We start from the raw sequence: 57,671 nt of genomic DNA on the forward strand, positions 1-57,671 counted from the left end.
CCACACCCCACTGGTCAAAGCTGTTGATGCCCCACAGGCTTCCGCTGACGAACACACGATGTTCCTGCAAGGCAATGAGCGCACCCAGCGACGCGGGAGTCAAATCGTCCAACAGCAGGAAGGTGCTTGGGCGGTTGCCGGGGAAATGCTTGTGACCTCCCGCATCGACCTTGCCGACCATCAATGCCTGTGCCTGCGCCAACACATTGGCGAGCAACAAGGTGTGATGAGACGCGAGTGCATGGCGAGGCTTCTTGACCGCCACAAACTCCAGAGGAACGACATCGGTGCCCTGATGCAGCATCTGAAAGTAGGCGTGCTGACCGTTGGTGCCCGGCTCGCCCCACAACACGGGCGAAGTGCCAAACGGCAAGGCTGCACCCTCGGCGTCCACCCGTTTGCCGTTGCTTTCCATTTCCAGTTGCTGCAAGTAGGCAGGCAAACGACGCAGTGCGCTGTGATACGGAGCAATGCTGCGGCTGGTGAATCCATGGAAGTTGCGATACCACAGGTCCAACAGGCCCAGACGCACGGGCAGGTTCTGCTCCAGTGGCGCTGTACGGAAGTGCTCATCCATGGCGTGCGCACCCGCCAGAAATTCCCGGAAACCTTGAGCGCCTATGGCGATGGCCAGCGGCAATCCAATCGCGGACCAAAGCGAGTAACGTCCGCCCACCCAATCCCAGAAACCGAAGGTCGTGGTGATGCCGAAGGCATTGGCCGCTGCAACATTGGTGGTGAGCGCAGCAAAGTGACGGGCGGTATCCGTACCGCCCTGCGCTTCGAACCAGGCCTTGGCCGAGCGCGCATTGGTCATGGTCTCGATGGTGGTGAAAGTCTTGCTGGCAATCAGGAACAGCGTGCTGTCTGCCTTGACCGTCTTCAGTGTGGCCGCCAGTTCATGTCCATCCACATTGCTGACGAAATGCAGACGCTTGCCAGTGGTGGCAAACGCGTCCAACGCGATCACCGCCATTTGCGGTCCCAGGTCGGAGCCGCCAATGCCGATGTTCACCACATCGGTGATACCGCTGTCAGAGCGCACACTTTCTGCAAAAGCCAGCATGGCATTCAGCGTCTCATGCACCTTGGCCAACTCCACCGAACGGTGACTGCCGTCTTGCGATGATTCCGGCGGTGTGCGTAGCAGCACGTGCCAGACTTCGCGCCCCTCGGTGTGGTTGATCTTCTCACCGGCAAACATGGCGTCGCGATGCTCCTGCAATCCGCTTTGTCGTGCCAAATCGAACAGCAATTTGTCCGTTGCAGCGTCTACGCGGTTCTTTGAAAGGTCTGCGAATACATACGGTGCACTTTGACTGAACGCCTCAAATCGCCCTGCATCCTGCGCAAATGCCTGGCGCAGATCAAATGCCTTGCCACTGTTGTCATACGCCAGTTGCAGTTGTGCCCAGGCGGGAGTGCGATCACATCGTGTACGTGCCATGGTGTGGTTCTTCTAAGTGGAAAATTGGAAAGACAGTATCAGTCGCGTGTTCAAGCCGCTAGCAACAGCTTCTCGAGTTTGACCGCATCCACGCAGAATGCACGAATGCCTTCGGCCAGCTTTTCGGTCGCCATGGCGTCTTCATTCAGCGCAAAGCGAAAGCCGGCTTCGTCCAGGTGCACATGTTCCATGTCCAAGGTTGCTGCCTTGTTGGCGTCCAAGGCGCGCTCAATGGGGCTGTTGTCGGCGGCTAGTGCGGCAAGCAGATCGGGGCTGATGGTCAGCAGATCGCAGCCGGCAAGAGCAGTGATCTGGCCCACGTTGCGAAAGCTTGCACCCATGACTTCAGTTGCGATGCCAAACTTCTTGTAATAGTTGTAGATCTGCTTGACGGACTGCACACCGGGATCGTTTGCGCCAGCCTTTTCGGATTCCACCCATGCAGCGCCAGCCGACTTCTTGTACCAGTCGTAGATACGGCCAACAAAGGGAGAAATCAGCTGCACTTTGGCCTGCGCGCAAGCTACTGCCTGGCAGAACGAAAACAGCAAGGTAAGGTTGGTGTGAATGCCTTTGCGTTCCAGCTGCTCTGCTGCCTGAATGCCTTCCCAAGTTGATGCGACCTTGATCAACACGCGATCCACATGGATGCCCTGGGCCTGGTACAGCTCGATCAGCCGCTCGCCGCGGGCCACCGTGGCGCTGGTGTCAAAGCTCAGACGCGCATCCACTTCGGTGGAAACACGGCCCGGAATGATCGAGAGGATCTCGCAGCCAAAGCGCACCAGAAGACGGTCCACAATTTCATCGAGCGGGCGACCACGGTACTGGTTCACCGTGTCCTTCAGCAAAGGGGCATATTCGGCTTTTTGCACCGACTTGAGAATCAGCGATGGATTGGTCGTGGCATCCTGGGGTTTGAACGCGTCCAATTGCTTGAAGTCGCCTGTATCGGCGACCACGGTTGTCCATTGTTTGAGGGCTTCGAGTTGGTTCATGGTGCAGTTATCGCAGAATAAAAAGTCTCTTGAATTATCAATGAAACAAAGTTACATTACAACGTCAATATTTATGTAACTTTTAATCATGAGCTTTGATCTTGTCATGTTTGGCGGCACTGGTGACCTTGCTTGGCGCAAGTTGATGCCGGCTTTGTTTCAGGCATTTCGCCATGGCACGCTACCGGAAGGTGGACGCATCATTGGCGTAGGCCGTGAAGACATGGGCACTGCCAAGTACCGCGCGCTGATGCAATCGCGTTTTGACAATGTGGATTTGGCCAAACGCCCCAGCGCAGAGGAATTTGGTCGTTTTGCAGCCATTCTCGAATACGTCAAGATGGACTTGTCCAAGCCTGATGATTACGTCACGCTTGCCAATACCCTGAATGAACGCAATGCGGACACGGTTGTCATGTACGTGGCAACCGCGCCGGCGCTGTTTACCACGGTGTGCGAACAGTTGGCCGCAACCGGACTGAATACTGCAAAGACACGCGTCGTGCTGGAAAAGCCATTGGGCCACGACCTTGCGTCCAACCGCACCATCAACAGCACAGTGCGTCAGTACTTTGCAGAAAATCAAGTCTTTCGCATAGACCACTATCTGGGCAAACCTGCTGTGCAGAACCTGTTTGCACTGCGATTTGGCAACGCATTGTTTGAGCCGCTCTGGCGGCGCGAGCACATCGCCAATATCCAGATCAGCATTGCCGAAGATCTGGGCGTGGAGAGCCGTGGCGCCTTTTACGAAAACACCGGTGCGTTGCGCGACATGGTGCAAAACCATGCGCTGCAATTGCTGTGCGCCATTGCCATGGAACCGCCAATCAATTCGCATGCCGACGCTATCCGTGATGAAAAACTCAAGGTACTGCGCTCTCTCAAGCCATGGACCAAAGAGGCACTCACGCATGACGTGATACGGGGTCAATACACTGCAGGCACCAGCGGTGGCAGCAAGGTTCTTGGCTACCGCGAAGAAACGGGTGTGAACCCCAACAGCAATACCGAGACCTTTGTCGCCTTGCGCGCTGAGATTTCGAATTGGCGCTGGGCCGGAGTCCCCTTCTATATCCGCACCGGCAAGCGCCTTGCCGGACGCGAGGGCAGCATCGTCATCAATTTCCGCGCCACGCCCCACGCCATCTTCAACTCCAACATCAATGTGGCTAACAAGCTGGTCATCCATCTACAGCCCAAGGATGGTCTGGAATTGCACCTGCTGGCGCAGGGCCAAGCCAGCCGCAGCGTCAAAGGTGCCGCAGCACAGACGCTAGCGCCCGTTCAACTGGATTTGGACTTCGACAAGCGCTTTGGCTCTGAGCGTGTGGGTGCGTATGAACGCCTTTTGCTCGATGTCATCGATGGCCGTCTGAATCTGTTCGTGCGCAGTGATGAACAAGAAGAGGCATGGCGCTGGGTGGAGCCCATGATCGACTACTGGGCCAATGACCCGCAAGGACCACGCATGTACGCAGCCGGAACCTGGGGGCCTAGTGCGTCCAGCGCCATGATCGCCCGCGACGGCTTTTGCTGGAGTGAAGAATCCTAACTGGAGAGCACCATGCTCGAACGCATCAAAGCCTCATTGCCTTCGCTGGCTCCCGCCGAACAGCGGGTTGGCAAGCTCTGCCTGGCGGACCCGCGGGTATTTGCCAAGCTGCCTGTCAGTGAACTGGCGGACCGGGCTCACGTAAGCAAGCCCACCGTCGTGCGATTCTGTCGCAGCGTGGGCTATGACGGCCTATCGGATTTCAAGCTCAAGTTGGCCGGCACCGTGAATGAAGGTGTCCCCTTCATCCATCGCAGCGTGGATGTCGATGACAAGACCAGTGATGTCATGGTGAAGGTCATCGACAACACGGTGGCTGCTTTCCTGAAATACCGCAATGACGCAAGCAGCATGGCCATCGAAAAGGCGGTCAACGCACTGCTCGAAAGCTACAACTCTGGAAGACAAATCCAGTTTTTTGGAGTGGGCAATTCCGGCATCGTGGCGCAGGATGCGCAGCACAAATTCTTTCGCCTGGGCATCAATACAACGGCCTATAGCGACGGGCACATGCAAGTCATGAGTGCTTCCATCCTGTCTGCAGGCGACTGTGTTGTCGTCATCAGTAACTCTGGGCGTACGCGTGATCTGATGGATGCTTGTGACATTGCGCGCAAGAACGGAGCGACCACTATTGTCATCACTGCCACCGGCTCACCTCTGGCCAGCGCCGGCCACATCCACCTGAGCGCCGATCACCCTGAAGGCTTTGACAAGTACAGCCCCATGGTCTCACGCCTTCTGCACCTCATGATCATCGACATCCTGGCTACTTGCCTAGCGTTGCGCATTGGTGGCGGCAAATTGCAGCCACTGCTGCGCGAAATGAAGCACAACCTGCGCAGCAAGCGGTACGCCTGACATCTTCCAATGGCTCCCATTTCCAACTATGGGCGAAAAAAAATCCCTCGGCAATTAAGCCGAGGGACAGAGCTAACTTTCGTTAACGGTGAGGTAACAAGATCGACTCACTCAATCTCATTAGCGACAATTTAACATTAATTCGGTAATAAAACTAACGGGTAAATACTTAGAAAAACAGCATTTCGGCTTTTATTACCCGCAAATAGTCGATTTCATAACTACCAAAAAAAACCCCATCGCAAATTGCGACGGGGTTTTTGTCATTGATAACCATCCGCTGGCACAAAGCCAGCGTCAGATTAGAAGGACATGGTCAGGCCAGCACCAGTCTTGGATTGAGTCACAGAAGGCGCACCAGAGTCATAGGTAGTCTTCCAGTTCTTGTAGCCAACATAAGCAGTGAATTGCTTGTTGAAGGCGTACAGACCTTGCAGACCGTATGCATCGGTGTGCTGATTCCAGTCATCACCTGTTGTTTTCACGCTACCAAAACCTGCAGACAGGGTCCACTGACCAACAGGATACTTGACGCTCAAATTCCAGCCAGAGTCCTTGTCTGTACCGGTACCAGCAGCACCTGCGGAGTTAGCTTGAGCACCGATCAAAGCGGCATATACGGTAGCAACACCCAGGTTGTATCCACCATTGATCAACCAAGCATTTGTCTTACCAGTTGTCAGAGCAGGGGCACCAACATTGCTATAGATTGTTGGAGTGCTGTCATAAGCAGCAGCAAACGAGATCGGACCATTGTTGTAAGTTACATCCACACCGTAGCTGGAGATGTCTTGGTTGGCGGTATCCTTTGCCGGTGCGTAGTTGATTGCTGCGTTAAAGCCATTAACTGTGGGAGTGGTGTAGTTAATGGAACCAGCAGTGTTACCGGACGCAAGAGTACCGTTACCATTGTCGCCATGCGCGCCTGTGTTCAAAATGCGGCCATAAGAAGAGAAGCCGTTGTAGTCTTGTGCGTCACCCACGGTGGAGTTGTCGTAGGGACCCCATACGGCACCGAGCTCCAGAGTACCAAAGCTACCAGCAAGACCAATCTTTCCGACACGTGCATTGCCTGAACCGGCAAGTCCATCTGCACTGTCCGCCTTAAACGAATTTTCAACCTGAGCAAAACCCTTCAGACCATTGCCCAGATCGGTTTCGCCTTTGATACCCCACAGTGAGGTGTTGTAAACGCCGTCAGCTGCCAATACACCCGCATCAGAAACGCCAGTCTTTGTTAGGGACTGAACGCCGATGTCCAGACGAGCGTAAGGAGTGATGGTGGGGGCATCAGCAAATGCCGAACCGATGGAAGCCAGAGCGGCCAAAGCTACGAGAGTCTTTTTCATTGTTACCTCAATAAGATTAATTTGATTGCAATGCTTTCACAGCTTGATTTTCAAGCTGTTCAAATTTAATCACATGCGGAAAACTCAAGCACCACACTTATGTCATTTCGCAGCCAACAAGCCATTTGCTGTTGCTTTTTCGTTACAAAACGCTTTTGCAACTGAATTGGACAAATAAAAAGCCCCGCTGCGTTACCGCAGCGAGGCTTTAGCTCATTCAATCAGACGGCGGACAAGCCGCCCTCTAAATTAGAAGGAGTGGAACAGACCAATACGGTATTGGTTGTTGGTGCTGTCAGCAGAAGTGGGAGTCAGCACGGTTTGACCGTAGGCGTTAGCCTTGGAATAAGCAACGAACGCATCGTTCACAGTACCGAAGGATGCCTTGAACGTAGTACGCTTGCTCAGGCTGTAAGCCACGGCGAAGTCGGTGTACGTAGCAGTACCTTGGGCTGCGGAAGAGTTGAAGCTGAAGGTTTCCAGACCCAGAGTCACAGCACCGATTGGCACGTTCACGCCGAGACCAACGGTCACGTCATTGTTGGAAGGCTTGGTCCAGCCAGCAGCAACCTTGGCCACGCCGAAATCATAAGAGATCGTAGCGGTGGGCTGAGTTACGGAGTCGGAAGAAGTGCCGGTGTAGCTGGGGTTGAACGAAGCGTACTCGACGTAAGCCTTCAGAGGGCCGTTAACGTAGGTCACAGCGGGAACAACCTTGGTGTTGGAATCCCAGAACGAAGTCGTGGAACCATTGATGCCAGGGTTAGTTGCAGTACCAGGAGTGGAAGAGAACTGACCAGCAGCGGTCACATAGGTCAGAGCGCCGGTGAAGCCGCTGAAAGAGGGAGTCGTGTAGGTAACAGCGTTACGAGCGCGCTTGCCCAGGTTGGCACCGTTAGCGTCGAACACGCCAACTGCCAAAGATGCGCCGGAGATGGCAACACCAGCAAAGGGACCGTCAGACTCGTAAGAAGCGTACTTCAGGCCACCGAAGTTGCCGGTCAGCGCAATGCTGAAGTTTTCCATGCCAGCAGCATTGGAAAAATCCTTGTTACGGCCGCCACCATCAAAGCCAGCGCTACCTGTGAACTTGGTGCCGCCGCCCAGATCTTCAGTCACGCCGAAGAAAATGCTGTTGTCGGAAGTAGACAGGCCGCGTGTGCCGTCCAGGCTCTTTTGATAGCTGCCAGACAGGTTACCGGTGATGGTAACTTGTGCGAAAGAAGCGCCAGAGGCAGCCAGAACTGCCAGTGCAACGAGAGTCTTTTTCATGTAGAAATTCTCCAAGGTTAAACGAATGGCTCCAAGTGAAAACTCAGGCCAACCTCCTGAGTCAAGGAAGTTGCACGTATTGCACCAGACTGAACGTCCAATAGCAAAGGAAAGCCACAAACAAGTGCAAAACAGACTTTTATTCGTTGCAGAACAACAACGGTTCGCATACACACAATAAAACCGCATCATTTCAGTGCATGAAATACACTTGGAACCACCCAAGTAAAGGTTGATCCATGGACTCCTTATTTATTGCCGCAGACTCAGCGCTGCGCACCCTGTTTGCCAAACCGCGCGCCAGCGCATCGTGCGCAACCTTGCCAGAAGGGCCGTCCGAATTGAATGACGCGGAGCGCCGCAAGGCCGCCGGGTTGATGCGCGTGAATCACGTTGGAGAAATTTGTGCACAGGCGCTTTACGCAGCGCAGGCGCTTTCAACTTCCAATCCAGATCTGCGCCAGCACTTCAACAAGGCCAGTGCCGAGGAAGTTGACCACCTGGCCTGGACTGCCGAGCGCCTGCAAGAGCTGGGCTCGCGACCTTCGGTACTCAACCCACTGTGGTACGCAGGTGCATTCGGATTGGGTTTGCTGGCCGGGCGCTTGGGCGACCCGATCAGTCTGGGTTTCGTGGTGGAAACCGAACAACAGGTAGGGGCGCACTTGCAAGGCCACCTGGAAGCGCTGCCCGCCGGTGACCACGCATCACGCGCCATCGTCGCCCAGATGGCGGATGACGAATTGCGCCACGCCCAACAGGCTCAGGCCGCTGGTGCAGTTGAACTGCCCCTGCCCGTCAAACACATGATGCGTGCCGCTGCCAAGGTCATGACCACGGTCGCCGAGCGCATCTGAATCAGCCAGGCCTCAGACTTCCACCAAATCAAAACTGGTGGTGATTTCAGCTGTCTTGGCCAACATGATGCTGGCAGAGCAATACTTTTCATGGCTCATGGCGATGGCACGCTCCACGGCGGCGGCTGGCAACGCTTTGCCACTCACGGTGAAATGCATATGGATCTTGGTGAAGACCTTGGGATCCACTTCTGCGCGCTCTGACGTCAATTTGACGCTGCAGCCCTGCACGTTGTGTCGGCCACGTTTGAGGATGAGCACCACGTCGTAGGCAGTGCACCCTCCGGTACCCGCCAGCACGGTCTCCATAGGACGGGGTGCCAGATTCTGGCCGCCATTCTCCGGTTTGACCGGATCAGGGGCACCGTCCATCACGATGGTGTGACCACTTCCCGTCTCCGCAACAAAACCCATGCCCGAGCGCGTTGCCAAAGCCCCTGTCCAACTTACTGTGCATTCCATGAATGGTTCCTTTCAAATTGCCCCGCGCGGAGCAAAATTTCCGTGCCTATAATGGGTACAGGAGTTTACCCACGATGTCCCATTCCCCGCTCACCAGCCTGTCACCGGCTGATTACCTCAAGAAAATCCTGACCGCGCGCGTCTACGACGTTGCCAGCGAGACGGCACTGGAGCCTGCACGCAACTTGAGTCGCCGCTTGCACAACACCGTGCTGCTCAAGCGCGAGGACCAGCAGGCGGTACGCAGCTTCAAGCTGCGTGGCGCCTACAACAAGATGGCCCATCTCAGCTCCGAGCAACTCAGCAAGGGCGTCATTTGTGCATCGGCAGGAAACCATGCGCAAGGTGTGGCTCTGAGCGCCAGCAGGCTGGGCACCAGGGCCGTGATCGTGATGCCAACCACCACACCGCAAGTCAAGGTCGATGCCGTGCGCGGCTTTGGTGGTGAGGTCGTGCTGTTTGGCGACAGCTACTCCGATGCCTACGGCCATGCCGTGATGCTGGAGAAGAAGGAAGGCCTGACTTTTGTGCACCCCTTTGACGACCCGGATGTGATTGCTGGCCAGGGGACGGTCGCCATGGAAATGCTGCGCCAAGTGCAGACGCTGGGCGCAGACAAAGCGGCCAAGGCCGGCAATAAGGATCGCGTCAAGGACAGCAGCGGTTTGGATGCGGTGTTCGTTGCCATTGGCGGAGGCGGCCTGATCTCGGGTGTGGCCAATTACATCAAGGCGGTGAACCCGCGCATCAAGGTCATCGGCGTACAGATGAATGACTCCGATGCCATGCTGCAGTCGGTGCAAGCCAAGAAGCGTGTCACGCTGGACGACGTGGGACTATTTTCCGACGGCACTGCTGTCAAGCTGGTGGGCGAAGAGACGTTCCGCATTGCCAGCGAACTGGTGGATGAATACATCACCGTGGACACCGACGCCGTGTGCGCTGCCATCAAGGACATCTTCATCGATACGCGCAGCATCGTTGAACCCGCTGGCGCCATGGGCGTGGCTGCCATCAAGCAATACGTTGCCCGACACAAGACCAAAGGCGAGACCTACGGTGCCATCCTGTGCGGGGCCAACATGAACTTCGACCGCCTGCGCTTTGTCGCCGAACGCGCTGAAGTGGGCGAGGAGCGCGAGGCGCTATTTGCCGTGACGATCCCCGAAGAGCGTGGCAGCTTCAAGCGCTTTTGCGCCCTGATTGGCGAACTGCCTGGCACAGCACGCAGTGTGACCGAGTTCAATTACCGCATGAGTGACTCGGCCAAGGCACATGTGTTCGTTGGTCTCACCACCCACGGCAAGGGCGAATCCACCAAGATTGCGGCCAATTTCAACAAGCACGGCTTTGATACCCTGGACCTGACGCACGATGAACTGGCCAAGGAGCATGTGCGCCACATGGTGGGAGGTCACTCGCCACTGGCTGATGATGAGCGCCTGCTGCGCTTCGTGTTTCCCGAACGTCCGGGCGCGCTGATGAAGTTCCTGAGCCTGATGCGCCCGGGCTGGAACATCAGCCTGTTCCACTACCGCAACCAGGGTGCGGACTACGGCCGCATTTTGGTGGGACTGCAAGTGCCCCAGGCCGACAACAAGGCCTTTGCCAAGTTCCTGCAGACGCTAGACTACCCCTATGTGGAAGAGACCAACAACCCGGTCTATCGCATGTTCCTGCAAAGTTGAAACGAGGCAAACAACACCATGGGCATCAATCTCGACGGGCGGCTGGTGGTGGCAATTTCCAGCCGCGCCCTGTTTGACTTTGAAGAAGAAAACCTGGTGTTCGAGCAGAGCGACGATCGCGCCTATATGCAGCTGCAGCGCGAACGACTGGATATACCCGCCAAACCCGGGGTGGCATTCTCTCTGGTGAAGAAGTTGCTGGCGTTCAACGAAACGCCCTCGCAACGCGTGGAGGTGGTGATCCTTTCGCGCAATGATCCAGTCAGCGGCCTGCGTGTGATGCGCTCCGCACAACACTATGAACTGCCCATCATTCGCTGCTCGTTCACGCGCGGCGAAGCGCCCTGGCGTTACCTCAGGCCTTTGCATGCCAATCTCTTTCTGAGCACGCACCTGAGCGACGTGCGTGCGGCACTGGCAGCTGGCGTGCCAGCAGCCCAGGTCTATCCCCACTCGGCCCACGCCAGTGACGCCCATCCCGGCGAAGTGCGCATTGCGTTTGACGGAGACGCCGTGCTGTTCAGCGACGAGGCTGAACAGGTGTACCAGAGCGAGGGGCTCAATGCCTTCCAGAAGCACGAGATGGACAAGGTTACCCAACCCCTGCCCGACGGACCGTTCAAGCCGCTGCTGGTGGCGCTGCACCGCATGCAGCAGGCCGAGATTCCACATATGCGCATACGTACCGCACTGGTGACCGCACGCAGTGCCCCCGCCCATGAGCGCGCCATCCGCACACTCATGGACTGGAACATCGAGGTGGACGAAGCCATGTTCCTGGGCGGGCTGGACAAGGGTGAGTTTCTGCGTGAATTCGAGCCCGATTTTTTCTTTGACGACCAGACCGGTCATATTGAATCCGCCGCCCGCCACGTCCCCAGCGGCCATGTGGCCAGCGGCGTGCGTAACGCGGACTAGCCCTGTTTGCTGCGCCGGCAAGGGCGCCGCGCGTGTAAAGAAAATTGAAGGTGGTAGGCGCCCCTACCGCGCCAGGCGTTGGGATGGCACACTGCCCGCAATACCAAGGGAACGCCTGACATGCCCCAGCAAAACCCCATTGCCTTGCCGCGACGCCATGCAATGCACCGCATGGCCCGCTGGCTTGCCTGGGCCGCTGGGACCACTTCCAAGGCCTGGGCGCAGACCGACAACCCTGCGGACATGCAGGCCGCAATCCCCCAGCAAGTCAATGCGCAGCTTGCCGAACAATGGCGTGCGCTGTCCCGCCTGGGATACGGCGCCAGCCCCGCGCTGGTAGCCGACATTCAGGCAGCCCCAAATGCGCGGGCCTGGGCACTGCGACAACTGGATACCGCTCACAATGCCAGCCAATCGGCACCGGCGCTGACTGCTGAACTGCAGGACATCAATGCACCGCTGCCAGAGATATTCGAAGGCGCACAGCGTGAGCGTCAGGCCCGGGCCAGCATCAAGGCGGGCACAGACCCCGTTGGCAAGAGCGCCGCCGCCGATGACATGCACCAGCGGCTGAATTTTCCCACTTCACCAGAAGCGCAGAACTTCAACCGCACCATGGTTGAAAAGACGGCCGTCTGGCGCCTGCAAGCCTGCAGCCAGTCCGAGCTGGAAAACCCGTTGCTGGCGCGCATGACCGAATTCTGGTTCAACCATTTGAACGTCTATATCGGCAAAGGCCCGGTGCGCCCCTTCGTCGGCCACTACCTCATCCACGTTGCACGTGCGCATGCGCTGGACACCTTTGAAAACCTGCTGCTGGCCAGTGCCCGCCACCCAGCCATGCTGCATTACCTCGACCAGGCCCAAAGCGTGGCAGAGGGCACACGCGGCGCGCAAGGCAATACCCGCGGGCTGAATGAAAACTACGCGCGTGAACTGATGGAGCTGCACACGCTGGGCGTGGACGGCGGCTACAGCCAGACCGATGTGCGGGAACTGGCCAAGGTGCTGACGGGCTGGACTGTGGGTCCCAAGTCGTCGGACGGGTTTCGCTTTGTCATGCGATGGCATGAAGGCGGCAGCAAGAGGGTCATGGGCCACGTCTATCCCGATGGTTTCTTTGGCCGCGGAGAGGCCGAAGGCGTTCAGGCCATCCGCATGCTGGCGAGGCACCCCAGCACTGCGCACCGCCTCAGTCTGCGGCTGGCGCAATTCTTTGTCGCTGACACCCCCAGCCCCGAACTGGTCCAACGGTTGAGCCGAAGTTTCATCGACAACAAGGGCGATATCAAACGCTGGATGCAGACGCTGATCGAGTCCGAGGAATTCTGGGATGCATCCAACCGGTTGTTCAAGACGCCGATGGACTTCGCCTGCTCTGCACTGACTGCCACACAGGGTGCGCAGGACCGCAAGAATCTGCTGCTCACCCTTGGCTTCTTGAACAACGCCGGCCAACCATTGCACGGCTGGCAGACCCCCGACGGATACAAGACGGATGCTGCCACCTGGCTGGCTCCCGAGGCGCTCACGCGCCGCGCCGACTATGCCCTGCAATTGGCCAGACACAGCGAGGACGTCGACTTTCTGCAGCCCTATTTCAGCCTGGCTACGCTACAGACCGTGGCTGCGCAGCGTGCGGGCCTGCGCAACGGACTGCTGCTGGCCAGCCCGGACTTCATGTACAAGTGAGCGCAAACCAAGCCATGTCTCCCATCTATACATACGCGCTACCGCGCAGAAATTTCCTGGCTACGCTAGCTGCAGCCGGCAGTGCCTGGGCCGCCCCGGTGTGCTGGGCACAAAACAATGCGGTGGATGCCAGTGGGCGGCTAGTCGTGGTGTTCCTGCGCGGTGCCTATGACGGTCTCTCCGCATTGGTACCGCATGGCGACAGCAACTACTACACGCTGCGGCCATCGATAGCCATTGCTGCGCCCGACGGCAACGGGCAAACCGCGATCCGGCTGGACAACACCTTTGGACTGCATCCCGCACTTGCGCCCTTGATGCCACTTTGGCAGCAAGGCGTGCTTGGCGTGATACCCGCCGCCGGCTCACCCGATCCCACACGTTCCCACTTCGATGCCCAACACCACTGGGAAACCGGCTTGCCCGGTCATGGCGGTGCTGCCAACGGCTGGATGAACACCTTGGCCTCCCTGCGTACCAAGGCCCCTGCAGCGGATGGAAAAGCACACGCCATCGCATTGGGTGTGGGAGAAGCCAATCCACAAATCCTCTCGGGCGGCGCGCCGGTGCAACTGGTTCCGCGCGGTCAGGCGGCTACGCGCCAGGGTGCGCTGGGCGACAGCCGCACACGCGATGCCGTGATGCAACTCTACGCAGGGCAGGACAGACTGTCCCAGGCCTTTCGCGCTGGCGCGGACAGCCGCATGCAGACGGCGCAGACACTGAACGCAGACATGGCAGACCCCGCCATGGCAAGCAAGGAAATGCTGGCCGCCAACAACGGTGCCGGATCGGCCCAAGGCCTCTTGCTGGATGCCCAGCATCTGGGCACGCTGATGCGACAGGACCGGCGTCTGCGGCTGGGTTTTCTGTCGGCGGGCGGCTGGGACACCCATGCCAACCAGGGCTCCGCTACCGGGACGCTGGCCAACAACCTGGGCAATCTGGCCGCCACCCTGACGCAACTGCGGCGCGATTTTTCGCAGCCCGGTGACGTGGTGGTGGTGTGCAGTGAATTTGGCCGCACCAGTGCCGAAAACGGCACTCGCGGTACCGACCATGGCCATGGCAATGCGCTGTGGATCATGGGCAACCAAGTGCAAGGCGGGCGTTGGCACGGTAACTGGACCGGTCTTGCGCCGGGCAATCTGCATGAAGGTCGGGACCTGCCGGTGCACCATGATTTCAGGGCCGTCTTTGCACAGATTCTTCGCCGCACCCAAGGCCTGGGCAATGCAGAGCTGGACCGGCTCTTTCCCGGATTCTCCTGGGACAGCAGCCTCGACAGGCTGCTTCAGGGCTAGGGCCGGCCGGCACGGCGATGCCGCTGCGCTGCGGCTACCATCACGTTCACGCATTCACAGGTACGCAAGGCATGTCCAATTCAACCGATAACAAGAACCTCACTACCACCCAACCGAACACATTGGCCGCCAAATGGGCTGCCACCCGCCAGCAGGCCCAACGGGTGTGGGCGCTCTCCAAGCCCTACTTTTCTTCGGACCAGAAGTGGAAAGCGCGTGGTTTGCTGGCCGCCATCGTAGCGCTCAATCTGGGCCTGGTGTACATGAACGTGCTGTTCAACGACTGGAACAAGCTCTTCTATGACTCGCTGCAGGACAAGAACGCAGCAGTGTTCTGGGAGCAACTCGGGCGCTTCACCTATCTGGCCTTCGCCTTCATCGTGATTGCCGTCTACAAGTTCTACCTGTCCCAGTTGCTGGACATGCGCTGGCGCGCCTGGATGACCACGCACTACCTGCAGCGTTGGCTCAGCAACCAAGCGTTCTACCGTTTTGAGTTGTCGCGCTACGGTGCGGGCAGCGCGGAAGGTGTTGCCTCCAAGAATCCCGACAACCCGGACCAGCGCATCCAGGAGGACATAGGCCAGTTCACCGGCCAGACCCTGTCGCTCACCATGGGCCTATTGAATTCAGTGGTCACACTGGGCAGCTTTGTCGGCATTCTGTGGACGCTGTCTGGCGGCTTTGCCTTCAAATTCCAGGGCAGTGAATATGTGATTCCCGGCTTCATGGTCTGGATGGCCGTGGTCTACAGCGTGGCGGGCAGCGTGATCACGCATTACATCGGCAGGCCGCAGATTGCATTGAACTTCCAGCAGCAACAGGTGGAAGCCGACTTCCGCCACCGCATGGTGCGGGTGCGTGAATACAGCGAATCCATCGCACTGGACCGTGGAGAAACCGTGGAGCATGCGCAACTGGAATTGCGCTTTGGCCGCGTGCTGTCCAACTACCTCAACCTGATCCGTGCGCAAAAGCGATTGATCTGGTTCACCAGCTTCTTCGGCCAGGCTGCCGTGGTGTTTCCGTTCCTGGTGGCGGCGCCCCGCTTCTTCAGCGGTGCCATCCAGCTGGGTGAGCTGATGCAGATTTCCAGTGCGTTCGGCCAAGTACAGGGCGCCATGAGCTGGTTTGTGGACAGCTACAGCGGGCTGGCCGCGTGGCGTGCCACCACCGATCGTCTGACCACCTTTGAAGAATCCTTCAACAAGGTCATGCCGGTCACCGCGGCAGCACCGGCGGCCTCGGACGTGGCCGTACACACCAGTGACCTGGGAGTGGCACTGCCGACGGGCGCAATTCTGCTGGCCCACACCCCTTTGCAGGTGGGTGCAGGTGACACGGTTCTGCTGACCGGCCCCTCGGGCAGCGGCAAGTCCACCCTGTTTCGCTCACTGGCGGGTATCTGGCCTTTTGCCACGGGGCGCGTGGAGCGTAGCGAAGACACCATGTTCCTGCCCCAGCGACCGTATATCCCCGACGGCCCCTTGCGCGACGCCTTGGCCTATCCGCAGGCGGCGGCCAGTTTTGCGGACGCGGCGCTGCAACAGGCATTGCAGGACGCCATGCTGCCCCATTTGGCAACGCAACTGGACCGTTCCGATGCCTGGAGCCAGAAGCTCTCGGGCGGAGAGCAGCAGCGCCTGGCCTTTGCCCGCGTCCTGCTGAAGAAACCCAAATGGGTGTTTGCCGATGAGGCCACCAGCGCCTTGGACACGGCGGCAGAAACCTCGCTGTACCAGCGGCTGACCGCCTTGGTGGCAGCACGCCATGGCGGCCTGGTGTCCATCGCCCACAGGCCGGGCGTGGCGGCATTCCACCACAGGCACTGGGCGCTGGAACCTCAGGCCGAGGGTGCCGAGGCCTTGTTCAAGCTGTCCGAAAAAGCCGCATAGCCCTTGGCGCGCAGCACGCAGGCCGGGCATTCGCCACAGCCATAACCCCAGGCTTGGCGATGCGTGCGGTCGCCCAGATAGCAGGTGTGGGTGTGCTCCACGATCAGGTCCACCAGCGCCTCACCACCCTGCGCCACGCCCGACTGTTCGCCCAGACTGCGTGCCAGCTCCCAGGTCTGGGCCTTGTCTATCCACATCAAGGGGGTCTCGATCAGAAAGCGCTGGTCCATTCCCAGGGAGAGCGCCAGTTGCATAGCTTTCATGGTGTCATCGCGGCAATCGGGGTAGCCGGAGTAATCCGTCTCACAGACGCCGGTGACAATGACCTGCAACCCGCGCCGGTAAGCCAGTGCCGCCGAAAGCGTCAAGAACAGCAGATTGCGCCCAGGCACAAAGGTGTTGGGCAAACCATTGGCCTCCATCTTGAAGGCCATGTCGCGCGTCAGAGAGGTCTCACTCACCTTGCCCAGTACCGACAGATCAAGCAGATGGTCTTCGCCAAGCCGGCCGGCCCACTGCGGGAACTGCAAACGCAACTCGCGCAGCACGTTCAAGCGGGCGTCCAGCTCCACATGGTGGCGCTGACCATAGTCAAATGCCACGGTCTCGACGCGTTCATAACGGGACAGGGCGTGGGCCAGGCAGGTGGTGGAATCCTGACCGCCGGAAAAAAGTACAAGGGCTGTTGTATGCATAGCCGCCATGGTAGACCACGGCAGACCGAGCTGCCGGCAAGGCCTAGATCTTCTCGTTCTTCTTGATCTTGGTGGGCTGGTAGGTGAGCACCTGCTTGGCCAAATCGCCTGGCGTCTGGGCAGGCGTCGTCGGCGCATTGGGCGTCAGGGCCTGGCTCACCTGCTCCACGGTCACCGCACTGGCGCTGGCGTTCCACATGGACTTGAGATGGTCCATGAGCACTTGCGAAATGGGTTTGGGCGGAGGATCTTCCTTCTTCTCGGCGGCTGGACGATGGATAGTCCAGTCGTGTGGAGAGCCTTGTTTGGAGCCGTTTTGACTCACCGGGTCGGGCACGCTGGTATAGGTGACCTCCCCTTCGTTGGGCTGCGACTGCGGTCCCGCTGCCTGCAAGGCGGGGTTCACATGGTTCACCACGCTGGGTGTGGGCTCCAGCGGCGGACTGGCTTCTACGCTCGGGTTGACCGGAGGAACCGGAATGACGACACCGGTCCTGGACAACACCGAATCCGCAGCCGAAGGCCGAGGATTGAGGGTTCGTTCAATGGATGGTAGCGACACGTTGTTTCGGGCTCTAGGCCCCTCCGGTTACTTTTGGTAGTTGACGTACGTTTCATAACGGCAGATTTAGGGGGTAATTTAGGCCTATTTTCAAAAAGTTGAAAAATATTTTGAGAACGACCGTTCGCAACATGGGGGACGTACCCTACCGGTACGCCCTTCCCTGCTGACAAATAAGCCCGGTGGAGCGGGCGTCGCGTGCGGCTTTACAGTGCCTTGCGCACCAGCGCGCCGGAAAAAAGATAAGGCAGCCTGGGGCCCTGGCTTTGCGGCACACCGCCCCGGCTTTCGACACTGATAGCCAAGCGGCTCGCATTTGTGAGCGCTTGCTCACCGATTTCCAGACGAGGGGTCTTGATGGTGCTTTGCACCACGCCCAATGACGCGGGGGTACCGCTGGTGGGCAAGGCCCATAGCTGCATGCTGTCTTCACGCCCTTCCAGCACAGCGTTGAGCCGCTGCAGCTGCAATACGTTCTCACCAGCCATCTGGGTGACCAGCATGGCTGGCTCGCCCTTGTCGTCCAGCAGCACGGCGACGTACTGAAGCTGCGCCGTCTTCTGCACTTTTTGCTGCAGATCATGAATCTGTGCAACGAACTGCTCGAACATGCTGATGCCAGCGGCGATGCCTACCGCCAGCAGCAGCATCAGGGCAATGGCGCCGGCACGCCAATACGCGCCGGCACGTGTCGTTGGTGCTGGATTAGCGGACATGCATGGTCCCGGTATCCACGAAGCGTTGGTGCCAGGACAGGGCTTCAGTCAGCAGATGGGGGGTGTGCTTGCCCCCCTTGCTGGCCAGCGAGCGTTCAAAGTAGTCCTGCAGCGCCGGCTTGAAGTCCGGATGGGCGCACTTCTCGATGACGCGGCGGGCACGCTGCGTGGGGGACAGGCCGCGCAAGTCGGCAAGGCCTTGTTCGGTCACGATGATCTCCACGTCATGTTCGGTATGGTCGGTATGGGACACCATGGGCACGATACAGGAAATCGCCCCGTCCTTGGCGGTGGAAGGCGTCATGAAGAACGACAGATAGGCATTGCGGGCAAAGTCGCCCGAGCCGCCAATGCCGTTCATGACGCTGGTGCCCATGATGTGGGTGGAGTTGACGTTGCCGTAGATGTCTGCCTCGATCATGGCATTCATGGCGATCACGCCCAGGCGACGTATCAATTCCGGGTGGTTGCTCACCTCCTGCGGCCGCAGCACGATGCGCTCACGGTAGAAGGCGATGTTGTCATTGAATTCCTTGAGCGCAGTGGGGCTGAGCGACAGCGCAGTGGCCGAGGCCATGGACAGCTTGCCGGACTTGAGCATTTCCAGCATGCCGTCCTGCAGCACTTCGGTATAGGACGTCATGTTCTCAAACGGCCCCTTGTTCAAACCGGAGAGCACCGCATTGGCAATGTTGCCCACGCCGGATTGCAGCGGCAGCAGTTCCTTGGGCAGGCGGCCCTGCTTCACCTCGTTGTTCAGGAAGTCCAGAATGTGGTTGGCAATGCGCTGCGAGTTTTCATCGGGCGCCGCAAAGGCGCTGTTGCGGTCAGGCTGGTGGGTGTTGATCACCGCGACCACCTTGCTCCAGTCGCACTCCAGGTACGGTGCGCCGATGCGGTCACCAGCGCTCACCAGCGGAATCGGCTGGCGCTCGGGCGGCAGGCGCGTGCCGTAGTAGATGTCATGCATGCCTTCGAGCCCCGGGCTCTGCAGGCTGTTGACTTCCAGGATGATCTTGTCGGCCAATTGCAGCCAGGTCTTGTTGTTGCCGATGGAAGTCGAAGGGATCAGCTTGCCATCCGGGCGCACACCGGCAACTTCGACCACCGCCACATCCAGCTTGCCCAGAAAACCGAACCATGCCAGTTGCGCCACATGCGAGAGATGGATGTCGGTGTACTGCATTTGTCCGGCGTTGATCTGCTTGCGCACGGTGGGGTCGGACTGGTAGGGCAGGCGCATGCTGATGCCGTCTGCCGCGGCCAACACGCCGTCCAATTCGGACGCAGTGGAGGCGCCGGTCCACAGGCCGATGCGGAATTCTTCACCGGCTGCGTGCAGTTTCTTGATGCGCGCTGCCAGCGCGCCCGGTACCAGCTTGGGGTAGCCGGCACCGGTAAATCCACTCATGCCAACGTGCGCACCAGCAGGAATGAGCTCCGCAGCCGCTTCTGCCGACATGGTTTTGGACGCGATGATGGAAGGATCAAAGGAGGAACTGGTCATGACGTGGATTGCTTGATAAGGGAGGCTGCGCTGCGCGCGACTGCGGGAGTTTACCAGTCCGGATTGTTGATATTAGGGTTTGCCCTAGGTTACAGTTCAATGAGCTCCACCGAGCAAACCGATTGGGACCGCTGCTCAGCCCAAGCACCGCCCAGCAGTATTTCAGTCACACTTCCAGGGAAATTCATGTCCGTGTCCCCTTCCGCCATGCCTGCACGCCTTCCCCGCGCTCCTGCCGTCAGCACCAAGACCCTTGCCGGTATTGGATTGCTGATCGCAGCCGTGGCCTGCTTTGCGGTGCTGGACACCACCACCAAGCGGGTGACGCTGGAGGTGCCGCTGCTGATGGCCATCTGGGCTCGCAATTTTTTCCAGGCGCTGCTCACCACCGCCTTGGTGATTCCCAAGAAAGGCATGTCTGTATTCAGGACCGACAACCTGGGAATGCAGGTTGCCCGTGGCTTGCTGATAACCATGGTCACCTTGCTGGCATTTGCCAGTCTGCGCGTGATGCCGGTGGGCGAATTCACCGCCATCGTGATGACCACCCCGCTGCTGGTGACCCTGCTGGCAGCGCGCCTGCTGGGTGAGCATGTGTCCATCTTCCGGGTTGTCCTGGTCACCGGCGGCTTCATTGGCACGGCCATCATTGTGCGACCCGGTGGCGATGCGGTGAGCTGGAACAGCTGGGCTATGTTGCTGCCACTGGGACTGGTGATTGCCAATACGGCGTTCCAGTTGCTGACCAGCAAGCTGACGCGCACCGAATCAACCCTCACCACCCAGTTCTACACCAGCTGGGTCAGCCTGCTGGTAACCAGCGTGCCGCTGTACTGGGCCTGGACTTCACTCAACGATGTGCACCTGTGGCTGGGCCTGGCTCTGATGGGCGTGGCTGGATCGGTCGGTCACCTGCTGATGATCATGGCCTTCGAGCGCTCGCCCGCCGCCACGCTGATGCCTTATATGTACATGCAGATCGGGTTTGCCATGCTGGGCGGCTGGATCATGTTCGACCACATTCCCGACCACATGTCGCTCATCGGTATCGGGCTGATCGCGCTGTGCGGCACGGCAGGCGGTCTGCTGACGCTGCACGAGGCGCGGTTGCGGCGGCTATAGGTCCGCGTCGTCAGGCTGCAGATCCACGCCACTCATGGCGGCGATCAGCTCCGGCAGCATGGGCACCATGGTTTGCGAGCCGCCCATCTGCACCGCCAGGCCAAAGGCGTTCTTCACCGCATTGCCCATGCTGTTGGCCACACCGGCATCGTCGGCCATGGACTCCAGGTAGCGCAGGTCCTTGTAGGCATTGGTGAGTGTGAACTTGTGCGCCTCCTTGTTGCCGCGCAGCGTGTACTCCATGAAGGTCTGGTAGAACAGGTTGTCCATGCGGCCGCCACGTATGACCGAGTCGAACATGGCGGGTGTGATGCCCACCGCCTGCGCCAGGGTCAGGGCTTCCGCATACAGCGCGGCGTAGCCCAGCGACACAAAGTTGTTGATCAGCTTCATGCGGTGGCCGGTGCCGGGACCGCCCAGGTGCACGATGCGCCCGGCAAAGGTTTGCAACAGCGGCTCCACCCGTGCAAAGACTTCCGGGTCAGCACCGACCATGGTGTCCAGCGTTCCCGCCCAGGCTTCCTTGGGTGTGCGGCTCAATGGCGCATCGACCAGATGCACGCCTACCGCCTGCAACTCCGCCTGCAGGGCATTGGTGGAGACCGGGTCAGACGTGGAGCAATCCACCACCACGCTGCCTGGTGCCAGCCCGGCCTTGAGCCCTTGTGGCCCGCGCACAATGGCCTCCACATCCTTGGATCCGGTGACGCACAGGAACACCACCGACGCGTTGCGCGCGACCTCCGTGGCTGATGCGCGCAGGACGGCACCGCGGCGCTGCAAGTCTGCCGTGGCCTCGCTGGGCTTGCGGGCATAGATGGACAGCGCAAAGCCCTTGTCCACCAGGTTCTTGGCCATGCCATGGCCCATCAGGCCCAGGCCGATGAAGCCGACAGTTTCTTGCGTCATGGTGTGCGGTGCTTTCGTGGCAAAGGGTTTACCAGCCGTGGTGAACCCAGGGTTTGGCGTATTGCTCATATACCGTTTGCACCGCCTGCATCTGCGCATCGGTGAAGGCGGGCAAATCGGCGGCGTGAACGTTGTCTTCCACTTGCGCCGCACGCTTGCCGCCGGGAATGGCACAGGTCACCGCCGGGTGCATGGTGATCCAGCGCAGGGCCCATTGCGCCATGCTCATGCCCGCGGGCACCAGCGGACGCAGGGCTTCGACGGCAGCCAGGCCCTTGGCGTATTCCAGGCCGGAAAAAGTCTCACCCTTGTCGAACTGTTCGCCGTTGCGGTTGAACAGGCGGTGGTCGTCTGCTGCAAAGGTGGTCTGCGACGTCATCTTGCCGCTGAGCAGTCCCGAGGAAAGCGGCAACCGAGCGAGGATGCCCACGCCCTTGCGTTGCGTCTCCTTGAAAAGCAGGTCTGCCGGGCGCTGGCGCAGCATGTTGAAGATGATCTGCACACTTTGCACGCCGGGGAACTCAATGGCCTTGAGCGCCTCTTCCACCTTCTCCACGCTCACGCCGTAGTGGCGCAGCTTGCCCTCGCGCTGCATTTCGTCCAGCGCATCAAACACCTCAGGCATGTAGTACACGGGTGTGGGCGGGCAATGCAGTTGCAACAGGTCCAGTGCCTCGGTGTTCAGGTTGGTCAGGCTGCGTTCCACAAAGGCGCGCAGATTCTGGCGGTTGTAGCCCTCAGCCACATGCGGGTTCAGGCGACGCCCGGCCTTGGTGGCCACGTAGAACGGCTCGCTGCGTTCCTTGCGCAAGCGGGCAATCAGGCGTTCGCTGCGGCCGTCGCCATAGACATCGGCCGTGTCGGAGAAGTTCACGCCCATGTCCAGCGCCTTGTGCAGTGCGCCCATGGACTCCGCGTCGTCCACGTCGCCCCAGGTGCCGCCAATGGCCCAGGCGCCAAAACTGATGGTGGAGATGTTCCAGCCGGTGCGGCCAAGAGGTCTGTATTGCATATTCAAGTTCTCTGTTGGAATCGGTGTGCGATGGCACCCAGTCGTGTGCCGTCAAGGGTGGGCGATGATAGTGCCAGCAGCCAGGCACGGCGCAGTAACCACGCAACAACCACGGCATTGAGCAGGTTGAATGCAATGCCATTCAGAAATGCGGCACGGTAGGAGCCGGTCCAATCGAAGATGGCACCCGACATCCAGCCCCCCAGCGCCATGCCAAAGAGCGTGGCCATCAGCACCGTGCCCACCCGTGCGCCAGCCTGGCCGGGTTGGCAATATTCGCGAACGATGAGCGCATAGCATGGCACGATGCCGCCCTGGAACAGCCCGAACAGGCCGGAGATCACATACAGCGGCACGAGACCCTTGAAGGGCAGGAACAGCAACAAGGCCAGCATCTGCAGGAGCGAACCGATCAGGAGCGTGATCAGTCCGCCCAGGTGATCCGACAGCCAGCCCGACACCAACCGACTCACAATGCCGGCACCCAGCATCAGTGACAGCATTTGCGCGCCCTGCGTGGCGCCCAGCCCCAGGTCGGTGCAATAGGCCACGATGTGGACCTGCGGCATGGACATGGCCACGCAACACGACAGACCCGCAATGCTCAGCAACCCCGTGAAGAGATTGACGTTCAGGTTCAGAGGCCGGTCGGGCACCGCACCGGCAACCGTCGCAGCTTGGCCCGCGTGCGGCGCGCGTGTCACTACGGGCGGCCGGCGCTTGAGCACCAACGCCAGCGGCAACATGCTCGCCAGACAAAAGAATCCGATGGCCGAATAGGCAGAACGCCAGCCCCAGAGCTCCACCAGATGCTGCGCCACCGGAGGCCAGACAGCACCGGCCACATAGTTGCCGCTCATGCAGATGGCCAGCGCAATGCCGCGCCTGCGTGTGAACCACTGCGAGGTGTCGGCTACCAGCGGCGCAAATGTGGCAGAACTGCCCAGCATGCCAATGAGCAAGCCTTGGGCCAGATTGAACTGCCACAGGTCGTGCGCCGACCCGGCCACCAGAAAGCCCGAACCCAGCGCCACGCCTCCCAGCAACACCGGCACCATCACGCCAAAGCGGTCCGCCAGCCGGCCCATGAGAATGCCGCCCACGCCAAACCCCACCAATGTCATGGCGTATGGAAACGAAGCTTGCGCGCGCCCCACGGTAAATTCCTGCTGGATGCGTGGCAGCACCACGGTGATGGCGTACATGCCGCTGCCGCCGATGGTCATCAACGTCAGCGAAACCAGCAGCCGCAGCCAGGCGTAGGCTGATTCGCCCTGCGGCTGGCTTATGGCTTCACCACGACCCGGCCGCGTACCTTGCCCTGCAGCAGCTCTGCGGCCACGCCAATGGCTTGCTCCAGGCTGATCTCGGTGGTGAGCGCTTCCAGCTTGGCCACGTCCAGATCACGTGCCAGCCGTGCCCAAGCCTCTTCGCGTTTGGCAAGAGGCGCCATGACGCTGTCAATGCCGTAAAGCGTGATGCCACGCAAGATGAACGGCGCCACCGATGCGGGAAAATCCATGCCCTGCGCCAGACCGCATGCCGCCACGGCGCCGCCATAGCGGGTCGCAGCGCAGGCATTGGCCAGGGTATGGCTGCCCACACTGTCCACCACAGCGGCCCAGCGTTCCTTGGCCAGCGGTTTACCCGGGCCGGAGAGTTCATTGCGATCGATCACGCTGCTGGCGCCCAACGACTGCAGATAAGGCGCTTCTTCCAGACGGCCGGTTGATGCGACCACTGTGTAGCCTAGTTTGGATAAAAGGGACACGGCCACGCTGCCCACGCCGCCGCTGGCACCGGTCACCAGCACCTCACCATCAGTGGGGCGCACGCCGTGTTTTTCCAATGCCATGACGCACAGCATGGCGGTATAGCCCGCAGTACCGATGGCCATGGCCTGCCGTGTGGTGAAAGCTGCGGGCAAAGCCACCAGCCACTCTCCTTTGACACGCGCCGTCTGGGCTAGGCCACCACTGTGCGATTCACCTACACCCCAGCCGTTGAGGACTACTTTGTCGCCCACCTTCCAGCGCGGGTTCTGGCTGGAATACACCGTGCCGGCAAAGTCGATGCCTGGCACCAATGGAAACTTGCGCACCACCGGTGATTTGCCGGTGATGGCCAAGCCGTCCTTGTAGTTGAGGGTGGACCACTCCACACCCACCGTCACATCACCGTCGCCCAGCACGGAGTCATCCACGCTTTGCACCGAGGCACCGTAAACACCATCGGTCTTGGTGACCAGAATTCCTTTGAACATGCTTATCTCCTTGTTTTTTTCGCCCTTGCAGGCCAACACGCTAGGACTTGGCCGCTGCGTTCCAGCCGCCACCCAATACCCGGTACAGCGTTGCCTGATTCTGCAGGACCTGGGACCGGAGCTGCAGCTCTGCCTGTTGCGAAGCAAACAGGGAACGCTGGGCATCCAGCACCTCCAGATAGCTGCTGGCGCCATTCTTGTAGCGCAGCTCGGTCAGCCGGGTGCGTTCGGTTTCCGCAAGCGTCTGCGCCTGTTGCGACTTGAGCTGGTCACCCAGGGTGGCGCGCCCCGCAAGGGCGTCGGCCACTTCTCGGAAGGCGGACTGGATGGCCTTTTCGTACTGGGCAACGGCGATGTCGCGCGCGGTCTTGGCCACTGTCAGATTGGCCTCATTGCGTCCGGCATCGAAGATGGGCAGCAGCAACTGCGGAACAAAACTCCAGGCGAAGGTACCGTCCTTGAACAGGTCCTGCAGCTCGCTGCTGACGCTGCCAGCGCTGGCCGTCAGCAGGATCTTGGGAAAGAAGGCTGCACGGGCTGCGCCGATATTGGCATTGGCCGCCAGCAACAGTTGCTCGGCCTGGACCACGTCGGGTCGGCGCAGCAGCACCTCGCTGGGCACACCAGTGGGCAGCTCGGGCAATGGCGTGGTGAGCTGCGCACTGCCAGCCACCAGCTCGCTCGGCGCCGCTTGCCCTAGCAGCAGATTGAGCGCGTTCTCGTCGAGCATGCGCTGGCGCGTGGTTTGCGCCAGGCTCACACGTGCGGCTTCCAGCAGCGACTGGGCTTGGCTCAGGTCCAGTTGGGAACTGGCGCCGTTGTCAAAGCGCAGTCTGGTGAGCTTGAAAGACTCTTCCCGGGTCTTGGTGGTTTGCTGCGACAGCTCCAGCAACGCGGTATCCGCCTGCAACGCAAAGTAGGCATTGGCCACGGCGCCGACCAGGCTGATCTGTGCTGCCTTGCCGGCCTCGGTGCTCGCCAGGTATTGCGCAAAGGCGGCATCCGACTGGCTGCGCAGGCGGTCGAACAGGTCCACTTCATAGGATGTGACGAGCAGACCCGCGCTGTAACTGCTGGTGACCGCGCCGGTAGTCGTCGTTCCTCGGGTCAGGCTCAGTCCGGCATTCACCGTGGGCCACCGGTCGGCCTTGCGCACGTCCACTGTGGCGCGCGCCTGCTCCACGTTGAGCAGTGCCACGCGTAGGTCCCGGTTGTTTTCCAGCGCAATGCGGATCAGCTTTTGCAGACGTTCATCGGCAAAGAAGTCTTGCCAGGGAGTGTCTGCTGCCGCGGCGCCTGCCGTGCCTGCAGCTGCAGGAAACTGCGCCGGAACGGGCGCAGCGGGGCGTTGGTAATCGGGCGCCATGCTGCCGCAAGCAGCCAGTGTGGCTGTCAGTATGGCCAGGCTTGCGGCCTTGAACGGGAAAGCCAACGACGGGGAAGATTTCACGGCGCGGGTCATACGTGGTCCTCCGGCTCTACCGCCACAGGCGCCGCCAGTTCACCCTCCTGCTTTTCGTGGGCGTACATGCGGCGCTGGCGCTCGCTGCCCTTGAAGATGCGGCGCACCACCACAAAGAACACGGGCGTAAAGAAGACAGACAGCGCCGTGGCGGAAATCATGCCGCCCATCACGCCGGTACCGATGGCGCGCTGGCTGGCAGAACCTGCGCCGCTTGCAACCACCAGTGGCAGCACGCCCAGGATGAAGGCCATGGAGGTCATCAGAATCGGCCGGAAGCGCAGATGCACGGCTTCCAGCACAGCCTCTACCAGCCCCTTGCCCTGCGCATGCAGGTCCTTGGCGAACTCGATGATCAGCACCGCGTTCTTGGCCGACAGGCCGATGATGGTGATCAGGCCGACCTTGAAGTAGATGTCATTCTCCAACCCGCGCAGATGCGCTGCCACGGTCACGCCCAGCACGCCCAGCGGCACCACCAGAATCACGGCAAACGGGATAGACCAGCTCTCATACAGCGCGGCCAGACACAGGAACACCGCCAGCAGCGAGAAGGCAAACAGGATGGTCGCCGTCGAGCCGGAGAGCTTTTCTTCATAGGTCTGCCCCGTCCACTCATAGGCAAAGCCGGGCGGCAGCTGGGACGCCAGACGCTCCATCTCGGCAATTGCCGTACCCGTGCTGTTGCCGGGTGCGGGCTCGCCCGAGATCCGCATGGTGGGGAAGCCGTTGTAGCGGATGGTCTGCATCGGGCCGGTCACCCATTCGGTGCTGGCAAAGGCGGAGAACGGCACGGTCTGGCCGCTGCTGTTGAGCACGTTCAAGCGCAACAGGTCTTCGGGCTGCATGCGCGTGGGCGCATCACCCTGGACCACCACCCGTTGCAGCCGGCCGGCGTTGGGGAAGTCGTTCACGTAGCTGGAGCCCAGCGCGGTGGAGATCACTGCATTGATGGCGGAGAAGTTCACGCCCAGGGCGCTGGCCTTGTCGCGATCGATATTGAGCTGCAGCTGCGATGCGTCTTCCAGACCATCGGGGCGCACGGCAGTAAGCACCTTGCTTTGTGCGGCCAAGCCCAGCAGCTGGTTGCGTGCAGCCAGCAGGGCGTCATGCCCATTGCCGCCACGGTCCTGCAGCCGGAAGCTGAAGCCGTTGGAGCGGCCCAGCTCGGGAATGGGCGGCGGGCTCAAGGGAAAGATGAACGCATCGCGAATGCCCATCAAGGCACCGAATGCCTTGCCCGCCAGGGATTTGGCTGCATGCTCGGCGCCGGTGCGCTCTTTCCAGTCCTTGAGCGCCACGAAGCCCAGCGCCGCATTCTGGCCGGTACCGGAGAAGCTGAAGCCCAGCACGCTGACCATGTCGGCCACCTCAGGCTGCTTGAGCATGAACTGCTCGACCTGCGTCATCACGTCGCTGGTGCGGTTGACAGTGGCCCCTGGCGGCAGCTGCACGTTGACCAGGATGGTGCCCTGGTCTTCATTGGGCAGGAACGAGGTGGGCAGTCTGCCGAAGAGGATGACCACGCAGGCAATGATGACGCCGTAGATGACCAAGAAGCGCCCGGTGCGCTTGAGCACGCGCGCCACCAGACCCTCATAGCCATGGGTGGTGCGAGTAAAGCCCCGGTTGAACCAGCCGAAGAAGCCGCTCTTGGCATGGTGGTGCCCGGCCTGCACCGGCTTGAGCAGCGTGGCGCACAGGGCCGGCGTGAACGACAGCGCCATGAAGGCCGAGAACAGGATGGAGCTGAGCATCACCACCGCAAACTGACGGTAGATGTTGCCCACCGATCCGCTGAAGAAAATCAGCGGCACGAACACCGACACCAGCACCACGGTCACACCGATGATGGCGCCGGAGATCTGGCCCATGGCCTTGCGCGTGGCCATCAGCGGGTGCAGCCCCTCGGTACTCATGATGCGCTCGACGTTTTCCACCACCACGATGGCATCGTCCACCACAATGCCGATCACCAGCACCATGCCGAACATGGTCAGCACGTTGATGGAATAGCCCAGCGCCAGCAGCGTGGCAAAGGTGCCCATCAGCGTGATGGGTACCACCAATGTCGGAATGATGGTGTAGCGGATGTTCTGCAGGAACAGGAGCATCACCAGGAACACCAGCACCACGGCTTCGAGCAGCGTCTCCACCACCTGGCGGATGGAGATGTCCACGAACTTGGAGCTGTCATAGGGAATGGTGGCTTTCACGCCGGGCGGGAAATAGCGCGAAAGCTCGTCCAGACGTTTGCGTATGGCCTTGGCCGTTGCCAGCGCGTTGCCGCTGGGCGCCAGTTGCACGCCAATGCCGCTGGACGGTTTGCCATTGAGGCGCGCCTGCGTGCCATAGGACTGGGCACCCAGCTCGATACGGGCCACGTCGCGCAGCCGCACGGCGGAGCCGTCCGCATTGGCGCGCAGCACAATGTTGCCGAACTCGTTGGCGGAACTGAGCTGCCCCTTGACCACCACAGCGGCAAAGATCGACTGCCCCGGCACATTGGGCAGATCGCCAATGGTGCCCGAGGTGACCTGCGCGTTCTGCGCGGCAATGGCGCTGTTCACATCCACGCTGGAGAGCTTGTAGCCCACCAGCTTGGCCGGGTCGATCCAGATGCGCATGGCACGCTCTGTACCAAACAACTGCGCCTGGCCGACGCCGGGCACACGCTGGATTTCGGGCAGCACATTGCGCGAGGCGTAGTCACCCAATGCCACCGGGTCGTAGTCCGGGTTATCGGAGGACAGAATGGTGAACAGCAGGAAGTTGGAGCGCGACTTGTCCACCCGCACGCCGTTCTGTGTCACGGCGGCCGGCAAGCGCGGTGACGCGCGGCTGAGCCGGTTCTGCACATCCACCTGCGCCAGATCGGGATTGGTGCTGGGGTCGTAACTCAGGGTGATGGAGCCGCTGCCATCGGCCTGCGCCACCGACTCCATGTACAGAAGACCGGGCGAGCCATTCATCTCGCGCTCGATCACGGACAGCACGCTGTTTTCCATGGTCTGTGCCGTGGCACCCGGATAGGCCGCCGACACTACGATGGACGGTGGCGCCACCGACGGGTATTGCGCCACCGGCAACTGCGTGATGGCAACCGCTCCGGCCACCACGATGAACAAGGCAATCACCCATGCAAAGATGGGCCGGTCGATGAAGAAGCGCGCCATGTTGCGGGCCTCTCAGGACTTGGCCGTGCCGGAAGCCGCGGCAGCGGGCGCGCTGGCGGCGGGAGCTGCCGGCGCAGCGGAAGGCGGTGTCCAAGGCACGGGTTTGACCGGCGCCTTGCCCTGCATTTTCTGGAAGCCGTCCACCACCACCTGCTCGCCGTCCTTCAGGCCGGAGAGCACCACCCACTGGCCGTCCTTGCCAGAGCCCACCTTGACGGTACGCGTCTCGACCACTCCGTCAGCACCCACCACCTTGACGCTGTCTCCTTGCGACGTACGCTGCACCGCCTGTTGCGGCAACAGGATGGCACCACCCGCAGCCGCCTGCTGCAACTGGGCCCGCACATACATGCCGGGCAGCAGCACACCCTTGGGGTTGGGCACTTCGGCACGCAAGGTGATCTGACCCGAAGTCGGATCCACGCTCAGGTCGCTGAACAAGAGCTTGCCGGGGATGGGATAGGTGCTGCCGTCGTCGAGCACGATGCGCACCTGAGCCGATTCGGCGCCTCCAGCGGTCTTGAGCTGGCCACTGGCAATGGCTGCACGCAGGCGCAGCACATCCGCCACCGGCTGGGTGAAGTTGATGTACATGGGGTTGATCTGCTGCACCAGTGCCAGTTGCGTGGCTTCGCCCTGCCCCACCAGCGCACCTTCCGTCACCAGGGCGCGGCCAATGCGACCCGAGATGGGTGTGGTCACGGTGGCGTAGCCCACATTGATTTGCGCGGTCTGGATTGCCGCCTTGGCAGAAGCCACATCCGCCTCGGCCAACTTCTGTGCAGCCACGGCAGAGACCAGGTCCTGCTGACTCACGGCATTGGCTTCTGCCAGCGGTTTGTACCGGTCCGCCTGGGCCTTGGCCTGCGTCAGATTGGCTTCCGCCCGCGCCAGGCTGGCCTGAGCGCTGGCCAGTGCGGCACGGTAGGGCGCATCATCGATCTGGAACAGCGTCTGGTTGGCGCGCACCTCGCTGCCTTCGGTAAAGCGAATGCTCTGCAGAATGCCAGCGGCACGTGCACGCACCTGGGCCACGCGCGAAGCCTCGGTACGTCCGGGTAGTTCGGTCACCAGGCCCACGGTGGTCCGCGCCACGGTCACCACGCCAACCTGCGCGGGCGGTGGTGCCTGGGATGCTCCGGCTGCAGGGGGGGCTGCTGACTGACCACACGCAGCCAGCAAAGCCACCGAGCACAGAACCATCAGAGAAGAGGCAGAGGAGACAGGCCAAGCGCAGGCCACCGCTTTTCGCAATACGGACATCAGAGAACCCTTCTGAAAAGCAAGCGGGGGCCCACAGGCCCCGCTATGAAATGACTATGGGCACTGCAAATTTGCGGGTTGCAGATGCGCCAAGCCAGTATAGCCAACAGGGGCAATCCCCCCTGTGCGACCACAGTATCCAAACTGTGGACACATTTCAGGTGCCGTATTCGTCCCTGACGGCCTCATCCAGATGCCGGGTATCGGCCCAGCCGACCAGCGTCAGCGCGTCGGGTGTCCAGAGCAGGCGGTTGATGGCGGCGTTGCCCAGCTCCCAACTGCGGGGAGCGCTGACACTTTGGCGCGTGGCCAGGCGATACAGCATGTCCATCACGCCACCGTGCGAAACCAGCACGATCTGCCCACCCAGGTGGCGCGCGGCAATTTCGTTGACGGTCCGCGCCACCCGCTCCATGACCTGCGTCGGGCTCTCGCCGCCTTCCGGTGCAAAGTGTGGGTCACGGATGCGCCAGAGCCTGGACTCTTCGGGCCAGCGCTCTTCAATGGCGGCATAGGTCTGGCCTTCAAACTTGCCAAAGGCACGTTCGCGCAAGCCTTTATGGGTCTGCACCGCCAGGCGTTTTGCCGCAATGGCCTGGGCCGTGCTGTAGGCACGTGAGAGATCGCTGGCGTATATGGCATCCACAGGCTCGTCCGCCAGCGCAAGTCCAGCCTGCTGCGCCTGCCAGCGGCCCTTGTCGTTCAGCCCGATGTCGAGCTGCCCCTGAATGCGCGTATCCACATTCCAGGCGGTCTCGCCGTGGCGTACGGCGATGATGCGGGTGGCAACGGGCATCAGGGCTGCTGAGCCGGGCCTCCCGGCAATTCGATATTCACCTTGCGCGGTCCAGCAGGCGGTTGGGGATAGTCTTGCAGGGCGGCCTGCAGCAGAACCGGCAGCAGATTGCCGCTGTCACTCCAGGTGCCATCAAAGCTGGCGGATGTTTCATACACCACCTGCCCGGATGTCAGCTCACGCATCAGCACATGCACGCCATGCCGGTACCAGACAGGTTCCATCCACGCTCCCATGCCAAAGCCGGAGCGCCATCCCCAGAAGCCACCCATGCCCCCATAGGAAAACGTGTTCTGCAGCACCAGCACCTGCGCGCTCACCTGTACCGAGTAACGCGGCTGGCCTTCTGCGGAAGTGGTCGCGGACTGGGTCAGGCCGACCTGCGCCAGAGCCTTTGCCGCCATGGCTTCCAGCGTGTCCTGCTGCAGCGACTGGGTTTGCGATGGCAGGCGTTCAAAACGATAAGTCGCCGGCCGGACGGCTGCGGTCGTGCCGGTGAAGCTCTGCACGTCGCTGTCGATCATGCGGGTCGTAGAACATCCCGACAACACGGCAAGCGCGAGCACGGCAGCACAACCAGCGATCAGGGCGCGCAAGGACTTCGACATGGTCAGGCCCCAACGACTTGCAAGCCCGGCAGTGCGGGTGCGGGGAACTCTTCTGCATCAAATGCCTTGTCGCCCTCTTCATCGGCAGTACCGGTGGCCTTGACGCCCTTGAAATCAAACAGCTTGGAGTCCATCAGGTGCGAGGGCACCACGTTCTGCAGCGCGGTGAACATGGTCTCGGCGCGCCCGGGGTACTGCTTTTCCCACTCGCGCAACATGTTGCCGATCTGCACCCGCTGCAGGTTCTGCTGGCTGCCGCATAGCGTGCACGGGATGATGGGGAACTGGCGGTGCGCGGCCCAGCGGATCAGGTCCTTTTCGGCCACATAGGCCAGCGGGCGGATCACCACGAACTCGCCGTTGTCGCTGGTGAGCTTGGGTGGCATGCCCTTGACCTTGCCGCCGAAGAACATGTTGAGGAAGAAGGTCTGCAGCATGTCGTCGCGGTGGTGGCCCAGCGCCAGCTTGTTGCACTTCAGGCGCCGCGCCACGCTGTACAGGATGCCCCGGCGCAACCGGCTGCACAGGCTGCACATGGTCTTGCCTTCAGGGATGTTGCGCTTGACGATGGAGTAGGTGTCCTGCGTCTCGATATGGAACTCCACGCCCAGCTTTTGCAGGTATTCGGGCAGGATGTGGTCGGGAAAGCCGGGCTGTTTCTGGTCCAGGTTGACCGCCACAATCTCGAAGCGGATGGGTGCACGCTGCTGCATCTTGAGCAGGATGTCGAGCATGCCGTAGCTGTCCTTGCCACCGGACATGCAGACCATGACGCGGTCGCCCTCCTCGATCATGTTGTAGTCGATGATGGCCTGGCCCATCTGGCGGCACAGGCGCTTTTCCAGCTTGTGGGTTTCGCGTTCTATCTTGGCCTGCTTGTCAACACTCACCGCAGGCGCTTCGTCCTCAACCCACACAGCATTCATTTCACATCTCCTTGCGGCACAGTGGCCCAGTTTCCGGTTTCCATGCGAATGGCCACTTCGCAATCATCAAAAATTTCCAGCTTGGCAATCTTCACCCGGGCGCCGATCACACCCGGCAATTGCATCAGGCGGTGGGTGAGCTTGCCGATCAGCGTTTCCAGCAGATTGACGTGCTCGGACGTGCATTCGTCAATGATGATCTGGCGCACCTTGCGATAGTCCAGCACATGGTTGATCTCGTCGTCCTTGGGCAGCAGCGGCTGGCAGCCCAGGCACAGCTCGGCGTCCACCTGGATCGGTTGCGGTTCGCTGATTTCAGACTCCAGTATGCCCAGACTGGCGTCAAAACGCAGGCCGGTGAGGGTGAGGGTCTGGTTGCCGGTAGCGTGCGTCATACAGTGTCTTTCATTCGGAAAACCTCCACCCCCACCGCCGCCGTGTCCGCGTACACATCGGGCTTGCAGCTCGACAGACGCACGGCCATCACCCGCGGATGGGCCAGCATGCTGCTGGCCAGGTCATCACACAGGGTTTCCTGCAATTCCACGTGGCCGGTGCTCACACGCTGGGCAATGATTTCGCGCACAAAGTCGTAGTCCACCACTTCCGACAGCTGGTCGGCCTGGGGGGTGGACAAGGCATAGGGCACGAAGAGTTCCACGTTGAAGATCACACGCTGTGGCCGCATCTTCTCGAAGTCATGGGCACCGATCTGCACCAGCACCTCATGGTCCCGCAAGAAGATCCGGCGGCAGGTCAGCGCAAGCCGGGTTAGGGGGTCTTGGTTCATGTTGAGGAAGCCAAATTGTCCTGGACCGCATACATCACATCCCGCCTCAGAGGGACCAGATGTTGTCCATTGTCGACACACAGGGTGGTTCCGGTGATGCAGGGGTTTTCTGCCAAGAACACGCAGGTCTGCGCCACCCGTGCCGGATCGAGCGCGCTTTGCATCAGGTTGACCCGTGACGCCTGGTCAAAGTTTTCCTGCGTCTGCGGACCGCTCAGGAACATCAGGCCCGGCGCCACGCCACAGACACGCAGGCGCGGCGCCAGGGCCTGCGCCTGCAGCGCCACGCTGCGCTCCAAAGCCAACTTGCTCACGGTGTAGCTGAAGTAGTCGGGGTTGAGGTTGAACACTTTCTGGTCCAGCACATGCAGGATGCTGCACGCACCCGGTGCTGCATCCGCCGGCAACTGCTGCGCCATCAACGAGGATAGCGACAGCGGTGCGATCAGGTTGACCTCCATCTGGCGACGTACCGAATCGATGTCCAACCGGGCCGCGGCGTCTTCCTCAAACATGGAAGCATTGTTCACCAGGCAGTGCAATGGGCCGCTTTCCTGGGCAATGTGCGTCATCATGCGCTGGCGCTCGGCCTCGCTGGCCAGATCGGCCTGTACCGCGTGGGCTGCAAAACCTTGGGCGCGCAAGGATTCAACCAGCGCCTGTGCCTGTATGTCTGAGCGCTGGTAATGGCACCAGACCTCCCAGCCCGCCTGCGCAAACGCGCGGCATAGCAAGGCGCCGAGGCGCTGCGCGCCGCCGGTCACCAGCACGCGCCGGGGTTGTGTGAACGCGGACATGCTAACGGCGGCCATGGCGACGCACCGGTTCTGCTGGCGGTTCCGGCGGCAGCGCCGGAGCCTGTGGCTTGTCCTTGGGCAATTCCTCTTCCACCAGCAAGGTGGTGCCGCTGATGCTGCCTTCCTGCAAGGCCAGCAGTACCGCGGCCTTGGTGTCGAGGTCGGTGCTGCGGTGGTGGCTGGGCACCGCGGCACTGCGCTCGGCCAGCTTTTCGCCACGCAGCAGGGGCTGGTGTTGGCCCATGATGGGCGCCACGCCCACCACACGCACCAGGGGGCTGAGAGCCAGAGCCAGCATGGAATTGGCCGCATCCAGTGCCGCCTTGGACAGGGTGTACGAGACAAAATCCGGTGTCTGGTTCCATAGCTTCTGGTCCAGCAGATTGACCACCACACCGCGCAGGTCTGGCTGGCGCACTTGGCGTTCCGAGATGTGGGTGTGCAGCGCCTGGCTGATCAGGATAGCTGCACCCGCGTTGCTGCGCATGTGCTTTTCCATGGCGGCGAAGCTGAAGGTGGCCGCTGTGTCATGCTCAAAGGTAGAGGCACAGTTCACCACCGCGTCCACCTGCCCAAAGGCCTCGATCACGCTGGGCAGCAGATTGCGCACCGCCGTCTCGTTGCCCAGGTTGGAGCGAAAGGCCTGCGCGCCTGGGGTGAGACGCGCACAGTCGGCCACCGTCTGGCGTGCCTCTTCCACCGAATCGCGGTAATGCACGGCTACGCGCCAGCCGTGGGCGGCGAGCTTGAGCGCAATTTCACGGCCCAGGCGCTTGGCAGCGCCCGTGACCAATACGGCGGGCGGCAACACGGTGGGGGAGGCGGGGGCAGGCATTGAGGGACAATCCGACGCTGTTATGACAACAACCCCGAGTTTACCCCCCCCCCCTCTTTCCCCGGAAGCTGCCGGTCTTTTGGCTGCCTTGCAGGCGCGCATTGCCGCCGAAATGGAGCAGGCCAACGGCTGGCTGGGGTTTGACCGCTTCATGGCGCTGGCGCTATACGAGCCGGGCCTGGGCTACTACGCCAATGGCTCCACCAAGTTCGGCACCCTGCCCCAGGGCACACTGGAAGCGGATGGTAACCTCAAGGGCGCGGGTAGTGACTTTGTGACCGCACCGGAAATGACGCCCCTGTTCGGCTACGCGCTGGCGCAACAGGTGGCGCAGGCGCTGCAGACCACAGGCACGGCGGACATCTGGGAATTCGGTGCCGGCACGGGCGCCTTGGCCTTGCAGCTCCTCACCGCACTGAAAGCCATGGGCCAGCCGGTGCAGCGCTACACCATCGTGGACCTGTCGGACAGCCTGAAAGAACGGCAACGCCACACCCTGCGTGAGCACCTGGATACCGTGCAATGGGTCAGCGAATTGCCCCCAAGCTTTAGCGGTGTGGTGGTCGGCAATGAAGTGCTGGACGCCATGCCAGTGACCCTGCTGTCACGGGTGCAGGGCCGGTGGTTCGAGCGCGGTGTCAGCCAGAAGGACGGCCAGTGGGTCTGGGAAGACCGCCCCACCGCGCTGCGACCGCCCCTGGAAATCGAAGGCCCGCACGACTACCTGACCGAAATCCATCCGCAGGCACACGCTTTTGTGCACACCCTGGCCGACCGGCTGCAACGGGGCGCGGCGTTCTTTCTGGACTATGGTTTTCCGGAAGCGGAGTACTACCACCCCCAGCGCCACATGGGTACGGTGATGTGCCACCGCGCCCACCGTGCCGACAGCAACCCGCTGGATGCGGTGGGCCTGAAAGACATCACGGCCCACGTCGATTTCACCGGCATCGCCGTGGCCGCGCAGGACGCCGGGCTGGAAGTGCTGGGCTATACCAGCCAGGCACATTTCTTGATGAACTGTGGCCTGATCGACCTGATGCAGAACGCCCCACTGCCCGAGCGCGCCGCGGCGCAAAAGCTGGTGATGGAACACGAGATGGGCGAGCTCTTCAAGGTCATTGGGCTGGTCAAAGGTCCGGTGTTTGAGGCCGTGGGATTTGCCCGTGGTGACCGTACCCATAGGCTCTGATCGCAGTTTGCAAATAAGTGCTTTTTGGGTAACCCGCAAGTAACCCAAACAGCGCTTGCCGGGTTAGCATCGCAGGGGGCGTTTCAACACCCTTTTTTGACCCGCAATCCGTAATATCCACGCAAGCCCATGAGCAGCATCACACGCACCCAAACCATCGAACGAACCATGCGTCCCTGGGGCTGGTACGAAACGATTTCCGAAGAGTCGGGGAACAAGGTCAAGCGCATCGGCGTGCACCCCGGCCAGCAGCTCAGCCTGCAACGTCACGCCCAGCGTGCTGAACACTGGGTCGTGACGCGGGGCACGGCCACGGTGACGCTGGACGACTCCGTTTTTGAACTTCCCCCAGGCGGGCATTGCGACATCGCCCTGGGACAGGTTCATCGACTGGCCAACCGCACGCAGGAGCCGGTGGAAATCGTGGAAGTGCAGTTTGGCAGCTATCTGGGCGAAGACGATATCGAGCGTCTGCAGGACGATTACGGCCGCACCTAAAACAACAAGAGCACATCGATCGGGAAGACACATGAACCACACCACCCACGAACCCAGAATCCATTTGCCCGAGGGTAGCCCTGCCCTGGCCTGTGTCGACATTGGCGGCACCAAAGTGGCCGTCAGCATGGCCGACCACCGTGGCGTACTGGGCAAGGTGGCCGAGCCCACGGCCAAGGAAGGCAACAATGACGCGCTGGGACGGCAAATCATTCGCATGATCGGTGAGAGCTGCGGCCTGGCAGGCGTTCCCGTAGACAGTGTTGGTTCGGTGGGCGTTTCGTCCTGCGGCCCATTTGTGCTCAACGATGGCTTGGTGGAACTGGCTGCACCCAATATCTGCGGCGGTCTGGCTGGCAAGGCGCGTGGACTGCCCAACGACTGGATGAGCGCGCTGCTGGAAGCCCCGCTGCGCGACGCCTTCAAGAACGTGCGCGTGGAAAACGACGGCGTTGGTGCGTTGGAGGCGGAACGTCGCTGGGGCGCGCTCAAGGGCGTGCGCAATTGCGCCTACGTGACCTGGAGTACCGGCATCGGCATGGGCCTGTGCGTGGACGGGCACATTCTGCGCGGCAAGAATGGCAACGCGGGCCATGGCGGCCACATCTTTGTCAGCGACAACGACGACGCACTGTGCGGCTGCGGAATGATTGGCGATGTGGAGGCACTCATTGCCGGCAATTCCATTCCCCGGCGGTTTGCCTCCCAGGGCTATGCCGACGCCTCCGTACTCTTCACCGCAGCACGCAGCGGCGACCAGCGTGCCATCGACATCATCGACTCGCTGTGCCATGTGATGGGGCGTGCCCTGTTCAACATCACCGCGCTGCTGGACCTGCAGCGTATCTCCCTGGGTGGCAGCGTGTTCTGGCACAACCAGGACTACCTGCTGCCCCGTCTGCAGGCCTTCATGCACGGCAAGTTGCCCGCGCTCACCAACGGGCTGGAAATTGTTCCGGCTGGGCTGGGCGAGCGTGTGGGGGACTTTGCGGCACTGGCCCTGGTGATGAAATAGGGGGCCTGATCAGGTCAGGCCGGGTGCCAACTTGAACATGGCAACGGTTTGTACCTGCTCATGTGCCTGATTCTTCAGGCTTGAGGCTGCGGCAGCCATCTCTTCCACCAAGGCAGCATTCTGTTGCGTGACTTGGTCCATCTGGTTGATGGCTTCGCCAATTTGTGCGACACCCTGGCTCTGTTCGTTGCTGGACGAACTGATTTCTCCCATGATGTCCGTCACGCGACGGATGCTGCTCACCACCTCCGTCATGGTTTCGCCAGCCTTGTCCACAAGGGCCGTTCCCTGCTCGACGCGCTCCACACTGGTATTGATGAGCGTCTTGATTTCCTTGGCAGCCTCGGCACTGCGACCAGCCAATGAGCGCACCTCGCTGGCCACGACTGCAAAACCACGGCCTTGCTCACCGGCACGCGCTGCCTCCACTGCCGCGTTGAGCGCCAAGATATTGGTCTGGAATGCGATGCCGTCAATGACACTGATGATGTCGCTGATCTTGCGGCTGGATTCGTTGATGCCCTTCATGGTTTCGACCACCTGCCCCACCACTTCACCGCCAGACACCGCCACGTTGGAGGCCTGCTGTGCAAGCTGGTTGGCCTGACGCGCACTGTCAGCGTTTTGCTTGACGGTGGATCCCATCTCTTCCATGGAAGCGGCTGTTTGCTCCAATGCGCTGGCCTGATGTTCCGTGCGCGAACTCAGGTCGCTGTTGCCATGTGCAATTTCGGCGCTTGCCGTTGCAACCCCTTGGGAGCCCTGCCGCACCTTGCCCACCACTTCAGCAAGACTGGCGCGCATGCGCTCCATGGACGCAAGCAGACTGGTAGCGGGACCATTGACTTCAATGGCCATGCTCAGATCGCCAGAGGCAATGAGATTGACCACGTCGGAGGCGTACTGCGGCTCCCCACCCAACTGCTTTTGTATGGATCGAAAGAGCATGGTTCCCAATGCGCCCATGAACAGCAGAATCACGCCACCGATGGCCAGATACTTGTAGGCGTACGACATGAACGCTGCATCCAGATCGTCAACAAATACGCCGTTGCCAACAACCCAGTTCCACGGCTCGAAGCGAATCGCACCCAGCAGTTTGGGAACGGGCGTCTTGGTTGCATCACCAGGGCGCGCCACATACGCGATCATGTAGACCCGGTCGGACTTGGTGAGTTCATCGACATAGATGTCGGACGTCATTCGTCCATCCGAAGTCTTGGACCCCTTGTCGACCTTGCCGATGCGACTCGCATCCGCATGGACCAGCATCTGGTTGTCCATGGTCCGGACAAAGATGTAGTCGTCATCGTGACGCAGGCCGGACAGCGCTTCCTTGGCCTGGGTTTGTGCCTCTTCGCGGCTCAGCTTTCCGCTGGCCTCCAGCTTCTGGTAGCGCTCGAGTACACCGCGACTGAGCAGCGCAACCTTGTGAATCTCTTCCTGGCGGCTCTCATACAGATTCTGACGCAGTGCATACAGGCCGAAGGCGCTGCTCAACACGATGCCCAAAAGTGCCGCTGCGATGATGAGCAGGATTCTGTTGCGCAATTTCATATTCAATGTCCCATTCGCCGAATCCATTCCGGTGTGAGAGCACCATAGCGCACTTTGTCGATATTGGAAGTACTTGTTTCCCCTACGGTAGGCTCAAGCTTCGCGCTCCTTGAATCAGCCCCATCAACGTGCCTTTTTTGCAAAGCAGTACTGCACTGATCCCTGCCTGGGCAGTGTTGCGCGCCGCCAAGTCAAGCACTTCCGGCAGATCACGTCCGTACTCATTAACCATCGTGCTTTCCAATATGAGGCTCACCACACCCATATCGTCCCCCGTGAGTAAGGCTGCCAACCCAGGGCTGTAAATCACTTACGAAGACAAGGTGCGCAGCGTTGATGCTCTACGAACCGGCGAATGTGATGGCGCGATAACTGTTTGGGACCCTGAACACCGCGACTGTGCCCACTAGCTCTTCAGCTTGTGATTTCAATCCACTGGCAGCTGCAGCCATCTGTTCGACCAAAGCTGCATTTTGTTGCGTCATTTGGTCCATTTTCTGGATCGTTTCTTCTACCTGATTCACGCCAGAGGCTTGTCTTCCACTTGCCGAGCTGATCTCGCTCATGATGTTGGTGACGCGGTCAATTGCGCTTACAACTTCAGCCATGGTGGCGCCCGCCAGGTCAACCAATTTCGATCCCTGGTCCACGCGGACCACACTGGTATGGATGAGATTTTTTATTTCCTTGGCCGCATCGGCACTGCGCCCAGCCAGGTTGCGAACTTCAGACGCAACAACCGCAAAGCCCCTTCCTTGTTCACCCGCACGTGCGGCCTCTACAGCCGCATTCAGGGCCAGAATATTGGTCTGAAATGCGATGCCATCAATGACACCAATAATTTCGGAAATCCTTCGGGAACTTTCGTTAATTTCCTTCATTGTGGCGATCACCTGGGTTACTACTTGTCCACCCCTTGCGGCCACTGCCGAGGCGCTATGGGCCAGTTGATTGGCTTGCTCGGCGCTTTCGGCATTTTGAGAAACCGCTGCGCTGAGATGCCCCATCGATGCAGCCGATTGCTCTACCGAGCTGGCCTGCACTTCTGTCCTTACGGACAACTCGTGGTTCCCCTGCGCAATTTCACCGCTGGCATTTGCCAACATATCTGCGTTGTCCCGAACCTTCAACACGACCCGCCCCAGACTCATCTGCATGTCGTGCAAAGCCCGGAGCATTTCAGCCATTTCACTTTCGCCGGAGAATGAAATCTCTTCGCTCATGTCACCGGTGGCAACGCGTTTGGCAATGGCGACCGCCTGACGTATGGGTACGGAAATGGCACCAATGAGCAGCCACGCAGATGCGACAGTTCCTGCAATGACCAAGGCCACTGCAATCGCGAAGCTGCGCATGTTTCTCTGATAGCTCGTGTTGACCTGCTGAAACTCTTCACTTGAATGATCCAGTTGCAATTGCACCAGAACATTGATCTGCTTTGACATCGCATTGACCAGGTCATTCAGATCCAGCGCCAACAAACTGGTTTGCATCCGGTCTTTTTTTGCCAGTGCATCCAGCAAATCCGCAATGGCCGGCTTGGATTTCTGTGCCAGTGCCGATGCTTTGTTCAACTCTTGCACATCGCTTTGGCCCTGTAGCGTTGTCGCCAATATTTTCCAATGCGTGTTGATTTCTTCTACGTCTTTTTGGACATCTTTGCCTGCTTCCACCGGATCGCCACGTCCTAAGCCTATTTGGTTGGCCTTGAATTGCACATCCGAGTACAAATCAGTCAACTTCTTCAGGTGCTCCAAAGGTTCCAATCTCTGTAGATAGAGCGTTTCAAGTGCCCGGTTTGACTCTCTGGAAACATAGGCCGCCAGCAGCGCAACAGCTGCTACAAGTGCGATCAGCACAGCGCTTCCAACCGTCAACAGCTTCGAAATTTTTACGTGCCGCAAATGCATTTTTCGGGATCTCTACAAGGCCAGTGAATTCCGTCCTTCGCAAATTCTATTAGTAAATCTATTTGATTTAGATAAGGGTTTACACCATTAAATTGCTGATCTCTTCACCCTCTTCCTGCGAACTACAGACGCTTACCGATACTTTTTTGATTCTGTCGATGTGAGTGCATAAAAAAACGGCGCCCAAGGCGCCGTCGCAATTCGCTCAAAATCTGCGTGCAATAGCCCGCCTCACCTGGCACTCAGCGCTTGAACTTCAGCGCCAGCACCTTGTCCGCCACACACTGTCCTTGCGGCTTGCCGCCCTCGATGGAAAAGCGGTAGTGGATACCGGCATACAGGCGTGATGCGGCAGCCTCATCGGAAGCGGCCTTGAAGCTCTTGAAAGTGCGTGGTCCCCAGCCGCGGTCGTTGTGGGTATTGTCGGTAAACGCGGTGTTCGCGCCAAACATCTGTTCCAGTACCTTGGAGGCAGCCGCTGACTGCACCGAGTGGCCGGAGGGGTAATCCGGGAACGGAGGCGTAGGCATGAGCGAGGGCGTCCAGTTACTGTCAATGCCCAGTTGAATGTAAGTCACCGGGCGGATCACATTGAGCGTGTACTTGGTGTACCAGCCCGCCACAAACGCATCCGACATGGCCAGGTTCAGCCGCGCAAAGGTTTCCGCAGCAGTGGCAAGGTCGGCTTTGCGGCTCTTCAGAATGTCATTGGCGATGTACGCCCAGTGGCCGCCTGGTGTGGGCGTCTTGCCCGCGTCGTCAGCCCAGTACAGAGCGAACTGGCGCTGCTCTTGTGTGGCAGCAGTGCTGATCTTGTACACCTCCATTCCTTCCTTGTAGAAGGCGGAGCCTGGCTCTTCAGAGTACACAGGTGGCGGGGGCGCGGGGCAGTCTGCCGCGCTTTTGATGACGAAGGGTCGGTTCTGCCCCCAGTAGGGCAGCAAGGCCGGAGCAAAGGCGGGCGGCGTGGCCGACCATTTGCCCGTGCCGCTCGGTGGCACGTAATTGGCCTGGGTGCGACGCAGCGGGCCCCAGGCCTCATGTCCGCCATCGGTGCGCGCCCAGGTCATGATGGCCATGGCCATGAGCTTGCCAAAGGTTTCCGACCGGTTGCTGATGTCGGGTGTGATGGTGTTGGGGTCAAAGTCCTGCGTGTATTTGAGCGGCAGATTGCGCTCCAGCAGATCGATGCGCGCCTTGTTCTCGGCGCTGGCGTTGCTGAACATCATGCGCGTCATGGTGGCCATGGCTGCGTTGGCCACCGTGGGCCAATGCAGGGGCTCATCTGGCTGCGCCCAGGGCAGCGAACTCAGGTCGTTGAGCTGACCGGCTAGGCTCTGGTAGCCCGGCATGCCGGGCACCACCGACTCATACAGAGTGAGCCCGACATAGCCCAGTGCTCGCGCTGCCACCGGCGGACTGAAGCCCGGCGTCTGCTGAATGAGCTGCAGGTCCAGGTAGATCCAGTCATACACCACACCGGAGCCGAAGGCAGAAGCCGGTTTGGCTGCCACGGTCGGGCCGGTCTGGGCATGCAGCACAGGGGCTGCAGTTGCGGAAAACAGGGTCGCCGCCACCATGGCTATCACACGCATCTTCATGGGGCTTTCCAGCTCTGTACGCCGGCCTCACGGTTGAACACATAGAACCCGTCTCCCGATACGCCCTGCCAATCGCTCCATTCGCCATGCGGCCATTGCACGCGTACCTTCACATCCTTGGATTCACCCAGACCGAAGTGCATCCAGCCCAGTTGTCCGCTGGCATGGCCACCACCAATGGTGTGCTCTTCGCGGATGATGCGGCCGCCCAGATCCACTTCCACCCAGGCGCCAACGGCATCGCGGTTGCCACCGGCCTGCTGCAGGCGCAGCTGTAGCCAATGCCCCATGGGCGCAGGCTTGTCCACGGTGCCAGAGCCCAGGTTGCGCCACAGCTGGGCCTTGTCCCAGCGGTTGACCACCACCATGTCGAGCAGGCCATCGCCGTTCAGGTCGGCCAGCATGCCGCCGCGTCCGCGCCGGAAGCTGGCCACGCCGGCCTGCTGCCCCACTTCGGAGAAGTGACCGTCGGACTCCTGCAGCAACAGGTCGTTGGGATCGAGGATGGCGAAGTCAGGCATGGTGGACACATTGCCCTTGACAATGAACAAGTCGACATAGCCATCGTTGTTCACATCGGCAAACTGCGCATGCCACGCCGTGCTGGGATGGATATCTCCTCCCACATAGGGCCGGTGCGCCGTAATGCCGCGCTTGTAGGCCTGATCGATGTAGGAAGGTTTGGAAGCATCGCCTTCGAGCTTCTGGAACTTGTTGTCGGCCATGCTGGTGATGAAGACTTCTGGATAGCCATCCCCGTCAATGTCGTGGCTGGCAATGCCCATGCCCCACACCTGCAGGCGTTTCCAGCCCTCTTCGGCGGTGTACTGACGCGCGGGCTGGCCCGGTGTCACCTTCCAGAGTTGCTCCTGTCCTCCCTTGTAGTACTCGCGGTCGTTGCTCACGCGCAAGGACGCCTCGCCGCTGCGGTTCCAGTCGGAGAACAGCATGGACAGCGCGCAGTAGCTGGGCGTGAGCATTTCAGGCGCCGCAAACTTCTTGCCACTGGCGTCAGGCCGCAACAGCATGGCCGGCGTGCAGGTGCCCCAGGGGAAGTCGGGGCGGCTGCGGTCGTAGTAGCTGCCTATGGCCAGGGTCGGCCAGCTCTGTCCGCGCTCCCAGGTGGCCGAGAACGCGGTGTGCCAATCGTTGCTGGCAGGAATGTTCCACATCTCATTGGCTCGCTCGAACTTGCACTGGCCCAGTCCACGGAACACGGCAATCTCGCCTACGCGCAGCACCACCAGGTCCACATTGCCGTCACCATCGATATCAATGGGATAGGCGCCGGTAGCGTTGGTCAACTCCAGGCCGGTGCGCTCTTCCTGCAGCTTGATGGGGCCGCCGCGTGCGCTCTTGTTGCGGTAGAACTTGGACTTGTTGACGCCGCCGGTTACGTAGATGGATGGCAATCCACCGCCATCGCAATCAAACACGGCCACTCCGCCCCCCACCATGTATTCGTCCTGCCCCTCGAACCGGATTTGCAGGCCCGCAGCATCGGTCTCTTCAATGAAATGCGGAATGGCAAGTGTTGCCGCATGCAGCCCACTGGTCGCCGCAAACGCGAGCAGTGACGCAAGGAGTGGGAGACGTGGCTTGTGCATGGTGTGTTTGCAGTTGTTAAACGTTGACCCAGGCCCCGGTCTTTTCGGACGCAAACAAGGCATCGATGACGCGCATATTCAGAATGGCATCTTCCACGCCGTAAGGCAGCGCGATGTCGCCACGTACGGCACGCGAAAAGGCATCCACTTCCAGCGTGTACATGTCGCAGGCTGGAATCACTTCGGCACTGGTGGAGCCACCATCCAGCCGCGCACCGTCGTCGGTATAGACCTTGGTGCTGCCGCCCAGCGGTGCGTTGAACGGGATTTCGATCTCGATGCGCTTCTTGGTGCCACACACCTGCACACGCTGGTAGGGCACGCTCTGGGTCGACACGGTGAAGTCCAGTCGGCGGCCTTCACCGAAATCCACCAGGGCGCTGACCATGCGGTCGGTCTTGAAATCCGGATCACGGTCGACCAGGGCGATAACCCGTTTCGGTTCGGCGCCGAACAGGAAGCGCCCAGTGACGATCGGATAGCAGCCGATGTCATACAGCGCACCACCACCAATATCTGCCTGGTTGCGGACATTGCCCGGGTCGCGGTTGAAATACGAGAAATAGGTATGGATGGAACGCAGCTCCCCCACCTCACCACTGCGCACGCGCTCGCGCACCGACAGCCATTGCGGATGAAAGCGCACCATGAAGGCTTCCATGATGTGCACCTTGTCTGCCACGGCGCGCAGCTGTTCTGCTTCCTTGGCATTCAATGCAACCGGTTTCTCACACAGCACGTGCTTGCCCGCACGCGCTGCCGCCAGCGTCATGGGTACATGCTCGTGGTTGGGCAGCGGGTTGTAGATGGCTTCGATTTCCGGGTCGGCCAACAGCGCTTCGTAGCTGCCATAGGCCTTGGGGATGCCCAGGCGGTCAGCCAGCGCACGGCCCTTGTCCAGCGAGCGTGAGCCGATGGCGCGTACTTCGCAGTGTTCGCTCTTGAGCATGGCAGGGATCACCTTCTCCCAGCCAATCTTGGCGGTGCTCAGCACGCCCCATACGACTTTTTTCATGGCGCGTCAGATGAAGGAGTTGAGCAGGTTTTCGATGTGCTCCTGGCGGCCGGACACCGGGCGGGTGTCGGTGTTGTGTTCCAGCACACGGGCCGCCACAGCATCCAGGCTCAGCTTGCCACCCAGCAGATCCTTGCCGAAGTCGGTGTTCCAGCCGGCATAGCGCTCTTCGGTAATCTTGGCAAAGCGGCCATCGGTGATCATGGCGTCGGCAATCAGCAGCGCACGGGCCGATACATCCATGGCACCAATGTGGCCGTGGAACATGTCTTCCGGGTCGATGGACTGGCGACGCACCTTGCTGTCGAAGTTCAGACCACCCGTGGTGAAACCGCCACTCTTGAGGATGTAGTACATGGCCAGTGCCGTCTCGGGAATGTTGTTGGGGAACTGGTCGGTGTCCCACTGGCACTGCATGTCGCCGCGGTTCATGTCGATGGAGCCGAAGATGCCCAGATCAATGGCGCTGACGATTTCGTGCTCGAAGCTATGGCCCGCCAGGGTGGCGTGGTTGGCTTCGATGTTGACCTTGACTTCCTTTTCCAGGCCGTGCTTGAGCAGGAAGCCGTAGACCGTAGCGACGTCAAAGTCGTACTGGTGCTTGGAGGGTTCGCGCGGCTTGGGTTCCAGCAGGATGGCGCCCTTGAAACCAATCTTGTGCTTGTATTCCACCACCATGTTGAGAAAGCGGCCCATCTGGTCGAGCTCCTGGCCCATGCGGGTGTTGATGAGCGTCTCGTAGCCTTCGCGGCCACCCCAGAGCACATAGTTCTCGCCGCCCAGCTTGAGCGTCGCGTCCATGGCTTCCTTGACCTGCAGGGCGCCCAGGGCAAAGATTTCGGGGTTGGGATTGGTGGCTGCGCCCGACATGAAGCGGCGGTGTGAAAACAGGTTGGCCGTGCCCCACAGCAGCTTCATGCCGGTGTCCTGCTGCTTCCTGGCCAGCACGTCCACCATGGCGTGCAGATTGGCCACGCTCTCGCGCGGCGTGCTGCCCTCGGGTGCCACGTCGCGGTCGTGGAAGCAGTAGTACGGAGCGCCCAACTTCTGGAAGAAGTCGAATGCGTTGTCGGCCTTGGCCTTGGCTGCGGCCATGGGGTCGCTCATGTGCTGCCAGGGGCGCTCGAAGGTGCCGTCGTAGCCGAACGGATCGAAGCCGTTCCAGCAGAAGCTGTGCCAGTAGCACACGGCAAAGCGCAGATGGTCTTCCATGCGTTTGCCGGCGACGATGCGGTCCTTGTCGTACCACTTGAAGCTCAGCGGCTCCTGCGATTGCTGGCCAGCGTAACGGATGGGGGCGATGGCGTCGAAATAATTGCTCATGGTGATTCCTTGGGGTGTAGCGATGGGGACCATCGGATAGGGTTGGGGGTGCGCTGTCTATTGCAGCGCTTTGAGTGCGGGGTATATGGCCTGGAAGTGTGCATAGCGCGGTGCCAGCAGGGCCTGCTCTGCAGCGTCCGGGCGGTAACTGCGGGTGACGGCGGGTTGGGTGCACACTTGCTCCAGCGTTGCGCCAGTAGCCAGCCAGCCCAGTCGCGCTGCGCCCAGGGCACCGCCAGCGGCGGAGTCGGCATGGGTCACGATCTCGACGTTCAGCGAGGAAGCCAGTTGCTGCGCCCACATGGCACTGCGTGCGCCGCCACCCACCAACGAGAGACGCGTGACGTTACTGCCAGCCTTTTTGAGTGCGTTAAGGCCATCGGTCAGACCAAAGGTCACGCCTTCAATCACCGAATAGGCCAATGCAGCCTGGCTGGTGCTGTGGCTGATGTGGTGGAAGCTGGCGCGGATGACGGCGTCGTTGTGCGGCGTACGTTCCCCGCTGAGGTAGGGCAGGAACAGCGGCGCATCGGCGCGGCTGGCAAAGTCGAGCCCGCTGGCCTGTTGCTCCAGTGCGGATTCCGATGCGGCACCCAACGCCTGCTTGGCCCACTGCAGGCAGCTGGCGGCCGACAGCATCACGCTCATCTGGTGCCAGCGCTCGGGCACGGCATGGCAGAAGGCATGGGTGGCGCTGCTGGCGTTGGGCGCAAAGCGTGGCGTCACGACAAACAACACACCGCTGGTACCCAGCGACAGGAAGCCCTCGCCCGCATTCACGGCGCCCATGCCCACGGCACTGGAGGCGTTGTCACCGGCGCCGCCGGCCACGACGATGCCGGGCTTCAGGCCCAGCGCGGAAGCCGCCGACGGGCTTAGTGCGCCGCCAGGCGCGCTGCCCTCCACCACGTGCGGCATCTGCACTTCGCTCAGACGCGTCAGTGCCAGCAGCTCGGGAGACCACGCGCGATTGGCCACATCCAGCCAGGCTGTGCCGCTGGCGTCCGACAAATCGGTGATGTGCTCACCCGTGAGCATCAGACGCACGTAGTCCTTGGGTAGCAGCACCTTGGACACCTGCGAGAAAACCTGCGGCTCGTGCTTGGCCACCCAGCGCAGCTTGGGCGCGGTAAAGCCCGGCATGATGAGACTGCCTGCAAGCTGGGCTGCCGCTGGCAGCTCAGCCATCATCTCTTCGCACTCCAGCGCGCTGCGGGTATCGTTCCACAAAATGGCGGGGCGCAGCACCCGGTTGGCCGAGTCCAACAACACGGCGCCATGCATCTGGCCGGACAGGCCGATGGCACGCACCGCCTGGTATTCCTGCGGATGGTTTTGCTGCAACGTCTTGAGCGCCTTGCCAGTGGCGCTCCACCAGCTGGCCGGGTCCTGCTCGCTGTGGCCCGGGTGGGGACGTGATACTTCGAGCGTGGAGCCAGCCGTACCAATGGTGCGGTGCTGGTCGTCCAGCAGCAACACCTTCACTTCGGAGGTGCCGACATCAATTCCCAGATACATGGTTCGATTCTTTGAGTAGGGGTCGCAAAAATTGGTGCAATACCAGGGCCGCAGCGCCTACCGCAGCAGCCTGCAGGCCGTAGCGTGCGGACCGCACCACCGGTGCGCGCATGCCTGCTGTCTGCGCATAGGCCAGCTGGGTGTTGCGGGCAATTTCCACCAATGACGGGTTGTCAACGCAGGAGCGCCCACCTATGACGATGACGTGCGGATTGAACATGGCATCCAAGTTCTGCAGCAGCACGCCCAGGTATTCACCGGCCTGCGCCACGCCGTTCTTGCGGGCAAGCGCGCGGGCTCCGATAAAGGCTTCGGCACAACCCTTGCGTCCACAGGAACACAGCGGGCCGTTGACTTGCAGAATGCTGTGGCCCACCTCGCCAGCGGTGCCCAGAAAGCCGGTAAACAGGCGATCATTGAGCACGATGCCTGCGCCCACGCCCACATCGCAGTTGATGAAGATGAGCGCGTCATCGCCAGAGTCGCCGAACTCGTATTCACCCAGCGCCGCGGCATCGGCATCGTTCTGCAAATGAATGTTGGCCGGCGCGATGCCCGCATGGGCAAATTCGGCGGACAGCATGGACAGGAACGGTACGTCGCGCCAGCCCAGGTTGGGCGCCAGACGCACGATGCCACTGCCGTCTTCCACCGCACCAGGCAGGCACACGCCCACACCGGAGAGCAACAATTGCTTTTCCTTGAGCTGCTTGCACAGCGCACGCACCAGCTTGCCCGCCTGCTTGCAGGCGCTGGCCGGGCGCTTGTCCGGGAGCTCCACCTCGGTCTGCGACAGCACGTCACCGCACAGCGAGACACAGACCACGCGTAGGCAATCCACCGCGATCTCAACACCGATCAACACACGTTTGTGGTTGTCGATGTTGAGCGGCGTGGAAGGTCGCCCCATGCCCTGGGACGCCACCGGTGCATCGGCCTCTGTGAGCCAATGCTCATCCAACAGCTCACGCACCAGGGCGCTCACAGTGGACTTGGTCAGGCCGCTCAAATGCGCCAGGCGGGCCCGGGAAAGGTCTGGCTGGCTACGGATCAGGCGCAGCAATACGCTGCGGTTGATCCGCTTGAGCAGTTGCAAATCTCCCGTCGTTTTCATGCGGTTTCAGCCGGTTCTTATGGATCTATGGTCAAGCAACACTTAGCGCGCAGGACGTTCAGTCTGGGGCTTGCCTTCGGGCTTCTTGCCCAGAATGATCATGCCCAGCACTTCGTCTTCGGTCACATCCTGGGTACGGTAGGTACCCACCAGCTTGCCGTTCTTCATGACCGACAAACGGTCGCTCAGCGCAAACACGTCGTGCATGTCATGGCTGATCAGGAAAATGCCCACGCCTTCGGCCTTGAGCTGCTCGATCAGCTTGGCCACCATGGCGGTCTCTTCCGGTCCCAGTGCCGCGGTGGGCTCATCCATGATCAGGATCTGGGCGTTGAAGTAGATGGCCCGCGAAATGGCCACCACCTGACGCTGACCACCGGAGAGGCGGCGCACTGGCGTGTGGTAATTCTTGAAGTTCTTATTCAGGCGCTGGAACACCTTGCGGGCGTCCGCGTCCATGCGGTGGTCGTCCAGCGTGTTCCACTTGGTCAGCAGTTCGCGTCCCAGGAACAGGTTGGCCACCGAATCCAGGTTGTCGGCAAGGGCCAGCGTCTGGTAGATGGACTCGATGCCCACGGCCTGCGCATCGGCAGGTGTGCGGATGTGCGACTTCTCGCCATTGATGATGACCTCGCCGCTGTCGATAGGGTAGGCACCGGCCAGCATCTTCATGAGCGTAGACTTGCCTGCGCCGTTGTGGCCCAGCACGGCCACCACTTCACCGGGATAGAGGTTGATTGACACATCGTCCACGGCGTGCACACCACCGAAAGCCTTCTTGATGTTGCGCAGCTCCACCAGGCATTTGTTGGGGTCTGCCTTGGCTCGCTTGGCCGCTGCCTCTGCGTTATGCGATTCGGTGGTCATTGCACGTCTCCTGTCCATTTGCGATAGGCCACGTCAAACACCACCGCTGCGATCAGAACCTGGCCGATGATCACGTAACGGGTACCAATGGATACGTCGAGCAACAGCATGCCGCTGTCAATGCATTGCATGATCAGCGCACCCAGCACCGATCCAACAATGGTGCCGCTACCACCGGCCAGCGCTGTGCCACCGATGACGGTAGCCGCAATCACCAGCAGTTCCAGACTGTTGCCCAGGGAGTTGGTACCGGCATTCAGGCGCGAGATGGCCACGATGGCGGCGACGGTGGTCAGTACCGCCAGCAGCAGGAACAGCAGCATGGTGACGCGCTTGACCGGGATACCTACCAGCGCAGCGGCATCCGGATTGCCACCCATGGCAAACACGTAGCGGCCGAAGCGAGTACGGTGAACCAGGAAGGACATGAACAGCGCCACGACACCCCAGATCAGCACGGGAATGGGAATGCCCTGCGCATCGTCCTTGCTGGGAATCTGGTAGGAATTCATCACGGCCACAAAGCCCAGCACGATGACCACGGGAATGAGCGACAACGCCAGATCGATCACGAAAGGATTGGTGGGCACGTCATAGCGCTTCTTGGCGCGGCGCTTGGCCAGCATGGAAAGCAGAATGCCCAGACTGATCACCGCACCCAGCACCCAGCTGGCCGTGGTACCAATGCCACCATTGAAGCCGCCACCCAACTTGAGGAAGAAGGGGTCGCTCAACGGTTGCGTCTTGCCGTCTGCCACCAGATAGGCGGCACCACGGAACGACATCAGGCCGCCCAGGGTCACCACAAAGGATGGCACACCGACGAAGGCCGTCAACGCGCCCTGGTACATGGCCACCACAATCGCAGCCGCCAGGCCGGCCAGACAGGCCGCAGGCCAGGACCAGTGCGAGGTGTACATCAGGAAGGCGATGAGCACACCGACAAAACCCATCACGGAGCCCACCGACAAATCGATGTGCCGGGCCACGATGATCAAGACCATCACCGTGGCAAGAATTCCAACCACAGCGGTCTGCTGTGCAATGTTGTACAGGTTCTCGGCAGAGAAAAAGATGCCGTCTGTCAACACGTTAAAAATGACGGTGATCACCACCAATACTCCGGCCATCAGCACCATGCGCCAATCAACGGCCGAATGTTTCAAGTTCTGTAATGCTTGATTCATTGACTACTCCAAACTTTGCCCTAAATACGAAACCAAAAAAACACCGCGGCAACCAAGCGTTCACCCGGCCCGCGGTGTCGGATTCAAAATCCCTAGCCTATTGGTTTATTTGCAGGCAGTTACCTTGGGATCGGTCACGCCCTTGCACAGCTCTTCCTTCTTGATGTGGCCGGCCTTGACCACCACTTCCAGGTTGGCTTGGGTCACGGGGATGGGCTTGAGGAAGATGGACTTCAGAGAAACCTTCTTCTCACCACCGGCCCAGTCCACCGCACCGGTCACAGGCTTGCCCGCACCCAGTTCCACGGCGGCCTTGGCAGCAGCAGTTCCCAGGTCAGCAGAGTTCTTCCACACCGACACGGTCTGTGTACCCAGGGCCACGCGATTCAGCGCAGCCAAGTCACCGTCCTGACCGGATACGGGAATGCCTTGCAGACCCTTGGCAGTCAACGCTGCAACCACACCACCGGCCATGCCGTCGTTCTGGCAAACCACGGCGTCAACCTTGTTGCCGTTCTTGGTCAGGATCTGTTCCATGTTCTTCTGGGCGTTCTGGGGATTCCAGCCAGCGGTGTACTCTTCACCGACGATCTTCACGTCACCCTTCTTGATAGCAGGCTCCAGAATTTCCTGTTGACCTTCACGCAAGAAGTTGGCGTTGGCATCACCCGGGTCGCCCTTGATGATGGCGAAGTTGCCCTTGGGCTTGGCAGCCAGGATGGCGCGTGCGGTCATGCGGCCCACTTCCTTGTTGTCGAAGGTGATGTAAGTCACTCCAGGAGCTTCAAACAGGCGGTCATAGGCGATCACTGGAATCTTCAGCTGGTTGGCCTTGTTGACGGCGGGCAGGATGGCGTCCTTGTCACGCCCCAGAACGATCAACACCTTGGCGCCCTTGGCGATCAGACCGTCGATGTCGGTCAGCTGCTTTTCAGTGGAAGCACCTGCATCGGACATGATGTACTTGGCGCCATGCTTGGCCAGCTCAGCCTTGATGGCAGCTTCGTCGGTCTTCCAGCGCTCTTCCTGGAAGGCGTCGTAGCTCACGCCGACAACCAGTTGTGCGAAAGAGGAACCAGCAGCCATGGCAAATGCCAATGCGGTAAGTTGACGTTTAAATTTCATGCTTGTCTCCAGAAAATGAGCCCTGTTCGGGCATCTGTGTTGAATTGACCTCCTGCCGTTCAAACCCTGTTTGACATGATTTAGTTCGGACAGAAAACCAAGTATCTGTCTTTTCGGATAGACGCCACACTAGGGGAAACACTGAGGCGTACCCCTGACCCTGTCAGGGTCAATTCAGAAGAGGGTTTGCGCCGAGGTCAGGAGATGGCGGCAAGGCGCGCCTTGCGTACTGCAGCACCGATCTGCAGGCCCGTGGCGCCATGCTGCTGCGCAGCAGCTGCAACCGGCGCGGTGTCCACCGACAACACTTGCTGCAATGCATGCCACAGGCGTGCGCGTTGCGGGTAGGCTGCGTCCTGCAAGCCCTGCCTGCCGCGCGCATCGCACTCGCAGGCCCAGAGCACTTCTGCCATGCGTGCCGGCTTGCGGATGGCGTCGCAGCGCTCCAGCAGGCGCAGCATCGCATCGGCACCCAGCTCGCTGCTGCGGTGGATGTTGCCGTGTTCGCGTGCGACGACCTCCGCCAACTCGGCGCACTCGGTCGGTACCCGCAGGCGCTTGCACAACACCTGCAACAGACGCACGCTGCGCGCCTCATGGCCAATGTGGCGCGGCAACACGTCTGCAGGTGTGTTGCCCTTGCCCAGGTCATGGCCCAGGCAGGCAAAGCGCACAGCCAGACTGCATTGCAGTTGCGCGGCCATGTCCAGCACCAGCATCACATGCACACCAGTGTCCACTTCCGGATGCTGCTGCGGACTTTGCGGTACGCCCCATAGACGATCGAGTTCCGGCAGCAAACGCTTGAGCGCGCCGCAACTGCGCAACACCCCGAACATGCGCGAAGGCGTTGCCTCCATCAGTCCCTTGGCCAGTTCCTGCCAGACGCGCTCAGCCACCAGATGGTCCACTTCACCGTCTTGCACCATGCTCTGCATCAGGGCCTGCGTCTCGGGCGCGACCCGGTAATCTGCAAACCGCGCAGCAAACCGCGCCACGCGCAGGATGCGCACCGGGTCTTCGCGGAAGGCCGGTGTCACATGGCGTATCACCTTGGCATCGACATCGGCGCGTCCATGAAAAGGATCCACCAGCTGCGCAGCGTCAAAGCGGCCATCAGTCTGCAGACACTGCGCAGGCAGTGCAATGGCATTGATGGTCAGGTCGCGCCGCGCCAGGTCTTCTTCCAGCGTGACCGAGGGGTCCGCATGCACGGTAAAGCCGGTGTAGCCGTGACCGGACTTGCGCTCGGTACGGGCCAGTGCGTACTCTTCCTTGCTGTGCGGATGCAGGAACACCGGAAAGTCCCGCCCGACCTGGACATAGCCCTGATCCAGAAGTGCCTGCGGCGTGGTTCCCACCACTACCCAGTCGCGGTCGCGCATGGGCAGGCCCATCAGGGCATCACGCACGGCACCACCAACCAGATAGGTTTGCATGAAAGTCAGGGTTGCAGGCGGTAGGGCTCTTCGAAGTCGAGGAAGTCTTTTTCTGCCAGGGCCCCCTCTATCCACGCAGCCACGCCAGGCAGATCGGAGACGCGCCCCACATAGTCGGCAATCGAGATGGGCAGCGGCAGCATATACGTTCTGAAACGCATGCACACCGGCGCAAAGTAGGCGTCTGCAATACTGAAGTCGCCAAACAGCATGGGGCCTCCATGGGCCTCCAGCAAACCGCTCCACATCTGGACGATACGCTGCACCTCGCTGCGAATTTCGGGCTTGTCGCGCCACAGCAGCGCACCCACTTCAGGCAGGGACGCCTCGATATTCATGGGGCACAGATTGCGCAGGCCACTGAAGCCGCTGTGCATCTCCGCACACACGCTGCGTGCCTGCGCGCGCGCAGCCTTGTCCTTGGGCCAGAGGTTCTTCTGAGGAAACTGTTCTGCCAGGTATTCGGCAATGGACAACGTGTCCCAGACAGCCAGATCGCCATCCACCAGCAGCGGCACCTTGCCCGTGGGCGACAAATCGGCCAGGGTCTGCTTGAAGCGGGAGTCGGCGTCAAAGGAATCAAAGCGCACCATGTGCTCTTCAAAATCAATACCTGCCTGGCGCATCAGTACCCAGGGACGCATGGACCAGGAAGAGTAGTTTTTGTTTCCTACAAAAAGTTTGAGCATGGTGGTCTTTCCTATAAAGACACCATGCTAAACCAAGCCCATCGCATCATCAGGGCAGATCGGTGCTGGCGTCCGGCGTATTGGCGTCCAACGGACCCACCGTACCCAATCTGGCTTTGAGGGATTGCGGCTGCCCGGTGATCAGTGCTGCGTAGTTGGCGGTATTGGAGAGCACCTTCTTCACGTAGTCCCGCGTCTCGTTGAAGGGAATGTTCTCGGCCCAGATGGCAGCCTCCAGCACCGGACCGTTGCGCCAGTTGCGGGGGCGCCCCGGGCCGGCGTTGTAGGCAGCGGCGGCCATGGGCATGGAGCCGCCAAAGGAATCCAGCAGCAGCTTGAGATAGCCCGTACCAATGGCGATGTTGGTGTCGCGCTCGGTGATCTGTGCCGGCTGGAAGTCCGTCATCCCCAGCTTCCTGGCCGTCCATTTGGCCGTGGCAGGCATCACCTGCATCAGGCCGGAAGCACCCACGCCCGACCTGGCATCCATGATGAAGCGGCTTTCCTGGCGGATCAGACCGTACACATAAGCTGGATCAATGCCGATTTGCTTGCTACGTGCCAGCACCGAATTGCGAAACGGCATGGGAAAGCGCTGCTCGAAGTCCATCAGGTTGCGGGTGCGGTCGCTGCTGTTGATGCAACGATCCCACACCTCGGCGCGGCAAGCCAGGTCGGCAGCTGCCAACATGGCGCGGTCGTCCAGACCACCACGCACGTGCAGATTGGTGCTGTAGTTCCATTCGCGAACCCCTTCGGAACGCAGACCAACCTGGATGGCGTAGAGCGCGCGGGCCAGACCGGGGTTGGCACGGGCCGCTTCACGCTCTTCCACCGTTAGCGGTGCAGGACGCTCCGGAACGGTAATGCGTTGGCCCAACTCCTCGAGTGCCAGTTGTTCATAAAAGCCGCGCACGCCGGCAATGCCGCGCATCAGGTTCAGCGCCACTTCACGCCCGCCATCGACGGCAGGCAAAGCCAGCATCGCCCTGGCGCGCCAGTAGACCCAGACCGGCTCGGCCGCCATGGCTTCCGGCATGGCGGCAATGGCGTCCTGCACCATCTGCCACCTGCCCGCACGCAAGGCCGCGCGCACGGCCCAGGCCAGATGGTCTTCATGCATTTGGTTGAAGTCACCCTGGGCAAAGTAGCCCACCGCATCATTGGATTGCTTGATCGCGGCGCGCTTGCCGATCGCGCCCCAGATCCAACTGCGCTCCTCCTGTGTGAGCTGGGCTTTCCAGCGCAGGTGGTTGACTTCGACCGCAGCGGCATCCGGATCCAGATAGGCCAGGCGGATGATGGCCAAAGAGACCAGCTCACGGGTTTGCGGCCGCAGCGCGGTGAGCTTGTCGTTCAGGTATTTGGATGGATTGGCGTAAATGTCACTCACGGCCTTCACCAGGCCGTCCTTGACGATGCCCACTGCCTGGGTGGTGATGCGCAAGCGATCGTTCTCAAAGCCCAGCCGGGCGCGCGGCCAGACCAGATCGGGCTTTACCGCGTGATCCTTGACCAGTTGTTCGGCGGCGGCGGCACAGCCTTCGTCCGCATCCTTGAGCGACATCCAGGTCTGCAGCACATCCGCCTTGACATCGGCCCCGGTGGCAAGATGGTCGGCCAGCAGACCATAGCAGCGCACCGACTTGTCGTCTCCCATGCGGTACTTGAGGAATTCCCGGTTGAAGGCGACCCAGTCCCGGTTGCGCCCGAGCTGCAGCAGCCATTCGGTACGCAGCTTGTCTTCCTGATAGGTCCCGCTGTAGCGTGCGAGAAAATCCTGTATCTCGGTCGGACTGGCCTCATCCAGTCGCGCCGACAGCTCCCAGTAGGCTCCCCAGGGCTCCAGCACATAGCCACGTACCTGGGGCAACAGGCCTGTCAGGCGCTTGCGGTCGCGGACCTTGTAGGCTTGCGCCATGTCGGTGATGACTTCGTCGTAGTGGGCGTTGTCACGACCCTGGGCAAAAACAGGTGAAACGGATGGCAAGAAGACACAGGCGGCTAGGGCTAACGGTGTCAGAATGGCTGGAAACTGCATGTGGACATTATGGACAACTCGAACACGGCAAAAGCATTGGAAAAAAAGGCCCTTCGCGCCGCATTGATTGAACAGCGCAACAGCCTGCCGGACCGGCAGCTGCGGGCAGACATGCTGCAGCAGGTCATGCGCATCTGGCTGGTCGGCAGGCCGGACATCGTGATTGGCGCGTATTGGCCCATCAAGGGCGAGTTCGACCCCCTGCCCGCCCTGCATCGCTGGAAGGAAGATGGCGA

At 60.7% G+C, this 57,671-nt stretch carries 50 protein-coding genes (2 of these 50 cut by a window edge); 13 read left to right on the forward strand and 37 right to left on the reverse strand.

Annotated features, from left to right (window positions below):
* Together pgi and tal are read right to left on the reverse strand one after the other, a co-directional pair.
* On the reverse strand, window positions 1-1,447 hold the 5' portion of the coding sequence (gene pgi / locus AC1RMF_RS04835) for a glucose-6-phosphate isomerase (RefSeq protein WP_493140035.1). It extends 107 nt beyond the left edge of the window; the window shows 1,447 of its 1,554 coding nt (coding positions 1-1,447); its start codon is at window positions 1,445-1,447; the stop codon falls past the left edge of the window.
* A gap of 50 nt (window positions 1,448-1,497) precedes the next feature.
* A complete protein-coding gene (gene tal / locus AC1RMF_RS04840; RefSeq protein WP_342616346.1) occupies window positions 1,498-2,445 on the reverse strand; it encodes a transaldolase in 948 nt (315 codons plus the stop codon).
* Window positions 2,446-2,533: 88 nt separating this feature from the next.
* Here tal and zwf point away from each other — a divergent pair, with 88 nt between their 5' ends.
* Together zwf and AC1RMF_RS04850 are read left to right on the forward strand one after the other, a co-directional pair.
* Window positions 2,534-4,000: a glucose-6-phosphate dehydrogenase gene (gene zwf / locus AC1RMF_RS04845; protein WP_493140037.1), complete on the forward strand. Its 1,467-nt coding sequence runs from the start codon at window positions 2,534-2,536 to the stop codon at window positions 3,998-4,000.
* Window positions 4,001-4,012: 12 nt separating this feature from the next.
* A complete protein-coding gene (locus AC1RMF_RS04850; RefSeq protein ID WP_342616344.1) occupies window positions 4,013-4,861 on the forward strand; it encodes a MurR/RpiR family transcriptional regulator in 849 nt (282 codons plus the stop codon).
* Between the two features lie 302 nt (window positions 4,862-5,163).
* Here AC1RMF_RS04850 and AC1RMF_RS04855 read toward each other — a convergent pair whose 3' ends face one another.
* Window positions 5,164-6,210, reverse strand: coding sequence for a porin (locus AC1RMF_RS04855; RefSeq protein ID WP_493140040.1), 1,047 nt, complete (start codon window positions 6,208-6,210; stop codon window positions 5,164-5,166).
* Window positions 6,211-6,459: 249 nt separating this feature from the next.
* Window positions 6,460-7,482, reverse strand: coding sequence for a porin (locus AC1RMF_RS04860; protein ID WP_493140042.1), 1,023 nt, complete (start codon window positions 7,480-7,482; stop codon window positions 6,460-6,462).
* 239 nt (window positions 7,483-7,721) lie between these two features.
* Between AC1RMF_RS04860 and coq7 the strand changes: the two genes are divergently transcribed.
* Window positions 7,722-8,339, forward strand: a complete 618-nt coding sequence (coq7, locus tag AC1RMF_RS04865; protein ID WP_493140044.1) for a 2-polyprenyl-3-methyl-6-methoxy-1,4-benzoquinone monooxygenase — start codon at window positions 7,722-7,724, stop codon at window positions 8,337-8,339.
* A gap of 12 nt (window positions 8,340-8,351) precedes the next feature.
* On the opposite strand, the gene AC1RMF_RS04870 is transcribed toward coq7, so the two are convergent.
* Window positions 8,352-8,801 carry an OsmC family protein gene (locus AC1RMF_RS04870; protein ID WP_493140046.1) on the reverse strand — a complete coding sequence of 150 codons (450 nt, stop codon included), beginning with the start codon at window positions 8,799-8,801 and terminating at the stop codon, window positions 8,352-8,354.
* Window positions 8,802-8,875: 74 nt separating this feature from the next.
* Between AC1RMF_RS04870 and ilvA the strand changes: the two genes are divergently transcribed.
* The 5 genes from ilvA (at window position 8,876) to AC1RMF_RS04895 (ending at window position 16,298) form a co-directional block, all read left to right on the forward strand.
* Window positions 8,876-10,489 carry a threonine ammonia-lyase, biosynthetic gene (gene ilvA / locus AC1RMF_RS04875; protein ID WP_493140048.1) on the forward strand — a complete coding sequence of 538 codons (1,614 nt, stop codon included), beginning with the start codon at window positions 8,876-8,878 and terminating at the stop codon, window positions 10,487-10,489.
* Window positions 10,490-10,507: 18 nt separating this feature from the next.
* Window positions 10,508-11,407: a 5'-nucleotidase gene (locus AC1RMF_RS04880; protein WP_493140050.1), complete on the forward strand. Its 900-nt coding sequence runs from the start codon at window positions 10,508-10,510 to the stop codon at window positions 11,405-11,407.
* A 120-nt stretch (window positions 11,408-11,527) separates the two neighbouring features.
* A complete protein-coding gene (locus AC1RMF_RS04885; protein ID WP_493140052.1) occupies window positions 11,528-13,099 on the forward strand; it encodes a DUF1800 domain-containing protein in 1,572 nt (523 codons plus the stop codon).
* 14 nt (window positions 13,100-13,113) lie between these two features.
* Window positions 13,114-14,403, forward strand: a complete 1,290-nt coding sequence (locus AC1RMF_RS04890; RefSeq protein WP_493140054.1) for a DUF1501 domain-containing protein — start codon at window positions 13,114-13,116, stop codon at window positions 14,401-14,403.
* Between the two features lie 71 nt (window positions 14,404-14,474).
* Window positions 14,475-16,298 (forward strand): ABC transporter ATP-binding protein/permease, encoded by a 1,824-nt coding sequence (locus AC1RMF_RS04895; RefSeq protein ID WP_493140056.1) that lies wholly within the window; start codon window positions 14,475-14,477, stop codon window positions 16,296-16,298.
* On the opposite strand, the gene queC is transcribed toward AC1RMF_RS04895, so the two are convergent.
* The 4 genes from queC to scpC form a co-directional block, all read right to left on the reverse strand.
* Window positions 16,247-16,993 carry a 7-cyano-7-deazaguanine synthase QueC gene (gene queC, locus AC1RMF_RS04900; RefSeq protein ID WP_342616335.1) on the reverse strand — a complete coding sequence of 249 codons (747 nt, stop codon included), beginning with the start codon at window positions 16,991-16,993 and terminating at the stop codon, window positions 16,247-16,249. The genes AC1RMF_RS04895 and queC overlap by 52 nt on opposite strands.
* 43 nt (window positions 16,994-17,036) lie before the next feature.
* Window positions 17,037-17,555: a hypothetical protein gene (locus AC1RMF_RS04905; protein WP_493140058.1), complete on the reverse strand. Its 519-nt coding sequence runs from the start codon at window positions 17,553-17,555 to the stop codon at window positions 17,037-17,039.
* Window positions 17,556-17,761: 206 nt separating this feature from the next.
* Window positions 17,762-18,271, reverse strand: coding sequence for an anti-sigma factor domain-containing protein (locus AC1RMF_RS04910; RefSeq protein WP_342616333.1), 510 nt, complete (start codon window positions 18,269-18,271; stop codon window positions 17,762-17,764).
* On the reverse strand, window positions 18,261-19,778 hold the full coding sequence (scpC, locus tag AC1RMF_RS04915) for a succinyl-CoA:acetate CoA-transferase ScpC (RefSeq protein WP_493140061.1): 1,518 nt from the start codon (window positions 19,776-19,778) through the stop codon (window positions 18,261-18,263). Before scpC ends, AC1RMF_RS04910 begins: the two co-directional genes overlap by 11 nt.
* Window positions 19,779-19,964: 186 nt before the next feature.
* On the opposite strand from scpC, the gene AC1RMF_RS04920 reads away from it, so the two are divergent.
* On the forward strand, window positions 19,965-20,900 hold the full coding sequence (locus AC1RMF_RS04920) for a DMT family transporter (protein ID WP_493140063.1): 936 nt from the start codon (window positions 19,965-19,967) through the stop codon (window positions 20,898-20,900).
* Here AC1RMF_RS04920 and AC1RMF_RS04925 read toward each other — a convergent pair.
* From AC1RMF_RS04925 to AC1RMF_RS04990, 14 genes are all read right to left on the reverse strand, one after another.
* A complete protein-coding gene (locus AC1RMF_RS04925) occupies window positions 20,895-21,908 on the reverse strand; it encodes an NAD(P)-dependent oxidoreductase (RefSeq protein WP_493140065.1) in 1,014 nt (337 codons plus the stop codon). The two genes, AC1RMF_RS04920 and AC1RMF_RS04925, sit on opposite strands and share 6 nt — an antisense overlap.
* The gene (locus AC1RMF_RS04930; RefSeq protein ID WP_493140067.1) at window positions 21,838-22,821 is read right to left on the reverse strand and encodes an aldo/keto reductase; all 984 of its coding nucleotides are present in this window, start codon (window positions 22,819-22,821) and stop codon (window positions 21,838-21,840) included. The genes AC1RMF_RS04925 and AC1RMF_RS04930 overlap by 71 nt, the downstream gene beginning before the upstream one ends.
* Window positions 22,822-22,823: 2 nt before the next feature.
* Window positions 22,824-24,047 carry an MFS transporter gene (locus AC1RMF_RS04935; protein ID WP_493140069.1) on the reverse strand — a complete coding sequence of 408 codons (1,224 nt, stop codon included), beginning with the start codon at window positions 24,045-24,047 and terminating at the stop codon, window positions 22,824-22,826.
* A 59-nt stretch (window positions 24,048-24,106) separates the two neighbouring features.
* Window positions 24,107-25,084 carry an acrylyl-CoA reductase (NADPH) gene (acuI, locus tag AC1RMF_RS04940; protein WP_493140071.1) on the reverse strand — a complete coding sequence of 326 codons (978 nt, stop codon included), beginning with the start codon at window positions 25,082-25,084 and terminating at the stop codon, window positions 24,107-24,109.
* 40 nt (window positions 25,085-25,124) lie between these two features.
* Window positions 25,125-26,546 carry an efflux transporter outer membrane subunit gene (locus AC1RMF_RS04945; protein ID WP_493140073.1) on the reverse strand — a complete coding sequence of 474 codons (1,422 nt, stop codon included), beginning with the start codon at window positions 26,544-26,546 and terminating at the stop codon, window positions 25,125-25,127.
* Entirely contained in the window at window positions 26,543-29,722 is a 3,180-nt protein-coding gene (locus AC1RMF_RS04950) for an efflux RND transporter permease subunit (protein ID WP_493140075.1), read from the reverse strand. Before AC1RMF_RS04950 ends, AC1RMF_RS04945 begins: the two co-directional genes overlap by 4 nt.
* 12 nt (window positions 29,723-29,734) lie before the next feature.
* Window positions 29,735-30,985 (reverse strand): efflux RND transporter periplasmic adaptor subunit, encoded by a 1,251-nt coding sequence (locus AC1RMF_RS04955; RefSeq protein WP_342616325.1) that lies wholly within the window; start codon window positions 30,983-30,985, stop codon window positions 29,735-29,737.
* A gap of 157 nt (window positions 30,986-31,142) precedes the next feature.
* The gene (locus AC1RMF_RS04960) at window positions 31,143-31,781 is read right to left on the reverse strand and encodes a histidine phosphatase family protein (RefSeq protein WP_493140078.1); all 639 of its coding nucleotides are present in this window, start codon (window positions 31,779-31,781) and stop codon (window positions 31,143-31,145) included.
* On the reverse strand, window positions 31,781-32,389 hold the full coding sequence (locus AC1RMF_RS04965; protein WP_493140080.1) for a DUF4136 domain-containing protein: 609 nt from the start codon (window positions 32,387-32,389) through the stop codon (window positions 31,781-31,783). The genes AC1RMF_RS04960 and AC1RMF_RS04965 overlap by 1 nt, the downstream gene beginning before the upstream one ends.
* Window positions 32,390-32,391: 2 nt before the next feature.
* Window positions 32,392-33,315 (reverse strand): tRNA 2-thiocytidine(32) synthetase TtcA, encoded by a 924-nt coding sequence (gene ttcA / locus AC1RMF_RS04970; RefSeq protein WP_493140082.1) that lies wholly within the window; start codon window positions 33,313-33,315, stop codon window positions 32,392-32,394.
* Window positions 33,312-33,710 (reverse strand): dihydroneopterin aldolase, encoded by a 399-nt coding sequence (locus AC1RMF_RS04975; protein ID WP_342616321.1) that lies wholly within the window; start codon window positions 33,708-33,710, stop codon window positions 33,312-33,314. Before AC1RMF_RS04975 ends, ttcA begins: the two co-directional genes overlap by 4 nt.
* Entirely contained in the window at window positions 33,707-34,105 is a 399-nt protein-coding gene (locus tag AC1RMF_RS04980; protein ID WP_493140085.1) for a dihydroneopterin aldolase, read from the reverse strand. Before AC1RMF_RS04980 ends, AC1RMF_RS04975 begins: the two co-directional genes overlap by 4 nt.
* On the reverse strand, window positions 34,102-34,917 hold the full coding sequence (locus AC1RMF_RS04985; protein ID WP_493140087.1) for an SDR family oxidoreductase: 816 nt from the start codon (window positions 34,915-34,917) through the stop codon (window positions 34,102-34,104). Before AC1RMF_RS04985 ends, AC1RMF_RS04980 begins: the two co-directional genes overlap by 4 nt.
* Window positions 34,904-35,737 carry an SDR family NAD(P)-dependent oxidoreductase gene (locus AC1RMF_RS04990; protein ID WP_493140089.1) on the reverse strand — a complete coding sequence of 278 codons (834 nt, stop codon included), beginning with the start codon at window positions 35,735-35,737 and terminating at the stop codon, window positions 34,904-34,906. The genes AC1RMF_RS04985 and AC1RMF_RS04990 overlap by 14 nt, the downstream gene beginning before the upstream one ends.
* Window positions 35,738-35,849: 112 nt before the next feature.
* On the opposite strand from AC1RMF_RS04990, the gene AC1RMF_RS04995 reads away from it, so the two are divergent.
* The 3 genes from AC1RMF_RS04995 to AC1RMF_RS05005 all read left to right on the forward strand — a co-directional run bounded on the left by AC1RMF_RS04995 (window position 35,850) and on the right by AC1RMF_RS05005 (window position 38,442).
* Entirely contained in the window at window positions 35,850-36,929 is a 1,080-nt protein-coding gene (locus AC1RMF_RS04995) for a class I SAM-dependent methyltransferase (RefSeq protein WP_493140783.1), read from the forward strand.
* A gap of 129 nt (window positions 36,930-37,058) precedes the next feature.
* A complete protein-coding gene (locus AC1RMF_RS05000) occupies window positions 37,059-37,427 on the forward strand; it encodes a phosphomannose isomerase type II C-terminal cupin domain (RefSeq protein ID WP_342616317.1) in 369 nt (122 codons plus the stop codon).
* A 31-nt stretch (window positions 37,428-37,458) separates the two neighbouring features.
* A complete protein-coding gene (locus tag AC1RMF_RS05005; RefSeq protein WP_493140091.1) occupies window positions 37,459-38,442 on the forward strand; it encodes an ROK family protein in 984 nt (327 codons plus the stop codon).
* A gap of 9 nt (window positions 38,443-38,451) precedes the next feature.
* Here the strand turns inward: AC1RMF_RS05005 and AC1RMF_RS05010 are convergent, their stop codons facing one another.
* The 14 genes from AC1RMF_RS05010 to AC1RMF_RS05075 form a co-directional block, all read right to left on the reverse strand.
* Window positions 38,452-39,999: a methyl-accepting chemotaxis protein gene (locus tag AC1RMF_RS05010; protein WP_493140093.1), complete on the reverse strand. Its 1,548-nt coding sequence runs from the start codon at window positions 39,997-39,999 to the stop codon at window positions 38,452-38,454.
* A gap of 341 nt (window positions 40,000-40,340) precedes the next feature.
* Window positions 40,341-41,909, reverse strand: coding sequence for a methyl-accepting chemotaxis protein (locus AC1RMF_RS05015; RefSeq protein WP_493140095.1), 1,569 nt, complete (start codon window positions 41,907-41,909; stop codon window positions 40,341-40,343).
* A gap of 242 nt (window positions 41,910-42,151) precedes the next feature.
* The gene (locus AC1RMF_RS05020; protein WP_493140097.1) at window positions 42,152-43,510 is read right to left on the reverse strand and encodes a vanadium-dependent haloperoxidase; all 1,359 of its coding nucleotides are present in this window, start codon (window positions 43,508-43,510) and stop codon (window positions 42,152-42,154) included.
* Window positions 43,507-45,117: a CRTAC1 family protein gene (locus AC1RMF_RS05025; RefSeq protein ID WP_493140099.1), complete on the reverse strand. Its 1,611-nt coding sequence runs from the start codon at window positions 45,115-45,117 to the stop codon at window positions 43,507-43,509. Before AC1RMF_RS05025 ends, AC1RMF_RS05020 begins: the two co-directional genes overlap by 4 nt.
* A gap of 16 nt (window positions 45,118-45,133) precedes the next feature.
* Entirely contained in the window at window positions 45,134-46,132 is a 999-nt protein-coding gene (locus AC1RMF_RS05030) for a Gfo/Idh/MocA family protein (RefSeq protein ID WP_493140101.1), read from the reverse strand.
* A 6-nt stretch (window positions 46,133-46,138) separates the two neighbouring features.
* Entirely contained in the window at window positions 46,139-47,455 is a 1,317-nt protein-coding gene (gene xylA, locus AC1RMF_RS05035; RefSeq protein ID WP_493140103.1) for a xylose isomerase, read from the reverse strand.
* Window positions 47,456-47,512: 57 nt separating this feature from the next.
* Complete coding sequence (gene xylB / locus AC1RMF_RS05040) at window positions 47,513-48,973, reverse strand: xylulokinase (RefSeq protein ID WP_493140105.1); 1,461 nt, start codon at window positions 48,971-48,973, stop codon at window positions 47,513-47,515.
* Window positions 48,957-50,087 (reverse strand): ROK family protein, encoded by a 1,131-nt coding sequence (locus AC1RMF_RS05045; protein WP_342616307.1) that lies wholly within the window; start codon window positions 50,085-50,087, stop codon window positions 48,957-48,959. Before AC1RMF_RS05045 ends, xylB begins: the two co-directional genes overlap by 17 nt.
* A 42-nt stretch (window positions 50,088-50,129) precedes the next feature.
* Window positions 50,130-50,954 carry an ATP-binding cassette domain-containing protein gene (locus AC1RMF_RS05050; RefSeq protein WP_342616306.1) on the reverse strand — a complete coding sequence of 275 codons (825 nt, stop codon included), beginning with the start codon at window positions 50,952-50,954 and terminating at the stop codon, window positions 50,130-50,132.
* Window positions 50,951-52,141, reverse strand: coding sequence for a sugar ABC transporter permease (locus tag AC1RMF_RS05055; RefSeq protein ID WP_342616305.1), 1,191 nt, complete (start codon window positions 52,139-52,141; stop codon window positions 50,951-50,953). Before AC1RMF_RS05055 ends, AC1RMF_RS05050 begins: the two co-directional genes overlap by 4 nt.
* 105 nt (window positions 52,142-52,246) lie before the next feature.
* Window positions 52,247-53,266 carry a substrate-binding domain-containing protein gene (locus tag AC1RMF_RS05060; RefSeq protein ID WP_342616304.1) on the reverse strand — a complete coding sequence of 340 codons (1,020 nt, stop codon included), beginning with the start codon at window positions 53,264-53,266 and terminating at the stop codon, window positions 52,247-52,249.
* A gap of 197 nt (window positions 53,267-53,463) precedes the next feature.
* Window positions 53,464-54,705, reverse strand: coding sequence for a multifunctional CCA addition/repair protein (locus AC1RMF_RS05065; RefSeq protein WP_493140109.1), 1,242 nt, complete (start codon window positions 54,703-54,705; stop codon window positions 53,464-53,466).
* Between the two features lie 5 nt (window positions 54,706-54,710).
* Window positions 54,711-55,394, reverse strand: coding sequence for a glutathione S-transferase family protein (locus AC1RMF_RS05070; RefSeq protein WP_493140111.1), 684 nt, complete (start codon window positions 55,392-55,394; stop codon window positions 54,711-54,713).
* Window positions 55,395-55,443: 49 nt separating this feature from the next.
* Window positions 55,444-57,435 carry a lytic transglycosylase domain-containing protein gene (locus AC1RMF_RS05075; protein ID WP_493140113.1) on the reverse strand — a complete coding sequence of 664 codons (1,992 nt, stop codon included), beginning with the start codon at window positions 57,433-57,435 and terminating at the stop codon, window positions 55,444-55,446.
* Window positions 57,436-57,471: 36 nt separating this feature from the next.
* Between AC1RMF_RS05075 and AC1RMF_RS05080 the strand changes: the two genes are divergently transcribed.
* Window positions 57,472-57,671, forward strand: partial view of a 5-formyltetrahydrofolate cyclo-ligase gene (locus AC1RMF_RS05080; protein WP_342621091.1) — the beginning only. It continues 373 nt past the right edge of the window; 200 of the gene's 573 nt are visible here — the first part of the coding sequence; it begins with the start codon at window positions 57,472-57,474; its stop codon lies beyond the right edge, outside the window.

Source organism: Rhodoferax sp. GW822-FHT04A08 (genome assembly GCF_058801025.1).

Coding starts and splice junctions, on each gene's coding strand:
- tal (WP_342616346.1), bottom strand. CDS start 2,445: ATGAACCAACTCGAAGCCCTCAAACAATGGACAACCGTGGTCGCCGAT.
- zwf (WP_493140037.1), top strand. CDS start 2,534: ATGAGCTTTGATCTTGTCATGTTTGGCGGCACTGGTGACCTTGCTTGG.
- AC1RMF_RS04850 (WP_342616344.1), top strand. CDS start 4,013: ATGCTCGAACGCATCAAAGCCTCATTGCCTTCGCTGGCTCCCGCCGAA.
- AC1RMF_RS04855 (WP_493140040.1), bottom strand. CDS start 6,210: ATGAAAAAGACTCTCGTAGCTTTGGCCGCTCTGGCTTCCATCGGTTCG.
- AC1RMF_RS04860 (WP_493140042.1), bottom strand. CDS start 7,482: ATGAAAAAGACTCTCGTTGCACTGGCAGTTCTGGCTGCCTCTGGCGCT.
- coq7 (WP_493140044.1), top strand. CDS start 7,722: ATGGACTCCTTATTTATTGCCGCAGACTCAGCGCTGCGCACCCTGTTT.
- AC1RMF_RS04870 (WP_493140046.1), bottom strand. CDS start 8,801: ATGGAATGCACAGTAAGTTGGACAGGGGCTTTGGCAACGCGCTCGGGC.
- ilvA (WP_493140048.1), top strand. CDS start 8,876: ATGTCCCATTCCCCGCTCACCAGCCTGTCACCGGCTGATTACCTCAAG.
- AC1RMF_RS04880 (WP_493140050.1), top strand. CDS start 10,508: ATGGGCATCAATCTCGACGGGCGGCTGGTGGTGGCAATTTCCAGCCGC.
- AC1RMF_RS04885 (WP_493140052.1), top strand. CDS start 11,528: ATGCCCCAGCAAAACCCCATTGCCTTGCCGCGACGCCATGCAATGCAC.
- AC1RMF_RS04890 (WP_493140054.1), top strand. CDS start 13,114: ATGTCTCCCATCTATACATACGCGCTACCGCGCAGAAATTTCCTGGCT.
- AC1RMF_RS04895 (WP_493140056.1), top strand. CDS start 14,475: ATGTCCAATTCAACCGATAACAAGAACCTCACTACCACCCAACCGAAC.
- queC (WP_342616335.1), bottom strand. CDS start 16,993: ATGCATACAACAGCCCTTGTACTTTTTTCCGGCGGTCAGGATTCCACC.
- AC1RMF_RS04910 (WP_342616333.1), bottom strand. CDS start 18,271: ATGTCCGCTAATCCAGCACCAACGACACGTGCCGGCGCGTATTGGCGT.
- scpC (WP_493140061.1), bottom strand. CDS start 19,778: ATGACCAGTTCCTCCTTTGATCCTTCCATCATCGCGTCCAAAACCATG.
- AC1RMF_RS04920 (WP_493140063.1), top strand. CDS start 19,965: ATGTCCGTGTCCCCTTCCGCCATGCCTGCACGCCTTCCCCGCGCTCCT.
- AC1RMF_RS04925 (WP_493140065.1), bottom strand. CDS start 21,908: ATGCGCAGATGCAGGCGGTGCAAACGGTATATGAGCAATACGCCAAAC.
- AC1RMF_RS04930 (WP_493140067.1), bottom strand. CDS start 22,821: ATGCAATACAGACCTCTTGGCCGCACCGGCTGGAACATCTCCACCATC.
- AC1RMF_RS04935 (WP_493140069.1), bottom strand. CDS start 24,047: ATGACCATCGGCGGCAGCGGCATGTACGCCATCACCGTGGTGCTGCCA.
- acuI (WP_493140071.1), bottom strand. CDS start 25,084: ATGTTCAAAGGAATTCTGGTCACCAAGACCGATGGTGTTTACGGTGCC.
- AC1RMF_RS04945 (WP_493140073.1), bottom strand. CDS start 26,546: ATGACCCGCGCCGTGAAATCTTCCCCGTCGTTGGCTTTCCCGTTCAAG.
- AC1RMF_RS04950 (WP_493140075.1), bottom strand. CDS start 29,722: ATGGCGCGCTTCTTCATCGACCGGCCCATCTTTGCATGGGTGATTGCC.
- AC1RMF_RS04955 (WP_342616325.1), bottom strand. CDS start 30,985: ATGTCCGTATTGCGAAAAGCGGTGGCCTGCGCTTGGCCTGTCTCCTCT.
- AC1RMF_RS04960 (WP_493140078.1), bottom strand. CDS start 31,781: ATGCCCGTTGCCACCCGCATCATCGCCGTACGCCACGGCGAGACCGCC.
- AC1RMF_RS04965 (WP_493140080.1), bottom strand. CDS start 32,389: ATGTCGAAGTCCTTGCGCGCCCTGATCGCTGGTTGTGCTGCCGTGCTC.
- ttcA (WP_493140082.1), bottom strand. CDS start 33,315: ATGAATGCTGTGTGGGTTGAGGACGAAGCGCCTGCGGTGAGTGTTGAC.
- AC1RMF_RS04975 (WP_342616321.1), bottom strand. CDS start 33,710: ATGACGCACGCTACCGGCAACCAGACCCTCACCCTCACCGGCCTGCGT.
- AC1RMF_RS04980 (WP_493140085.1), bottom strand. CDS start 34,105: ATGAACCAAGACCCCCTAACCCGGCTTGCGCTGACCTGCCGCCGGATC.
- AC1RMF_RS04985 (WP_493140087.1), bottom strand. CDS start 34,917: ATGGCCGCCGTTAGCATGTCCGCGTTCACACAACCCCGGCGCGTGCTG.
- AC1RMF_RS04990 (WP_493140089.1), bottom strand. CDS start 35,737: ATGCCTGCCCCCGCCTCCCCCACCGTGTTGCCGCCCGCCGTATTGGTC.
- AC1RMF_RS04995 (WP_493140783.1), top strand. CDS start 35,850: ATGGAGCAGGCCAACGGCTGGCTGGGGTTTGACCGCTTCATGGCGCTG.
- AC1RMF_RS05000 (WP_342616317.1), top strand. CDS start 37,059: ATGAGCAGCATCACACGCACCCAAACCATCGAACGAACCATGCGTCCC.
- AC1RMF_RS05005 (WP_493140091.1), top strand. CDS start 37,459: ATGAACCACACCACCCACGAACCCAGAATCCATTTGCCCGAGGGTAGC.
- AC1RMF_RS05010 (WP_493140093.1), bottom strand. CDS start 39,999: ATGAAATTGCGCAACAGAATCCTGCTCATCATCGCAGCGGCACTTTTG.
- AC1RMF_RS05015 (WP_493140095.1), bottom strand. CDS start 41,909: ATGCATTTGCGGCACGTAAAAATTTCGAAGCTGTTGACGGTTGGAAGC.
- AC1RMF_RS05020 (WP_493140097.1), bottom strand. CDS start 43,510: ATGAAGATGCGTGTGATAGCCATGGTGGCGGCGACCCTGTTTTCCGCA.
- AC1RMF_RS05025 (WP_493140099.1), bottom strand. CDS start 45,117: ATGCACAAGCCACGTCTCCCACTCCTTGCGTCACTGCTCGCGTTTGCG.
- AC1RMF_RS05030 (WP_493140101.1), bottom strand. CDS start 46,132: ATGAAAAAAGTCGTATGGGGCGTGCTGAGCACCGCCAAGATTGGCTGG.
- xylA (WP_493140103.1), bottom strand. CDS start 47,455: ATGAGCAATTATTTCGACGCCATCGCCCCCATCCGTTACGCTGGCCAG.
- xylB (WP_493140105.1), bottom strand. CDS start 48,973: ATGTATCTGGGAATTGATGTCGGCACCTCCGAAGTGAAGGTGTTGCTG.
- AC1RMF_RS05045 (WP_342616307.1), bottom strand. CDS start 50,087: ATGAAAACGACGGGAGATTTGCAACTGCTCAAGCGGATCAACCGCAGC.
- AC1RMF_RS05050 (WP_342616306.1), bottom strand. CDS start 50,954: ATGACCACCGAATCGCATAACGCAGAGGCAGCGGCCAAGCGAGCCAAG.
- AC1RMF_RS05055 (WP_342616305.1), bottom strand. CDS start 52,141: ATGAATCAAGCATTACAGAACTTGAAACATTCGGCCGTTGATTGGCGC.
- AC1RMF_RS05060 (WP_342616304.1), bottom strand. CDS start 53,266: ATGAAATTTAAACGTCAACTTACCGCATTGGCATTTGCCATGGCTGCT.
- AC1RMF_RS05065 (WP_493140109.1), bottom strand. CDS start 54,705: ATGCAAACCTATCTGGTTGGTGGTGCCGTGCGTGATGCCCTGATGGGC.
- AC1RMF_RS05070 (WP_493140111.1), bottom strand. CDS start 55,394: ATGCTCAAACTTTTTGTAGGAAACAAAAACTACTCTTCCTGGTCCATG.
- AC1RMF_RS05075 (WP_493140113.1), bottom strand. CDS start 57,435: ATGCAGTTTCCAGCCATTCTGACACCGTTAGCCCTAGCCGCCTGTGTC.